The following is a 57,671-nucleotide window of genomic DNA, read 5'->3' on the forward strand; positions in this document are numbered from 1 at the left end:
AGCTTTACAGGCAATAACACAATGTGTTTTGCAGGAGGAATACAGCAGTAACCTTCGCTAAAGTTCCGTTATGACTATTTTAGCATTAGAAAATCCTTTAATAAATAGTAGGTTAAAACAGTATAGATCGGAAAGTATAAGAATCAGCAATACTGAATTGGGAGAATCCCCACTAGAAAAATTGAGATGCTTTCTTAATCTATACAAAATATAAAAAATAAATAAGTTTATAGGCAGTAAATAACTGCTATAAACTTATTATACGAGGAGGATTTATTATGAGATTAGACAAATATCTTAAGGTATCAAGGATAATAAAAAGAAGAACTGTAGCAAAGGAAGCATGTGAAGGAGGCAGAGTTAGCATAAATGGCAAGGTAGCAAAGCCGGGTACTGATGTTAGAGAAGGAGATATAATAGAGATTCAATATGCTAGCAAATCTTTAAAGGCTAAAATTATAAATATAGCTGAGCACGTAACGAAAGAAAATGCTCAAGGAATGTACGATATTATTTCAGGGGAAGAAGATAAAGAGTAAATAAAGGAATTACATAAGTCTCTAGCCATATTGGCTAGAGACTAAATTTTTGTATTGGACTCGTTAGTATCAGGATAAATTATAAACTAGGCTTTCCTTTTGTAATATCAATATAACTTCTAGCATATATTAATTACAAGTGGAGGGGATGTTATGGAGAAAAAAGAAATAAAGATAGATGAAAAGAAAAGTACACTAAGTCTTGAAAGCAGAAAAAAGTTAATATTAAATGGAGTCATTGAAGTAGTAAGCTTCAATGAAGAACAAATTGTACTTAATACTAATTTAGGAGCTCTAAATATCAAGGGTGTTGGTCTTAAGATGAATAAATTAGATGTACAGAATGGAGATGTGATTATAATTGGCACTATAAATTCTTGCACATATACTAACAATGAAATAAAAAAACAAAAACAAAGTTTAATATCAAAATTATTTAAGTAGAGGTTACTATGGTTATTTCAATAAGTCAACAATTCTGGTTGGTAGTATTTAGTATAACTGCAGGGATAATAACAGGAGTGTTATTTGATTCATATAGATTAATAAGGGGATTTAGTAATGTCAATAAAGTTATAGTATTTATAGAAGATACACTATTTTGGGTTTTTACAGCAATAGTGGTATTTGCATTCCTAGTATATGAAAATTATGCTTACATAGGTATGTATGTATACATGTGTATCGCTATAGGTGTGTATTTGTATATAAGAGTATTTAGTAAATTTTATATAAGTTCTCAATATAAGATTCTAAAGTTCCTAGGAAAAATCGCGAGAGTGGCTAAAAACTGGATATTATACCCTTTTCAGTTTATAATTTATACTTTTAAAAGAAAAAATAAAGGAAATTATAAAAAATAACTTGAAGAAAATTGAAAATCAAATTAAAATATAAATATGGTATTAATAAATATATTCGCCTAGAGGAAAATGGTGATTATACATGAAGAAAAAGATTAAAGGAAAAAACATTATATTTGCTTTTCTACTATGTTATGTTTGTTATATATTTATAAACCAACAGATTACTATGCATAAAATAAAAGATGACATTGCTAATAAAAAAATAGAAGAGCAAAACCTTAAAGAAAAAAATAAGAAATTACAGGATGAAGTTAAGATGTCTAAAACAGATATGTATATAGAGAAACTAGCTAGAGAAAGATTAGGTCTTACTAAACAAGGTGAGACTCCTGTAATAGATACTAAAAATTAATATCTAGTTTGTAATTTTAAATTTATATAAACATTATTTTTATTAAGGAGGAGTCTTTTTAATATGACCTTAAAGGCAGGAAGCATACTAGAGGGTACAGTAGTTAACATTACTAGTTTTGGAGCTTTTGTAGATATTGATGGTAAAACAGGTTTAGTTCACATATCAGAGGTATCAGATACTTATGTAAAAAACATAAGAGATCATTTAAAAGAAAAAGACAAAGTAAAAGTTAAAGTGATTTCAGTAGATGAAAATGGTAAAATAAGCTTATCTATAAAACAAGCAATGCCAGAAAGAAAAACTGTAAAACCAGTAGAAATTGATTGGCAAAAAGAAAAGGGTAAGCAACCTCAAGGAAATTTCGAAGACAGATTGTCTAAATTTCTGAAGGATAGTGAAGAAAGGTTTCAAGATCTGAAAAAACATCAGGAATCTAGAGGTAGAGGATATAAAAGAACTTCAGGTTATTAGAATATAGAGAGGCTAATCTTAGCCTCTTTTATATTATTTCTTTGATTCTACTAGCAATATACCTTTTAAAATAAAAAAGTTTTAAAAAGTAGTTGACAGTTGCAAAATCATGATATATAATTGATTATGTTGTCAGGTTAGACAACTTTAAAACAAATGCTGGAGTGGCGGAACTGGCAGACGCACAGGACTTAAAATCCTGCGGGCTTTAAAACCCGTACCGGTTCGATTCCGGTCTTCAGCACCAATATCGCGGGGTGGAGCAGTTGGTAGCTCGTCGGGCTCATAACCCGAAGGTCGTAGGTTCAAGTCCTGCCTCCGCAACCAATTTAATAACGTGGCGGAATAGCTCAGCTGGCTAGAGCATTCGGTTCATACCCGAAGTGTCGTAGGTTCAAGTCCTATTTCCGCTACCATATAAACCTTATTTATTGCCAAATGCTGGAGTGGCGGAACTGGCAGACGCACAGGACTTAAAATCCTGCGGGCTTTAAAACCCGTACCGGTTCGATTCCGGTCTTCAGCACCAATATCGCGGGATGGAGCAGTTGGTAGCTCGTCGGGCTCATAACCCGAAGGTCGTAGGTTCAAGTCCTACTTCCGCAACCAATTTAACAAATTAGTAACAAACAATATCGCGGGGTGGAGCAGTTGGTAGCTCGTCGGGCTCATAACCCGAAGGTCGTAGGTTCAAGTCCTGCCTCCGCAACCAATTTAATAATATGGCGGAATAGCTCAGCTGGCTAGAGCATTCGGTTCATACCCGAAGTGTCGTAGGTTCAAGTCCTATTTCCGCTACCATATATATGAATAACTTGTGATTTTATCACAAGTTATTTTTTTATCTTGAGAAATACATTAAAATTCAAAATTTAAGCTGATTAAGAAGATATATATAGTATGATGTTGAAATTTAATAACAATACCTATTATGTGACATTGAAAGTAATGAGATTTACTTTTTTTAACCTTAATTGTCTAAAAGAAATGTTAAGCAAAAAACTTAGAACTAAATGTCCTAAAAAAAATAAATATTCATATCACCTTATGACATTTATTTCCAAATACGCTTGCTATAATAGAGAAAGAATTCTATAAGGTGGGTGGTATGTAATGCAATATGGGGTGGAACTATTTCCGTACCAAAGAGTAAAAGAAATAAAGACAGAAGAGGAAAAGCAGAGGTTTGAAGATTTACCAATGTTATTTATGATGGTCACTTACTTCTTAGCAGGGCTTCTTGTGGGGAGAGTGCTTATGGTAAATCTTATGGCTCCATTTGGAGTAGCCTTCTTAATTGCTGTAATATCTTGTGAAGAAGGAAAAGTACCATTAGTAGCAGGGTGTGGTACCCTTTTAGGTTATATTTCTCTTTACAATAATGTAAGGTATTTGCCAATGTATTTTGTAGTAACTGGTACATTGATAATAGTAACTTACGTAGTAAAGAATATAGAGAAAAAGAAGAGATTGCTATTAGTATTCGCTACAGTTTTTTTGGAGATTTTGTTCTATAAGTTATTAATTGTTAACGTTTCGATAGGAGTAGCTTTTGTAAATTCTTTTTTTGAAGTTACATGTATCTTCCCATTATATTTTATTATTAATTATTCTATAATATGCTTTAAAGAATTAAAAACTAGACATTTATATAGCAGTGAGGAAGTAATTAGTATGGCTATAACAGTCTCTTTGGTTATCGCTGGTACTTGGGGGACAAGCATTTATGGAGTCTCGATAAGAAACATCATAGCACTAGCATTTGTACTTGTGGTTGGGTATGTTAAGGGAAGTTCTGCTGGTGCAGCGTCGGGTATAGCTATGGGAACCATAATAGGGATAACCTCAAATGATATGATTATATTTGTGGGGGTATATGGGTTATGTGGACTTGTATCTGGAATATTTAAAGAAACTGGAAAAATAATGAGCGGTATATCGTATTTGGTAGCTTTTGCAGTATTAAAGATGTATTCGGATATAGGAGTTCAGTTTAAGGTTATAGAAGTAATTATAAGTTGTATGGTATTTGTTGTAGTACCCCAAAAAATCTATAGAAAGTTAGAATTAGAATTAGACTGGCAGAAAAAACAAGAGCATCTTAGGGAAAACTATGCGGAAAAGATTAAAGAAATATTAGTAGATAAGTTAAACAGTTTTACCAGTGTTCTTAAAAATATGTCAGAAACACTAGGAAAGCTAGCGGATAATGACAAACTTACTATGAAAAACAAAAGCAGTGCTTTAATAGAAAATCTTGCGGACAGAGTTTGTTCAAATTGTGATATGCAGTCAATGTGTTGGAAGAGAGAAAGCTTTTATACTTATAGCGCATTTGGTGAGCTAATACAGAACTATCAAGAAAAGAAAAAGGACATACCAAAGGAACTTGAACGAAAATGCACAAAAAGGTATGCTCTTAATAAAATTACAGAGGAAATTGTTAATAATCATATAATCAATGAAATGTGGAGAAACAGATTAAGTGAATGTAGAGAACTTTTATCACAACAAATAAATAATATGGGTAACTCTATATCAGAAATAGTAGAAGAGTTTAATATGGATATAAATTTTAATGCTGATGTAGAAAACAATATAAGGAGAATACTGAATAAAAATAATATACAATATAGAGATGTATTTTGTTTTAACAATAAAAATAATAGACTTGTAATAAAGTTATCTATGGAAGCTTGCGGTGGCAAACAATTATGTATAAAGGAGATTTTGCCTTTGATTAACAAGACAACAGGGAAGTGCATGTGTGTAAGTGATGAAGGTTGTAACATAGACACTTTAATGAAATGCTGCAATGTAACCTTTGAAGAAACACCTAAGTATCATGTGGCTACTTATGTAGGTGGAAGTTGTAAAGAAGGCGAAAAGTGTAATGGAGACAGTTATAGTTTTAGTAAGTTATCAGATGGAACTTATATGACAATTATTAGTGATGGAATGGGGTCAGGTCCTCAAGCTGATCGAGAAAGTAGTGCTGCAGTAGAGCTTATCGAAAACTTTGCCAAGGCAGGCTTTAATAAACTTACAGCTATAAATACGGTGAACTCTATAATGACAATTAAGTTCTCTCAAGATGAAAAATTCTCTACTTTAGATTTAAGCAGTATAGATTTATATGAAGGAGAAATAGATTTCATGAAAGTGGGTGCGGTCGCTAGTTTTATAAAGAGAGGAGAAGATGTTGAGGTAATAAACTCTAAAACTTTACCTATAGGTATTTTGGATAATCCTGATATTGATATAACAAAAAAGAAAATTAAAAATGGAGATTTTATAATAATGTTAAGTGATGGAGTTTTAGATTATGAAAGTGAAGAGGCTGGTAAAGTTGATTGGATTGTGGAATTTCTGAAGAATTCAAAACATAATGATGCAAAAGAATTATGTGAAGACATTATAAAAAAGGCCAAAGAATTGAGTGGAGGTAAGGTAAAGGATGATATGACTGTAGTGGTGGAAAAGGTATATAGCTTATATTAGCTTAAAACAAAAATTAAATATGCATTCCTGATGATTACCCTATCTAATACTTCAAGCTTCTCTAAATCGTACTTTATAAGTAAGTACGTCTCTAGATTCCTTCAAGCAAGAATCAGATGGGATTTAAAATCCCATCTGATTTGAATTTCTTTTTATATGTGTATTTAATTTTGTAGATTCTTATGTTATGTTTTGTGTATAATAGTAAATTGTCATAGTATTAACTCTACATAACCGATATAATTATGATATAATAATGTATTATATTGTTGCTAAAATAAACTACTTTAGGAAGTGTTTGATTTGATAGACAGTGCGTTAAAAACCATAATAGAGAATAATATGTTTCATAAAGGAGACAGGGTAATAGTTGCTGTTTCTGGAGGTCCGGATTCTATAGCGCTTTTACATGTATTATATAAGCTGAAAGAAGAATTACATATAAGTCTTTATGTAGCTCACATAAATCATGGGTTAAGAGGAATAGAATCGGATAAGGATGAAGAATATGTGGGAAAGGTTTGTAAAGATTTAAACATAGAATTTAGAAGTAAAAAAGTAGACATAAATGAAATATCTAGGCTTAGAAATATGTCTTCTGAAAGTGCAGGTAGAGAAGTCAGATATGAATTTTTTAAGGAATTAGTGAAGAGATTTTCTGCTCAAAAAGTAGCAATTGCACACAATGCTAATGATCAAGCTGAAACAATTCTTATGAGAATTATGAGAGGAACGGGGATGGATGGCCTAATTGGAATAAGACCGGTAAGAGATGATATTTTTGTAAGACCCTTAATAAATTGCACCAGAGATGAGATAGAGCAATATTGTTTAGAAAATAAACTTAATCCTAGAATAGATAAAACAAATTTAGAAGCTATATATTCTAGGAACAAGGTGAGACTACAGTTAATACCTTATATACAGGAGAATTTTAATAAGGATATTATACAGGGTTTAAATAGATTATCTGATACTATAAAGATAGATAATGATTATATAGAAGCAATTTCTAAAGAAAAATATAAAAAATATTGTGACACTAATGAGGAAAAGGTTATAATATCTAAGGAAGCTTTTTGGGAACATCAATCAATAATCACAAGAATTATAAGATTAGCTATTCAGAATCTAGTGGGAAACCTATATAACTTCGAAAGGATTCATATTTACGATATAATACGCATACAAAGATGTTCTACAGGTAAAGAATTAAATCTTCCAGGCAATGTATACAGTATAAATAACTACGGTGACATAGTTATTACTAGAGATAAAAAACAAAATATAAAAGCAAGATCTGAAGAATATATATTATGTAATGGGGTAAATGTAATTGAAGATGCTAATATAAAAGTCAGTATTAGAGTAATTAACATGGAAGAAAAAACAGATTTCAAACATAATAAGTGGATTAAATACTTTGATTACGATAAAATAAAAGGAGATATAACTCTAAGGTTTAGAAGAGATGGAGATAGATTTACGCCTTTAGGTATGAGTGGAAGTAAAAAATTAAAAGATTTATTTATAGACTTAAAGATACCTAAGGAAGAAAGAAATGAGATTCCTCTTATTTGTTTTGGCGCAAGTATAGCTTGGATTACCGGATATAGAGTAAGTGAAATTTTTAAAGTTGATGAAAATACTAAAAATATTTTAGAAGTAAAAATTGAAAGAGAGGAATTTTAGTATGAGCAGCATGAGAGAAGATGTTAAAGAGGTATTGTTTTCAGAAGACCAACTAAGAGAAAAGATTAGAGAAATAGGGGAACAAATTAGTAGAGATTATAAAGATAAGGATTTACTACTTGTAGGAATATTAAAGGGGTCGGTTCCTTTTATGGCTGACTTATTAAAGGAAATAACAATTCCTTGTATTATGGATTTTATGGCAGTATCAAGCTATGGGAATTCTTCAAAAACATCTGGAGTTGTTAGGATACTGAAGGATTTGGACTTTGAAATAGAAAACAAACACGTATTAATAGTGGAAGACATAATAGATTCAGGAATAACGTTATCTTACTTAACAGATTATTTAAGGGGAAGAGGTGCAGAAAGTATAGAAATAGCAGCACTTTTAAATAAACCAGAAGGTAGGAAGGTTGAAATAAGTGCTAAATACATAGGTTTTGGGGTTCCCGATGAGTTTTTGGTTGGATATGGATTAGATTATGCAGAAAAGTATAGAAATTTACCTTATATAGGTATTTTGAAGGAGGAAGTTTATAAATAATTAATGGTAAATTTATTGTAAAGGAATTTTCCTTATGATACAATTTTACAATATAAAACTAGAAAGAGAGGGGGGCCTGTAATGAAAAAATTTTCAAGTGCAACGGCCTGGGTTATAGTATTTGTATTAGTAATACTTGCAGCTTTAATGCTTGTAAGAACTAACGAAAGTTCAACAGCTATTAGTTTTAATCAATTCCAAAAATATTGGATAGATAACAATATAAAAAGTTTTCAGGTAAGGGAAGATAAGATGACTATAGATGGTACTCTAAAGGATGGTACACGGTATGAAACAGTGGTTCCATCTGAAAGATTGTTTCAATTTATAGGAGATCATCCAAAGAACGGAGATGTTCAGGAGGTTTATGTTAAGCCTGCAACAGTTCCTATGTGGATACAATACTTACCTACAGTACTTTTAATACTTATGCTTGTAGCATTTTGGTTTATGTTTATGCAGCAATCTCAAGGCGGCGGTGGAAACCGAAATGTTATGAATTTTGGTAAAAGTAGGGCTAAAATGGCGACGCCGGATAAGAAAAAGGTTACTTTTGAGGATGTTGCGGGAGCTGATGAAGAAAAAGCTGAATTAGCAGAGATAGTAGATTTCTTAAAACAACCAAAGAGATATATTGAGATGGGGGCTAGAATCCCGAAAGGAGTTCTACTTGTAGGGCCACCTGGAACAGGTAAGACTCTTCTTGCTAAAGCTATAGCGGGAGAAGCTGGAGTTCCTTTTTTCAGCATATCAGGTTCAGACTTTGTTGAGATGTTTGTTGGTGTTGGTGCTTCCAGAGTTAGAGACTTATTTGATCAAGCAAAGAAGAATTCTCCGTGTATTATATTTATAGATGAAATAGATGCTGTAGGAAGGCAAAGAGGAGCGGGACTTGGCGGTGGTCATGATGAAAGGGAGCAAACTTTAAATCAGTTGCTAGTTGAAATGGATGGGTTTGGAGCTAATGAAGGGATAATAATGATAGCGGCAACTAATAGGCCAGATATATTAGATCCAGCGCTTTTAAGACCGGGAAGATTTGATAGGCAAATATTGGTTGGAGCTCCAGATGTTAAAGGAAGAGAAGAAATTCTTAAAGTTCATTCAAAAAATAAACCTTTAGCAGAAGAAGTTAAGATGAATATCCTTGCAAAAAGAACTCCAGGATTTACGGGGGCTGATCTTGAAAACTTAATGAATGAATCTGCACTTTTAGCAGTTAGAAAGAGTAAGAATTTAATAGGAATGGAAGAGCTTGAAGAAGCCGTAACTAGAGTAATAGCGGGACCTGAAAAGAAAAGCAGAGTTATTGCAGAAGAAGATAGAAGACTTACTGCGTATCACGAAGCTGGTCACGCTGTAGTTATGAAATTGCTGCCTACTGCAGATCCTGTTCATCAAATAAGTATCATACCAAGAGGGATGGCAGGAGGATATACAATGCATCTTCCAGAAAAGGATACTGCATATATGTCTAAGACTAAACTAGAGGATGAAATAGTTGGACTTCTTGGAGGAAGAGTTGCTGAAAAACTTATAATAGGAGACATAAGTACTGGAGCTAAGAATGATATAGATAGAGCAACAACTATTGCAAGAAAAATGGTTATGGATTATGGAATGAGTGGCCTAGGTCCGATAGCCTTTGGATCAGGGCATGATGAAGTCTTCTTAGGGAGAGATTTAGGTAAAGGTAGAAACTTCAGTGAGGAAGTTGCTTTTGAAATTGATAAAGAAATAAGGAAGTTTATTGATGAAGGCTATAAAGAGGCAGAAACACTTCTTTCTGACAATTTAACAAAGCTTCATGCAGTAGCGAAAGCTCTTCTTGAAAAAGAAAAACTTGAAGCGAATGAATTTGAAGAAATATTTAATCAAGCATAATAGTTATGTACAATGAATAGAGGCAAAATTGCCTCTATTTTTATTTTGTGAAATATATGTTAAAAATTTCATAAAAATGATATAATTAAAATGTATGTCTAGATCAAATTTTTTTAAATTAAAATTTAAGTGAAATGAGATGATTATATGGAGTTTAATGTAAGAGAAGGCATGACAGCGGCCATGGAAATATATGTAACCGAAAATGATACAGCAATCAAGCTAGGTTCGGGAAATTTAAGAGTACTAGCTACACCGGCTATGATAGCGCTTATGGAAAATACATCAAAAAGCAGTGTAGATTTACACCTTCCTTTTGGCTATACTACCGTTGGGATAGATCTAAATATAAAGCATATTAAGGCTTCAACTGTTGGGATGAAAATAAGATGTGAAGCTCATTTAATAAAAGTTGAAGATAAAAAGCTTTTTTTTAAGGTTCAAGCATGGGACGAAACAGGAAAAATCGGAGAAGGAAATCATACTAGATACATAGTAAATAGCGAAGAGTTTATGAAAAAGATACAATTATAACTTACATAGAAGGACCTTATCTTGACAAACAGAATTAAATTGATAAAATTAAATTGATAATAATATGGGTATACTATAGGGCAGCCTTAAAGCTGCCCTATAATTATGTAATATAAATTATAAATGATTTATGTTTTAAGGAAGGCGGTGTGTTGAGTGATTTTAGTTATAGATGTAGGAAATACAAATATTGTGTTAGGAGTTTATGAAAGTGAGGAACTTATTGCAAGTTGGAGGCTATCAACAGATTCAAAAAGAACAGCAGATGAATATGGAATACAGGTAATACAATTATTTTTACAAGATAAGTTAGATCCTGCAGATGTAGAAGGGGTTATAATTTCTTCAGTAGTACCTAATATCATGTATTCATTAGAACATATGATAAAAAAGTACTTTGAGGTTAACCCTATAGTAGTAGGGCCAGGAGTGAAAACAGGAATAAATATAAAGTATGATAATCCTAAAGAGGTTGGTGCAGACAGAATAGTTAACGCTGTTGCAGCTCATGAACTTTATAAAGGATCTCTCATTATTATAGATTTTGGTACAGCAACAACTTTCTGCGCAGTAACTTCTAGAGGGGATTACTTAGGAGGTACTATTTCCCCGGGAATTAAAATATCCTCTGAAGCTCTATTTGAGAGAGCTGCTAAGTTGCCAAGAATTGAACTTATAAAGCCGGCGGCAGTTATATGCAAAAATACTGTTTCAAGTATGCAAGCGGGGATAGTCTATGGATACATAGGTCAAGTAGATTACATAGTTAATAAAATGAGAAAAGAACTAATGGAACTTGGAGAGCAGGAGCCTACAATTATTGCGACAGGAGGACTAGCGAAACTTATTAGTGAAGAATCTAGATTTGTTGATAAAATAGATCCTATATTGACATTAAAGGGTCTTAGAATAATTTATGAAAAAAATAAAGAGCAGGTGTTGTAATGAAAATAAGGGATTTAGAGTTCAAAAACAATGTGTTTTTAGCTCCTATGGCAGGCGTTACTGACATAGCTTTTAGAGGACTGTGCAAAGAGATGGGATGTGGGCTTGTTTATACTGAGATGGTAAGTGCAAAGGCGTTATTTCATGGAAGTAAAAATACAAAAGACATGTTGGCTATTTCCAAAGAGGAAAGCCCAGTAGCAGTCCAAATATTTGGTAATGATCCTTTTGTAATGGCTAAGTCCTGCGATTTATTCAATTATGATAAAGATATATGTATTGTGGATATTAATATGGGATGTCCTGCGCCTAAAATAGTTAAAAATGGAGAAGGGTCAGCTCTAATGAAAAGTCCTAAGTTAGCCGCAGAAATAGTAAAGGAAGTGAAGAAAGCGTCAGTAAAACCTATAACTGCAAAGTTTAGAAAAGGCTTTGATTCAAATAGCATTAATGCAGTAGAATTTGCAAAGGAATTAGAGCAGGCAGGAGTTGATGCTATAACAATTCATGGAAGAACTCGTGAACAGATGTATCATGGTAAAGCTGATTGGGATATAATAAGACTGATTAAGGAGGCTGTTAGCATTCCTGTTATAGGAAATGGAGATATAGTTACTTGTGAGGATGCTGTTCGCCTTTTTGAAATTTCAGGATGTGATGGAATAATGATAGGTAGAGGTGCTATGGGTAATCCCTGGATATTTAGACAAATAAAACAAAAGCTAAGTGATGAACAGGTGACTTATCCAACACCAGAAGAAAGAATTGATTTATGTATAAAGCATTACGAAAGAGCTATTTATTATAGTGGTGAAAGTATAGCTTTAAGAGAAATGAGAAAAAATATAGGCTGGTATATCAAAGGGTTAAGTGCGAACAAAGAGATAAAAGATAAAATTAACTATGAAAAAGAAAGTGAAAATGCAATTAAAATTTTACATGACTATAAAGAATATTTAAATAATACATATCAATAAACTGTATGTAATTTTTAGAGAAAAGATAGAATACAATAATAACGTAAGCAATTTATAAAAGGAAATCTTGATGAAACCTATAGTGTATGTTAACTCTAGTATAAAGGATTTTTATGAAGATAATACTTTAATGGGGAGAATAAAAGATAGATTTAAGATTTCTTTTTTAGGAGAAAGTTTTATAAAAGAACTGAATTTAAACATTTATAAATTAAAACTTCCTCCTAATTTAAATAAAAAAGCGTATTGTAATAACTTGGGGATTGCGAGGAGAAAAGTTAAAAATAAAGATACAGAACTAGCAATAAAAACCTATAGAGAATTTGATTATGGCTTTTTTAATGATTTTCAAAAAGATCTAATGGCTTTTAGTATAACCGGAAGTTCAAAGCTTATATTGAGAACTAGACATAAAAGTATTCGAGACAGCTGCATAGTTATCTATGATGGAGCAGATGATATAAATTTTAATATAATTTGTTTTATGGCAAAAGAAGCTAAATATGTAGTCTTGCTGTCTAAGAATATAATAAAGATCAATAGAATATCTCAGTATGTTATTGCAAACTATGGTGTAACCCCTATAATAACCTCAGATATAGAGTATGCATTAAGAGCTGCAGATCTTATTGTAACTTCGAGGGCAATTGATTTAAATAACAATGCTGTAGTTTGGTATTTAAATAATAGGTATATTCCAATAAGGGAAAACAACACTATTATAAATGATGTAACATATAATGTGCCGTGGATGTTAGATGGTATTAATATGTCACCTGAACTTCTAGGATCAATATTGTGCCAGATGGATGGAACGGATGTAGAAAAATCACTGAAATATAATGGCATATTTTTAGATGACATAAAATTTAATGATAACACACTAATTTTAGACTAAGTCAGCAAATAGGTTGATCAGATTCGAATTAGGTTTGAAAATGTTGACATTAAGATAAGGCTGTTTTATAATTACTTAAATGATTGTTAAGATAATATTAGCTATATTTAAGAGGATTTAAATATTGACATAGAAAGTTTTTTGATAAATTATTTAAAGGGGAGAATAAAATGAGTGAATCAAAAAAACATATAATGACTTATGAGGGTATAAAGAAATTAGAAGATGAGTTAGAATATTTAAAAACTGTTAAAAGAAAAGAAATAACAGAGAAAATTAAAGTTGCACTTTCTTTTGGGGATTTGAGCGAAAACTCAGAATATGATGATGCTAAAAATGAACAAGCATTTGTAGAGGGAAGAATAGTTCAACTTGAAAATATGCTTAAAAATGCTAGTGTTATAGATGATAGTGAAATACCTACAGATATTGTAAGCGTGGGAGCTATTGTGACAGTGAAAGATTATGATTTTGATGAAGAAGTGGACTATGTAATTGTAGGATCAGCAGAAGCAGATCCTCTAAATAACAGGATATCTAACGAATCACCAGTTGGAAGAGGCCTTGTAGGTAAAAAAATAGGTGATATACTAGAAATACAAGTACCAGATGGAGTCAGTAAGTATGAAATACTAGGTATAAGAAGATAAATTGGAGGGTTTTAAATGTCTAATGAAGAAAAAAATTTAAATGAACTAGAGGAAGATTATAATGAACTTATAAAGATAAGAAGAGAGAAGTTCTTTAATCTGCAAAATGAAGGAAAGGATCCTTTTGATGTTTATAAAGTTGAGAGAACTCACACATCAAAACAAATAAAAGATAACTATGAACAGTTAGAAGACAAAGAAGTAACTGTAGCAGGAAGACTTATGTCAAAAAGAGTTCAAGGTAAGGCTGGATTCTCAGATTTGCATGACAGATATGGAAAGATACAACTTTATATAAAAATAAATGATGTAGGCGAAGAAAGATTAAAAGAATATAAATCCTTTGATATAGGAGATATTTTATCTGTAACAGGTAAGGTATTTAAAACTAAGACAGGAGAAATATCTATACATATTACAGATTTTGAGCTTACAGCAAAATCATTAAAGCCACTTCCAGAAAAGTGGCATGGATTAAAAGACCCTGACTTAAGATATAGACAAAGATATGTGGATCTAATAATGAACCAAGATGTTAGAGATACATTTATGAAAAGAACAGCTATAATTAAAGCTATAAGAGAATTTTTAGATAACAAAGATTATTTAGAAGTTGAAACTCCAGTACTTTCACCGATAGCAGGTGGAGCTGCAGCTAGACCGTTTGATACTCACCACAATGCTTTAGATATAGATATGTATTTAAGAATAGCTACAGAACTTTATCTAAAGAGACTTATAGTCGGTGGATTTGAAAAAGTATATGAAATAGGTAAAAATTTTAGAAATGAAGGAATAAGTGTAAGACATAATCCTGAATTTACTATGATAGAATTATACGAAGCTTTTGCAGATTATAATGATATGATGGAAATTACAGAAAATATGATAGCTTATGTATGTGAGAAGGTTCTTGGTACTACTAAGGTAATGTACCAAGGTACAGAAATAAATTTTGCACCACCATGGAGAAGAGTTACAATGGTTGACGCTGTAAAAGAATATGCTGGTGTAGACTTTAATGAAATAAGGACTGATGAAGAAGCAAGAGAAATAGCAAAAGCAAAACATCTTAAGTTCAAAAAGGAATTAAAGGATTGTACAAAAGGTGAGATTTTAAATATGCTATTTGAAGAGTTTGGCGAAAGTAAATTAATTCAGCCTACTTTTATAATCGATTATCCGGTAGAAATATCACCTCTTACTAAGAAAAAGAGAGGAAATCCTGGCTTTACTGAAAGATTTGAAGGATTCGTATTTGGTAGAGAACTATGTAATGCTTATTCAGAGCTAAATGATCCTATAGTTCAAAAAGACAGATTTATTCAACAGCTTAAGGAAAGAGAGCTCGGAGATGATGAGGCTTACATGATGGATGATGATTTCATTAATTCATTAGAAATAGGTATGCCTCCTACAGGTGGACTTGGTATAGGTGTAGATAGATTAATAATGTTTTTAACGGACGCTGCATCTATAAGAGATGTTATATTATTCCCAACAATGAAACCAAATCAACAATAATAATTTTAACTAGCAGAAAGACTGTTTTTCTGCTAGTTTATTTTTATTAGACTACTTCTTCCTATAATAGTTCAAGTTTTTACTAAAAAAATGCGAAATAAGCAAAAAAACATAGAAAAAGCTATTGCATTTTAAAAAATACCTGTTATAATAATACATGTAAGTTAAGTCGTTCCGTGGTAGCTCAATGGTGGAGCATTCGGCTGTTAACCGAAGGGTTGGAGGTTCGAATCCTCTCCACGGAGCCATTTTTTATTTTTTGACAAATGGATAATATAATTTTAACAGGAAACAATAAAAGTATTGGTTAATGTTGACACAGGTGTTTTTATATTGTAATATAATGTATAAATAATTTAATATTTCACTATGATGAGGAAGAGTAATGATAAATATCTTTAAAGAGAGATTGTGGTAGGTGCGAATAATCATGAGTTTATCGCGAAGGGAGCTTCGGAGTGATGTAGAACTAAGAGTAGGGCTAAGGCCAAAAAGGGTGGAACCGCGGAATAAGTATTCGTCCCTTTATGGTAAGGTCTTTTTTTTATATCTAAAATTATGGAGGTAGATTTTATGGCTGTGGAAAAAACTATGGATAAGGTAGTAGCTTTGGCTAAAAACAGAGGATATGTATATCCAGGATCAGAGATATATGGAGGGTTAGCAAATACTTGGGATTATGGTCCTTTAGGTGTAGAATTAAAAAATAATGTTAAAAAAGCATGGTGGCAAAAGTTTGTTCATGAAAGTAAACATAATGTAGGAGTAGATTGTGCTATCCTTATGAATAGTGATGTTTGGGCTGCATCCGGACACATTGGGAACTTCTCAGACCCACTTATGGATTGTAAGGAATGTAAAACTAGATTTAGGGCTGATAAGATAGTAGAAGATCATATGACAGCACAGGGAGTAGAGAAGGCATGTGCTGATGGATGGGGTAATGAAAAGCTAAAACAATATATTGATGAACATGAAATAGTTTGTCCTAGTTGTGGTAAGAAGAACTTTACTGACATAAGACAATTTAATTTAATGTTTAAGACTTTCCAAGGGGTGACAGAGGATAGTAAAGCAGAAATATATCTAAGACCAGAAACAGCACAAGGTATATTTGTAAACTTTAAAAACGTACAAAGAACAACCAGGAAGAAAGTGCCGTTTGGTATAGCTCAAATAGGTAAAGCTTTTAGAAATGAGATAACACCTGGTAACTTTACATTTAGAACTAGAGAATTTGAGCAAATGGAGCTTGAATTCTTCTGTAAACCTGGTACTGATTTAGAATGGCATGGTTACTGGAAAGAGTATTGCTGGAATTTCTTATTGAAACTAGGTATTAAAGAACAAAATGTAAGATTTAGGGATCATGCAAAGGAACAATTATCACATTACAGTAATGCTACTTCTGATATTGAATATTTATTTCCATTTGGATGGGGAGAGTTGTGGGGAATTGCTGATAGAACTGATTATGACCTAAAACAACATCAGACTCATTCAGGAAAAGATTTATCATATCTTGATCCTACAACTAACGAGAGATATATACCATATTGTATAGAGCCTTCAGTAGGTGCAGATAGAGCGGTTTTGGCGTTTTTAGTAGATGCTTATGATGAAGAGGAACTTGAAGATGGCGATGTAAGAACAGTACTTCATTTCCATCCTGCATTGGCTCCATTTAAAGCGGCTATCCTTCCGCTTACTAAAAAACTTTCTGAAAAGGCGTTAGATATCTATGATGATTTAAGAAAAGAATTCAATGTAGATTATGATGAAGCGGGAAGTATAGGGAAGAGATATAGAAGAGAAGACGAAATTGGAACTCCATACTGTATAACTGTTGATTTTGATACTTTAGAAGATAATTCTGTAACTATAAGAGATAGAGATACTATGAAACAATTCAGAATTAAAATAGATGAACTTAAAAACTTTATAAAAGAAAAGATGGAATTCTAATAGACTAATGGAAACAGGTACATTTACATTTGATATAACTCAAGGATAAATGTACCTATTTTCTATGAAAAAATTTAATTGTATTATAATCGGATTAGCTCAAAAAAGAAAAAAGCCGGATATTTTATCCGGCGAAAATAGGGTTTAATCATGGGGATATGTTATATGTTTAATTAAAACTTGGGGAATTATATTAATGTTTCCTTACGGCACATTCATAGTATAGCATAGAAAAACAGTAGAATTCAATAGAATATAATAAAGTTTATAAATTAAGTATATTCTCATAATTTCGACAGTATTCGCTGTTGAAATTATATATCTATTAAACTTAAATGAACTTTAGTAAATTTAAAGAATGTGAAGAAATTTGTCGTATAAAGAATTTAAAAGCTACTTAGAAAATAATTCAATTTCTCATTGAAAGTGATATAATTTAATAAAAGGCTAGTTTAATAATTAGGTTTTAATTTTGGAGGTTTTTGATGAAGAAAAATTTTGATATATTTAAGAAGTTTATAAGAGGAAAAAAAACAGCCGTGGTTGGTATAGGTATTAGTAATACACCTTTAATAGATTTTTTAGTTCAACTAGGTGCGCAGGTAAGTGCATTTGATAGAAAAAAAGAGAATGAATTAGGAGAAACTGCTATAGAATTTAGAAAAAAAGGAGTTAATCTTGTCCTAGGAGAAGACTATTTGGATAATTTAAAGGGGTTTGAGGTGATTTTTAAAACTCCCTCTATGAGAATTGATAGTCCTGCATTGGTTAAAGCTAAAGAAGAGGGATCGTATATAACTTCGGAAATGGAGGAGTTTGTTAGATACTGTCCAGCGAAAATATATGGAATAACAGGAAGCGATGGAAAAACTACAACAACAACTTTAGTTTATAATATGCTCAAAGAACAGGGATATAAAACTTGGGTTGGAGGTAATATAGGAACACCGTTATTTACAAATATAGAAGAAATGAGTATGGATGATAGAGTGGTATTAGAGTTATCAAGTTTTCAGCTTATGACTATGAATGTATCACCAGAAATATCTGTTATTACAAATTTAAGTCCTAATCATTTGGATATTCACAAAGATATGGATGAATATGTTGAAGCTAAAAAAAATATATTTAAGTATCAAGAAGAGTCAGGCTTATTAATATTAAATCAAGATAATGAGCTAACTAATTCTATGACAGAGGAAGCTAATGGAGAAACGTACTTATTTAGTATAAGGAAGGACGTAGTGCAAGGCGGGTGCTTTAAAAATAATAAATTATATATAAATGAAGAAGCTGTATGTGACCTTAACGAAATAAAGCTTAAAGGTATGCATAATGTAGAAAACTTGCTTGCAGCTTTTTGTGCGGTCAGCGGAGATGTAGAGATTAAAAATATGAGAAAGGTTGCGACAACCTTTGCTGGTGTAGAACATAGGTGTGAATTTGTAAGAGAAATAGGTGGTGTAAAGTATTATAATGATTCTATTGCGTCCAGTCCTAGTAGAACCTTAGCTGGGCTGAATGCCTTTGAAAAACCAGTTATTTTGATTGCAGGTGGATATGATAAGAAAATTCCTTTTGAACCTTTAGCAGAGGAAGGATATCATAAAATAAAAATATTAATATTAATAGGAGCAACAAAATACAAAATAAAAGAGGCTTTTGAGAATTTTGTTAGGGATAAAGATATAGAACTTCCTATAATTATAGAAGATACATTAGAATCTGCTATTTATAAGGCAAGGGAGATTGCATCAAGTGGTGATATAGTAACACTGTCTCCAGCATGTGCAAGTTTTGATATGTTTGCTAATTTTGAAATTAGAGGAAATGTATTTAAAGATATAGTGGGCAAAATATAAATAATTTGAAGCATCGATAACTCCTTATTTGTCTTAAATAAGGAGTTATTATTTTAATTATAATTTTTGTAAAATCAAATTATATGGAATTAACTTATCCAGGTGTATCAATATATATAAAACTTAATATAAATTAGAACTAGTGAGAAATTTAATTATATTTGCGAAAAATAACATTTTATATAAATATCAGGATGAATAAATATGATAAGATTACACATGTCGTTTGGAGAAAAGAAAAATTCTTAAAGCGTACTTATTAAATAGATTGATCCTTGAAAATTAAACAGAGGTTAAAAATCAGATGATTTTTATTAAGTAAACTAAACCAGCAATTCTTTAACTACTATAATATAGTAGTGAGTAAAACAGTAATGAGCATTCAAACTTTTAAATTGAGAGTTTGATCCTGGCTCAGGACGAACGCTGGCGGCGTGCCTAACACATGCAAGTCGAGCGATGAAGCCCTTCGGGGTGGATTAGCGGCGGACGGGTGAGTAACACGTGGGTAACCTGCCTCAAAGAGGGGGATAGCCTCCCGAAAGGGAGATTAATACCGCATAATATTAGTTTTTCGCATGAAGAACTAATTAAAGGAGTAATCCGCTTTGAGATGGACCCGCGGCGCATTAGCTAGTTGGTGAGGTAAAGGCTCACCAAGGCGACGATGCGTAGCCGACCTGAGAGGGTGATCGGCCACATTGGAACTGAGACACGGTCCAGACTCCTACGGGAGGCAGCAGTGGGGAATATTGCACAATGGGCGAAAGCCTGATGCAGCAACGCCGCGTGAGTGATGAAGGCCTTCGGGTTGTAAAGCTCTGTCTTTTGGGACGATAATGACGGTACCAAAGGAGGAAGCCACGGCTAACTACGTGCCAGCAGCCGCGGTAATACGTAGGTGGCGAGCGTTGTCCGGATTTACTGGGCGTAAAGGATGCGTAGGCGGATATTTAAGTGAGATGTGAAATACCCGAGCTTAACTTGGGTGCTGCATTTCAAACTGGATATCTAGAGTGCGGGAGAGGAGAATGGAATTCCTAGTGTAGCGGTGAAATGCGTAGAGATTAGGAAGAACACCAGTGGCGAAGGCGATTCTCTGGACCGTAACTGACGCTGAGGCATGAAAGCGTGGGTAGCAAACAGGATTAGATACCCTGGTAGTCCACGCCGTAAACGATGAGTACTAGGTGTAGGAGGTATCGACCCCTTCTGTGCCGCAGTTAACACAATAAGTACTCCGCCTGGGAAGTACGATCGCAAGATTAAAACTCAAAGGAATTGACGGGGGCCCGCACAAGCAGCGGAGCATGTGGTTTAATTCGAAGCAACGCGAAGAACCTTACCTGGACTTGACATCCCCTGAATAGTGCAGAGATGCATGAAGCCCTTCGGGGCAGGGAGACAGGTGGTGCATGGTTGTCGTCAGCTCGTGTCGTGAGATGTTAGGTTAAGTCCTGCAACGAGCGCAACCCCTATCATTAGTTGCTACCATTAAGTTGAGCACTCTAGTGAGACTGCCCGGGTTAACCGGGAGGAAGGTGGGGATGACGTCAAATCATCATGCCCCTTATGTCCAGGGCTACACACGTGCTACAATGGTAGGTACAGAGAGATGCAAGACCGCGAGGTGGAGCAAAACTCAAAAACCTATCCCAGTTCGGATTGTAGGCTGCAACTCGCCTACATGAAGCCGGAGTTGCTAGTAATCGCGAATCAGAATGTCGCGGTGAATACGTTCCCGGGCCTTGTACACACCGCCCGTCACACCATGAGAGCTGGCAACACCCGAAGTCCGTGAGGTAACCTGTAAAGGGGCCAGCGGCCGAAGGTGGGGTTAGTGATTGGGGTGAAGTCGTAACAAGGTAGCCGTAGGAGAACCTGCGGCTGGATCACCTCCTTTCTAAGGAGTCGACAAAGTAGGTAACTCTACTTTGAACGGTTTGTTTACACTCTGTTTAATTTTGAGGGATTATTTATCCATTGACACGGTAGTGTTAAGGTGGTAAAATAAATTCTCAAATTGTTCTTTGAAAATTGCACAGTGAAGAAACGTTAAACAACGCAATTGTTTAACAAAAATAGAAGTAAAGCTAAAGGTAGAACTACTTATATAATAAGTAATAACCTTTGTAACTTTAATCAAACTCATAGAAATATGAGTGATAAATTGGTCAAGCTACAAAGGGCGCATGGTGAATGCCTTGGCACCAGAAGCCGAAGAAGGACGCGATAAGCTGCGATAAGCTTTGGGTAGGCGCAAATAGCCAGTGATCCAGAGATTTCCGAATGGGGCAACCCACATTGCTAACGCAATGTACTGTAAACTGAATTCATAGGTTTATAGAGGTATACCCGGGGAACTGAAACATCTAAGTACCCGGAGGAAGAGAAAGAAAAATCGATTTTCTAAGTAGCGGCGAGCGAAAGGGAAAGAGCCCAAACCAGGAACTTGTTCCTGGGGTTGCGGATAGACCATAAATACTGCAATTTTTTAACTGAAGAGAGCTGGAAGGCTCCGCCGTAGAAGGTAAAAGCCCTGTAAGTGAAAAGAAAAAGCAGTCAGGTCTAATCCAGAGTACCACGAGACACGTGAAACCTTGTGGGAAGCAGGGAGGACCACCTCCCAAGGCTAAATACTAACTGGTGACCGATAGTGAAGCAGTACCGTGAGGGAAAGGTGAAAAGAACCCCGGAAGGGGAGTGAAATAGAACCTGAAACCGTGTGTCCACAATCAGTCGAAGCACTTTTATGTGCGACGGCGTGCTTTTTGTAGAACGAGCCAGCGAGTTACGATGTGTAGCAAGGTTAAATACTTAAGGTATGGAGCCGAAGGGAAACCGAGTCTGAATAGGGCGAAAAGTTGCATGTCGTAGACCCGAAACCGGGTGACCTATCCATGGACAGGTTGAAGCGGAAGTAAAATTCCGTGGAGGACCGAACCACGTTGGTGTTGAAAAACCATGGGATGAGCTGTGGATAGCGGAGAAATTCCAATCGAACTCGGAGATAGCTGGTTCTCCTCGAAATAGCTTTAGGGCTAGCGTTTTGAATGAGTAATGGAGGTAGAGCACTGAATGGGCTAGGGGCTGACAACAGTTACTGAACCCTATCAAACTCCGAATGCCATATACTTGAATCAAAGCAGTCAGACTACGAATGATAAGATCCGTGGTCAAAAGGGAAACAGCCCAGACCATCAGCTAAGGTCCCAAAGTGTAAGTTAAGTGGAAAAGGATGTGGGATTTCTAAGACAACTAGGATGTTGGCTTAGAAGCAGCCACTCATTTAAAGAGTGCGTAATAGCTCACTAGTCGAGAGATCCTGCGCCGAAGATGTTCGGGGCTAAAACTTACCACCGAAGCTATGGATTGATACGTAAGTATCAGTGGTAGAGGAGCTTCCTGTATGGATTGAAGTCGTACCGAAAGGAGCGGTGGACTGTACAGGAGTGAGTATGCTGGCATAAGTAGCGAGAAATAAGTGAGAATCTTATTGGTCGAAAACCTAAGGTTTCCTGAGGAAGGCTCGTCCGCTCAGGGTTAGTCGGGGCCTAAGCCGAGGCCGAAAGGCGTAGGTGATGGACAATCGGTTGATATTCCGATACCGCCAACTGACGTTATTACAAATGGGATGACGCAGGAGGATAAGATGTGCGCACTATTGGATGTGCGTCTAAGCATCTAGACAGACTAGACAGGCAAATCCGTTTAGTCAATGTTGAGGTGTGATGGGGAACCCTTATGGGCGAAGTATCTGATTCCACGCTGCCAAGAAAAGTCTCTATGGAGGATGTTGGCGCCCGTACCGCAAACCGACACAGGTAGGTGAGGAGAGAATCCTAAGACCAGCGGAAGAATTGTTGTCAAGGAACTCGGCAAATTGACCCCGTAACTTCGGGAGAAGGGGTGCCTACGCAAGTAGGTCGCAGAGAATAGGCCCAAGCAACTGTTTAGCAAAAACACAGGTCTCTGCTAAAGCGAAAGCTGAAGTATAGGGGCTGACGCCTGCCCGGTGCTGGAAGGTTAAGGGGAATACTTAGCGCAAGCGAAGGTATGAACTTAAGCCCCAGTAAACGGCGGCCGTAACTATAACGGTCCTAAGGTAGCGAAATTCCTTGTCGGGTAAGTTCCGACCCGCACGAATGGCGTAATGATTTGGGCACTGTCTCGACAACAAATCCGGCGAAATTGTATTGCGAGTGAAGATGCTCGCTACCCGCGATTGGACGGAAAGACCCCGTAGAGCTTTACTGTAGCTTAGCATTGAATTTCGGTATTGTCTGTACAGGATAGGTGGGAGACTGAGAAACAAGGGCGTCAGCCTTTGTGGAGTCAACCTTGGGATACCACCCTGACAGTACTGGGATTCTAACCGGCGGCCATGAAACTGGTCACGGGACATTGTTAGGTGGGCAGTTTGACTGGGGCGGTCGCCTCCAAAAAAGTAACGGAGGCGCCCAAAGGTTCCCTCAGAACGGTTGGAAATCGTTCGAAGAGTGCAAAGGCAGAAGGGAGCCTGACTGCGACACAAACAAGTGGAGCAGGGACGAAAGTCGGGCTTAGTGATCCGGTGGTTCCTCGTGGGAGGGCCATCGCTCAACGGATAAAAGCTACCTCGGGGATAACAGGCTGATCTCCCCCAAGAGTCCACATCGACGGGGAGGTTTGGCACCTCGATGTCGGCTCGTCGCATCCTGGGGCTGAAGTAGGTCCCAAGGGTTGGGCTGTTCGCCCATTAAAGCGGCACGCGAGCTGGGTTCAGAACGTCGTGAGACAGTTCGGTCCCTATCCGTCGCGGGCGTAGGAAATTTGAGAGGAGCTGTCCTTAGTACGAGAGGACCGGGATGGACTGACCTCTGGTGCACCAGTTGTTCCGCCAGGAGCACAGCTGGGTAGCTATGTCAGGACGGGATAAACGCTGAAAGCATCTAAGCGTGAAGCCCACCTCAAGATAAGATTTCCCATAGCATAAGCTAGTAAGACCCCTTGAAGAACACAAGGTTGATAGGTTAGAGGTGTAAGCATGGTAACATGTTCAGCTGACTAATACTAATAGGTCGAGGGCTTGACCTAATTTTCACTGTGCAATTTTGAAAGAATAAGTATCTAAAATCATATTCATAAACAGTAAAAATAAAGAATTTAGATATTTTATAAAAAACTTTCTAAAAAGTGTTGACAAACTAAAATAGATGCTATATAATCTATAAATGTAGTAGTCATTAATGATCTGGTGATAATGACGTAAAGGTAACACCCGTTTCCATTCCGAACACGAAGGTTAAGCTTTACAGTGCTGATGGTACTGCACGGGAGACTGTGTGGAAGAGTAAGTCGTTGCCAGGTAATATGGATCTTTAGCTCAGTTGGTTAGAGCAACCGGCTCATAACCGGTAGGTCCGGGGTTCGAGTCCCTGAAGGTCCACCATATGGGGGTATAGCTCAGCTGGGAGAGCACCTGCCTTGCACGCAGGGGGTCAAGGGTTCGAATCCCTTTATCTCCACCATAAAAACGAAGTAGTTTAACTACTTCGTTTTTTTATTTAAAGAGAAAGTTTATATAGAGAAGTTTGAAACTTCACCAGTAACTTTTATCTGATGACTACCCGATCTAATACTCCCATTCGCACAGTGTGAGTCGTTTTTTTCAAAGTGTACGTTGTGAGTGGTTATGGCCCTGAATTCGCTCAACTAAGAATCAGGTGGAGTTTGAAACTCCATCTGAATAAAGTTCTTATGTCTCTTACTTTAAGACTTTTGTTAGAACTAAAAATTTATATTGAAGATATTTAGAAGATAGGTGCTATGGGTATAGCTGCGCTAATTGAAGCAAGATTTCAATTCAGATGGGGATTCTTTTACTCCATGTGAATTGAATAGCTGCGAATGCATGGCTTACTTGGTGTTGAACTCCCACTTAAGCAGAAAACCAAAATCTATGATTTGGTGATGGTCGCTTACTCTATGAGTACTCCTCTGACGTTAGGAAGAGGAGTTTCATATAAAGTTGGAGACTTACGACAAGTTAGTCAGGTTAAAAGAACTTAAATATCAATTCCATGTAAATATTTTAATTAATTCAAATGAAAAAAAGAGGAGTAAAGTTATAAAGAAGAATTGTTAATCAACAACATTTCCAAGCGTGTCATTAGCAGTAATTTGTAATGATAATTAAATATTTAAAGGAAAATAGATATAAGTTGAAATATTTAAAGAATAAGGTTATGCATAAGTTAAGTACTATGATATAATAACACTTGTCCTTGTAACAAAGGAAAATAAATTGTTAATTTGATTTAATAAAGGTTATTGACAAGAGCTTGATGGTTGTGGTATCATTACCAAGTCGTAAAGATGTGTTGATAAATAAAAAAACATGTTGACAAACTTTCTTTTGTATGATAAGATGTAAAAGTCGCTGAGATGAGCGACATGATCCTTGAAAATTAAACAGAGGTTAAAGATCAAATGATTTTTATTAAGTAAACTAAACCAGCAATTCTTTAACTACTATATATTAGTAGTGAGTAAAACAGTAATGAGCATTCAAACTTTTAAATTGAGAGTTTGATCCTGGCTCAGGACGAACGCTGGCGGCGTGCCTAACACATGCAAGTCGAGCGATGAAGCCCTTCGGGGTGGATTAGCGGCGGACGGGTGAGTAACACGTGGGTAACCTGCCTCAAAGAGGGGGATAGCCTCCCGAAAGGGAGATTAATACCGCATAATATTAGTTTTTCGCATGAAGAACTAATTAAAGGAGTAATCCGCTTTGAGATGGACCCGCGGCGCATTAGCTAGTTGGTGAGGTAAAGGCTCACCAAGGCGACGATGCGTAGCCGACCTGAGAGGGTGATCGGCCACATTGGAACTGAGACACGGTCCAGACTCCTACGGGAGGCAGCAGTGGGGAATATTGCACAATGGGCGAAAGCCTGATGCAGCAACGCCGCGTGAGTGATGAAGGCCTTCGGGTTGTAAAGCTCTGTCTTTTGGGACGATAATGACGGTACCAAAGGAGGAAGCCACGGCTAACTACGTGCCAGCAGCCGCGGTAATACGTAGGTGGCGAGCGTTGTCCGGATTTACTGGGCGTAAAGGATGCGTAGGCGGATATTTAAGTGAGATGTGAAATACCCGAGCTTAACTTGGGTGCTGCATTTCAAACTGGATATCTAGAGTGCGGGAGAGGAGAATGGAATTCCTAGTGTAGCGGTGAAATGCGTAGAGATTAGGAAGAACACCAGTGGCGAAGGCGATTCTCTGGACCGTAACTGACGCTGAGGCATGAAAGCGTGGGTAGCAAACAGGATTAGATACCCTGGTAGTCCACGCCGTAAACGATGAGTACTAGGTGTAGGAGGTATCGACCCCTTCTGTGCCGCAGTTAACACAATAAGTACTCCGCCTGGGAAGTACGATCGCAAGATTAAAACTCAAAGGAATTGACGGGGGCCCGCACAAGCAGCGGAGCATGTGGTTTAATTCGAAGCAACGCGAAGAACCTTACCTGGACTTGACATCCCCTGAATAGTGCAGAGATGCATGAAGCCCTTCGGGGCAGGGAGACAGGTGGTGCATGGTTGTCGTCAGCTCGTGTCGTGAGATGTTAGGTTAAGTCCTGCAACGAGCGCAACCCCTATCATTAGTTGCTACCATTAAGTTGAGCACTCTAGTGAGACTGCCCGGGTTAACCGGGAGGAAGGTGGGGATGACGTCAAATCATCATGCCCCTTATGTCCAGGGCTACACACGTGCTACAATGGTAGGTACAGAGAGATGCAAGACCGCGAGGTGGAGCAAAACTCAAAAACCTATCCCAGTTCGGATTGTAGGCTGCAACTCGCCTACATGAAGCCGGAGTTGCTAGTAATCGCGAATCAGAATGTCGCGGTGAATACGTTCCCGGGCCTTGTACACACCGCCCGTCACACCATGAGAGCTGGCAACACCCGAAGTCCGTGAGGTAACCTGTAAAGGAGCCAGCGGCCGAAGGTGGGGTTAGTGATTGGGGTGAAGTCGTAACAAGGTAGCCGTAGGAGAACCTGCGGCTGGATCACCTCCTTTCTAAGGAGTCGACAAAGTAGGTAATTCTACTTTGAACGGTTTGTTTACACTCTGTTTAATTTTGAGGGATTAATATATAATAGATACTAACGTGTATCATTATTATTAAGAATTAATATCTCAAAAAAATAAGGGCTTATAGCTCAGCTGGTTAGAGCGCACGCCTGATAAGCGTGAGGTCGATGGTTCGAGTCCATTTAAGCCCACCAATTGTTCTTTGAAAATTGCACAGTGAAGAAACGTTAAACAACGCAATTGTTTAACAAAAATAAAAGTAAAGCTAAAGGTAAACTACTTGTACGAGAGTATAGGTAACACCTTTGTAGATTTTTATGAACTAAAACCAGAAAATTGATAGAAACGAGCAGATCGAGGAAAAGCCTGAGCGAGGAGCAGAGTTTACTGACTGGTAAATGAGCACCGCAGCGAGAGATTTGACGAAGAGATGCGAAGTTTATAGCAATTTTCGATATAGGTCAAGCTACAAAGGGCGCATGGTGAATGCCTTGGCACCAGAAGCCGAAGAAGGACGCGATAAGCTGCGATAAGCTTTGGGTAGGCGCAAATAGCCAGTGATCCAGAGATTTCCGAATGGGGCAACCCACATTGCTAACGCAATGTACTGTAAACTGAATTCATAGGTTTATAGAGGTATACCCGGGGAACTGAAACATCTAAGTACCCGGAGGAAGAGAAAGAAAAATCGATTTTCTAAGTAGCGGCGAGCGAAAGGGAAAGAGCCCAAACCAGGAACTTGTTCCTGGGGTTGCGGATAGACCATAAATACTGCAATTTTTTAACTGAAGAGAGCTGGAAGGCTCCGCCGTAGAAGGTAAAAGCCCTGTAAGTGAAAAGAAAAAGCAGTCAGGTCTAATCCAGAGTACCACGAGACACGTGAAACCTTGTGGGAAGCAGGGAGGACCACCTCCCAAGGCTAAATACTAACTGGTGACCGATAGTGAAGCAGTACCGTGAGGGAAAGGTGAAAAGAACCCCGGAAGGGGAGTGAAATAGAACCTGAAACCGTGTGTCCACAATCAGTCGAAGCACTTTTATGTGCGACGGCGTGCTTTTTGTAGAACGAGCCAGCGAGTTACGATGTGTAGCAAGGTTAAATACTTAAGGTATGGAGCCGAAGGGAAACCGAGTCTGAATAGGGCGAAAAGTTGCATGTCGTAGACCCGAAACCGGGTGACCTATCCATGGACAGGTTGAAGCGGAAGTAAAATTCCGTGGAGGACCGAACCACGTTGGTGTTGAAAAACCATGGGATGAGCTGTGGATAGCGGAGAAATTCCAATCGAACTCGGAGATAGCTGGTTCTCCTCGAAATAGCTTTAGGGCTAGCGTTTTGAATGAGTAATGGAGGTAGAGCACTGAATGGGCTAGGGGCTGACAACAGTTACTGAACCCTATCAAACTCCGAATGCCATATACTTGAATCAAAGCAGTCAGACTACGAATGATAAGATCCGTGGTCAAAAGGGAAACAGCCCAGACCATCAGCTAAGGTCCCAAAGTGTAAGTTAAGTGGAAAAGGATGTGGGATTTCTAAGACAACTAGGATGTTGGCTTAGAAGCAGCCACTCATTTAAAGAGTGCGTAATAGCTCACTAGTCGAGAGATCCTGCGCCGAAGATGTTCGGGGCTAAAACTTACCACCGAAGCTATGGATTGATACGTAAGTATCAGTGGTAGAGGAGCTTCCTGTATGGATTGAAGTCGTACCGAAAGGAGCGGTGGACTGTACAGGAGTGAGTATGCTGGCATAAGTAGCGAGAAATAAGTGAGAATCTTATTGGTCGAAAACCTAAGGTTTCCTGAGGAAGGCTCGTCCGCTCAGGGTTAGTCGGGGCCTAAGCCGAGGCCGAAAGGCGTAGGTGATGGACAATCGGTTGATATTCCGATACCGCCAACTGACGTTATTACAAATGGGATGACGCAGGAGGATAAGATGTGCGCACTATTGGATGTGCGTCTAAGCATCTAGACAGACTAGACAGGCAAATCCGTTTAGTCAATGTTGAGGTGTGATGGGGAACCCTTATGGGCGAAGTATCTGATTCCACGCTGCCAAGAAAAGTCTCTATGGAGGATGTTGGCGCCCGTACCGCAAACCGACACAGGTAGGTGAGGAGAGAATCCTAAGACCAGCGGAAGAATTGTTGTCAAGGAACTCGGCAAATTGACCCCGTAACTTCGGGAGAAGGGGTGCCTACGCAAGTAGGTCGCAGAGAATAGGCCCAAGCAACTGTTTAGCAAAAACACAGGTCTCTGCTAAAGCGAAAGCTGAAGTATAGGGGCTGACGCCTGCCCGGTGCTGGAAGGTTAAGGGGAATACTTAGCGCAAGCGAAGGTATGAACTTAAGCCCCAGTAAACGGCGGCCGTAACTATAACGGTCCTAAGGTAGCGAAATTCCTTGTCGGGTAAGTTCCGACCCGCACGAATGGCGTAATGATTTGGGCACTGTCTCGACAACAAATCCGGCGAAATTGTATTGCGAGTGAAGATGCTCGCTACCCGCGATTGGACGGAAAGACCCCGTAGAGCTTTACTGTAGCTTAGCATTGAATTTCGGTATTGTCTGTACAGGATAGGTGGGAGACTGAGAAACAAGGGCGTCAGCCTTTGTGGAGTCAACCTTGGGATACCACCCTGACAGTACTGGGATTCTAACCGGCGGCCATGAAACTGGTCACGGGACATTGTTAGGTGGGCAGTTTGACTGGGGCGGTCGCCTCCAAAAAAGTAACGGAGGCGCCCAAAGGTTCCCTCAGAACGGTTGGAAATCGTTCGAAGAGTGCAAAGGCAGAAGGGAGCCTGACTGCGACACAAACAAGTGGAGCAGGGACGAAAGTCGGGCTTAGTGATCCGGTGGTTCCTCGTGGAGGGCCATCGCTCAACGGATAAAAGCTACCTCGGGGATAACAGGCTGATCTCCCCCAAGAGTCCACATCGACGGGGAGGTTTGGCACCTCGATGTCGGCTCGTCGCATCCTGGGGCTGAAGTAGGTCCCAAGGGTTGGGCTGTTCGCCCATTAAAGCGGCACGCGAGCTGGGTTCAGAACGTCGTGAGACAGTTCGGTCCCTATCCGTCGCGGGCGTAGGAAATTTGAGAGGAGCTGTCCTTAGTACGAGAGGACCGGGATGGACTGACCTCTGGTGCACCAGTTGTTCCGCCAGGAGCACAGCTGGGTAGCTATGTCAGGACGGGATAAACGCTGAAAGCATCTAAGCGTGAAGCCCACCTCAAGATAAGATTTCCCATAGCATAAGCTAGTAAGACCCCTTGAAGAACACAAGGTTGATAGGTTAGAGGTGTAAGCATGGTAACATGTTCAGCTGACTAATACTAATAGGTCGAGGGCTTGACCAAAAAATAGTTAAGAGTGTAGAGTTGAGAATTAAGAGTTAATGATGATTTTCACTAGCGTGAAAATCTAAAATTTAAATTAATTAAGCTCTATATAAAAAAGCTATACTTATCACTGTGCAATTTTCAGAGAATAATATTCTCATAAGAGTTAATAATTTATTGTGTATAAAGTTATTAGTTAGTATAATTATCGTTTTTTCGACGCTAGGAGAAAAAACAAGCATAACTCTTAACTATTAATTCTTAACTCTCAACTAAATAAATCTGGTGATAATGACGCAAAGGTAACACCCGTTCCCATTCCGAACACGAAGGTTAAGCTTTACAGTGCCGATGGTACTGCAGGGGAGGCCCTGTGGAAGAGTAGGTCGTCGCCAGGTAGATGTTCCGTGGTAGCTCAATGGTGGAGCATTCGGCTGTTAACCGAAGGGTTGGAGGTTCGAATCCTCTCCACGGAGCCATTTTTATTTTTTGCTTAGGATAATAGACACTAGCTATAGTTTTAGTAGCTAGTGTTTTTTTGTACTTGAAAATCCTGTAGAAAATATTTTTAATAATTTATATAGTAGGGAGCATAAAAATAAAATGAATGGTAAAGATATAATCAAACTATTTAGAAAATTTATTTAATTCTGAAAGGAATTTTTAAATTAAAATAGAATATATAATTAAGCTTAAAAGTAAGGGGGAATTGCTTATGAAAAACTACACAACCAAAAACTTAAGAAATATGGGTATAATTGGACACAGTGGTTCAGGCAAAACTACTTTAACAGAAGCAATACTTTATTATGCAAAGGCTACAGATAGATTTGGCAAAATAGAGGAAGGTAATACAATTAGTGATTATGACGCAGAAGAAAGAAAAAGAAAAATATCTATATCAACATCAATATCTCCATGTGAGTGGAAAAATGTTAAAATAAATTTGGTTGATATACCAGGATATTTTGATTTTGTAGGAGAGACTTTTCAAGGACTAAGAGCAACTGATATAGCAATGATAGTTGTATCAGGAATATCAGGTATTCAAGTTGGTACAGAGAAAGCTTGGCATTATGTTAATGAATATAAGTTACCTAAAGCTCTCTATGTAAATAAGTTAGATAGAGAAAACTCTGATTTTGATAAAATTTTACAATCGCTTAAAGAAAAGTTTGGAATGTCAGTAGTCCCTGTACAATATCCTATAGGAAGTGAAAATAACTTTAAAGGTGTTATAAATGTTATTTCGAGAAAGGCAAGAATATTTGATGAAAAAAATCAGAGAATGATTGAATCTGAAATACCAGATGAACTTATAGATAAAATTGACCAGTGTAAAAATATGATTATTGAGGCTGTTGCTGAAACTGATGAATCTTTACTTGATAAATATTTTAGTGAAGGAACATTAAATGATGAAGAAATATATAATGGATTGATAAGTGGGTGTGCAAAAGGAGAAATTACTCCAGTTATGTGCGGTTCAGCATTAAATGGAATAGGAATAGAAACTTTACTTGAAGATATAGTTGAGTGTTTTCCATCACCTGAGGACTCAGAACCAATTAAAGCTAAAGATTTAAAAGAAGGCGCTGATATAGATATTAAGGTTAATGAAAGTTTGCCATTTTCTGCCTTTGTTTTTAAGACTATAGCGGATCCTTTTGTTGGGAAGTTGTCTTTATTTAAAGTAATGACCGGAAAAGTAAAATCAGATTCTATTGTTTATAATGCTAATAAAGATAAATCTGAAAAGGTTGGAACTATGTATTTCTTAAAAGGTAAGCAGCAGATTCCAACAAATGAAATTATAGCAGGTGACATTGGGGCTGTATCAAAGCTACAATATACTGCTACGGGGGATACCTTATGCGATAATTCTAAACCTATAATTTTTGAAAATATAGAGTTTCCTAAACCAATAATGTCTATGGCTATGTTGCCAAAATCTAAAAATGATGAGGATAAAATCTCCAATGGGTTAAATAAATTATTAGAAGAAGATCCTACTTTTAATGTATCAAGAGATTTAGAAAATGCTGAAACTATAGTTTCAGGAATGGGAGAAACCCATCTTGATATAATAGCATGCAAGCTGAAAAGTAAGTTTGGGGTAGATGTAATGCTTCAAACTCCCAAAGTACCTTATAGAGAGACTATAAAAAAGATTGCAGATGTTCAGGGAAAACATAAAAAACAATCCGGTGGACATGGGCAGTATGGAGATGTAAAAATTAAATTTGAGCCTAGAAATGATGGAGAAGATGGGCTACAATTTGTAGATCAAGTGGTTGGAGGAGTTGTTCCTAGACAGTATATTCCAGCAGTTGAGAAAGGGCTTAAGGATTGTATATCGCATGGTGTATTAGCAGGATATCCAGTAATAAGATTAAAGGCCACTTTGCATGATGGTTCTTACCATCCTGTAGACTCATCAGAAATGGCATTTAAAGTAGCAGCATCTATAGCTTATAAAAAGGGTCTTGTAGAAGCTCAACCAGTATTATTAGAACCAATTATGTACGTTGAAATAGTAGTTCCAGAGTATTATATGGGCGATATTATTGGTGACATAAATAAAAAGAGAGGAAGAGTTTTAGGAATGGAGCCTTGCTCAGATAACCAGAAAATAATAGCTGAAGTTCCTCAATCGGAAATGTTTAAATATGCTACAGATTTGAAATCCATGACTCAAGCAAGAGGAAGTTTCAATATGAAATTTGATAGGTATGAGGAAGTTCCAGCAACTGAGGTAAATAAAATAATAGAAGAATCTAAACGATTAAAGGTTAAAGAAGAAGTATAGATAGCAACCCTAATAGTGATATCGCTATTAGGGTTTTTGTAATAATATTTTGCATATTTTAATAAATTATAAGAGAAAATAAATATAATAGTTAATTTGTAGTAACTCAGTAAGGAGAGATTTTATGTCAGAATACCACATGGATATAAATGGATCTATAGAATTAGGAGATTATAGTAGTATTTATGATTATATATCTATAGTTAATAAAAATGATAATCTTACAATTAGCATACATAATGATGAAACGCAGAATGTGAATATAGTATGCAAGATGTTAGAAACTAATAATTTTGTAGTTAATTTATATGAAAGGCAAAATGACAGAAAATATTACATTGAGGCATATAAAAATAATGGATAATAAATAACTGACTTGTAAAACTTATGAGTCAGTTGTTTATTGCGTTAGTTTAGAAAACAATTATCCAGAGAAAGATTTTGTGAACTTATAATTATTTATATTTTTATAATCTGATATGTGGTGTAAGGCTTGGAATTATAAATATTTTATGATTTATACAGATTGATTTAGAAAATAAAAGATAAAATAATATATTTGAGATTTTTGATTTAAAAGATGAAAATTTCAAGAAATATAAATGTTGAATAAGTAAATAAACAGTATTAGAATTAAATAAAAGTCAAAGAAAGTAAAAGTCAGGAGAGTGTTCTTATGACCAGACTATCAGATGTTATAGAAGAATTCATAAAAGATATGATCAAAAATAGCAGTGAAAATCAATTGCAAATCGTAAGAAATGAATTAGCTAATTATTTTAGTTGTGCGCCTTCTCAGATAAATTATGTATTAACAACAAGATTTACAATAGATAAAGGCTATTATATTGAAAGTAGAAGAGGGGGAGGCGGGTATATTATAATAAAGCAGTTTAAGTTGAAGCAAGACGAATCTTTATTAGATGTAATAAATGAAAAAATAGGAGATAGCATAACTTATAATACAGGTGCTTATATAATAGAGGGCTTAGTGGACTCTGGCATAATTACTAAAAGGGAGAGTGATATTTTAAAAGCAGCAATAAATGATAGGACGTTAAATGTATCTTTAGATAACAAAAATAAACTAAGAGCAGACATTTTAAAGTCAATTGTTACTGTAGTTTTAATTAAATCTTAACTCATTATATAGAAAAATATATACTACACAATAGAATATAAAAAGCAATGAATAAACTTAATTGTGGAGGTGATATTATGCTATGTGAAGTATGTAAACAAAATGATGCGACTATTCATGTAACAAAAATTATAAATGGAGCAAAGTATGAGTTTAATGTATGCGAAAAGTGTGCTAAAGAAAAAGTAGATTTAAATTTTAGTGAAGAAGTCTTTCCTTCAACTTTTACTTTCCAAAATATATTAAGTGGCATAATGGATTATATAGGGAGTTCCAGTCAACCTCAAAAAATTTTGAAAACTTCGTGTAAAAGTTGCGGCATTACCTATAGTGAGTTTAGACAGAAGGGGTTAGTTGGATGCAGTCAATGCTACGAAAGTTTTAAATCAACATTAGAGCCTGTAATCAAGAGAGTTCAGGGGAGTATCGAGCACATAGGAAAAATACCTAGAAAAGCAGGAAAAGATATAATTGACAAAAAAAGGTTGTTAAAATTAAAGGAAGACCTCCAAAAAGCTGTAAGTTCTGAAGAGTATGAAAGAGCAGCAGAAATTAGAGATGCTATTAGAAAGCTTCAAAATCAGTAGAGTTAGGAGGGAAAAAAGTTATGGAAAACTGGATAACATCTAATGCGAAAAATGAGGATTTAGTATTGAGTAGTAGAATAAGATTAGCACGAAATTTAGATAAAACATCATTTCCTCATAAATTAGAAATTGATAAAAGAAAAGAATTAATAAAACTTGTTGAAAATGCTTTTTATACATTTTCACAAAAGGATGATGAATTTAAAACTATTTATTTATGGGAAAAAGAAAATATTTTCAATGAAACTTTTTTAGAGAGACACTTAATAAGTAAAAAGCTTTTAGATAATGAAAGTTCAGCTGCATTTATTGTAGATAAAAATGAAACTGTTAGTATTATGATAAATGAAGAGGATCATATAAGAATTCAGAGTATTACAGCAGGTTTTAATTTAGATGAGGCATTGGATTTAAGTAATAAAATTGATAATCTTTTAGAAGAAAAGTTAGATTATGCTTTTGATGAAAGGTTAGGATATTTAACAGCCTGTCCAACTAATATTGGAACAGGGCTTAGAGCATCTGTCATGATTCATCTTCCGGCTATTGGATTAAGCAATAAAATGAATGGGGTAGTCAATGCAATTACGCAGGTTGGTATGACTGTCAGGGGATTGTTTGGAGAGGGATCAAAAACAATAGGTAACATATATCAAATATCAAATCAAATAACATTAGGACTTAGTGAAGAAGAAATTTTAACTAATTTAAAAGTAGTTGTAAATCAAATTATACATGAAGAAAATTTATTAAAAGAAGATATTATTAAAAGATATAAATATGAAATTGAAGATAGAATTTATAGAGCATTAGGAATACTAAAGGCAGCTATACTTTTAAGCTCAGATGAATGTCTAAAACTTTTATCTGATGTAAGAATGGGAGTGGAAATGGGAATAATTAAAGATGTGGATAAGGTTGTGTTAAATAAACTTCTTGTAGAAACTCAAAATGCAACAATACAGCAAGCAGTGAATAAAGAGCTGTCTAATAAGGAAAAAGAATTTAATAGAGCAAAATTAGTTAGAGAAAGAATAACTGAGAAAGTATCATAATAAATAAGGAGTGTGAATAGAATATGATGTTTGGAAGATTTACAGAGAGAGCACAAAAAGTTCTTTTTTATGCTCAAGAAGAAGCTCAATCACTACAACACGGATATGTAGGAACTGAGCATATATTATTAGGTATTTTAAGAGAAGAAGGTATAGCTAAGAACCTTTTAAATGATATGGGCATTACAGTAGAGAATGTAAGAAACCTAGTAGAAGAGTATGAAGGTAAGGGAGAGATGGAATTATATAAAAAAGAAATTCCACTTACACCAAGAACAAAAAGGCTTCTAGAATTGAGTTTATTTGAAGCAAGAAATTTAAATCATAACTATATAAGTCCTGAGCATATACTATTGGCTCTTATAAGAGAAGCTGAAGGTGTTGCATTTACTATACTAAATAATCTAGGTGCTGATTTTAATAAGCTTAGGAAAGATTTAGTAGATGCACTGTCTGGTGAACAACCTGCAAATACAGGTAACTCCAATAAAAATAGTGGAGAACCTACTCCTACTTTAGATCAGTTTGGAAGAGATTTAACGGTAATGGCTAAGGAAGGTAACCTAGATCCAGTAATAGGAAGGGAAAAGGAAACTCAAAGAGTTCTTGAGATACTATGTAGGAGAACAAAAAATAATCCATGTCTAATAGGTGATCCTGGCGTTGGTAAAACTGCTATAGCTGAGGGGCTTGCACAAAAGATAGTATCTGCGAATATTCCAGAAATACTTAAAGATAAAAGAGTTGTAACTTTAGATTTATCTTCAATGATAGCTGGAGCTAAGTATAGAGGAGAGTTTGAGGATAGGCTAAAGAAAGTTATGGAAGAAATAAAAAAATCGAGAAATGTTATATTATTTATAGATGAAATCCATACTCTTATAGGTGCAGGTGCAGCTGAAGGTGCTATTGATGCATCTAATATACTAAAGCCTGCTTTAGCTAGAGGAGAGATTCAATGCATAGGAGCTACTACTATTGATGAGTATAGAAAGTATATTGAAAAAGATGCTGCATTAGAGAGAAGATTTCAACCTATTATGGTAGGAGAGCCAACAAAAGATGAGGCAGTGCTTATACTAAAGGGCTTAAGAGATAAATATGAAGCACATCATAGAGTGAAAATTACAGACGATGCAATAGATGCAGCAGTAAACTTATCAGATAGGTATATAACTGATAGATACTTACCAGATAAGGCAATAGATTTAATAGATGAAGCAGCTGCAAAAGTTAGAATTGAAAATTTAACGGCTCCACCAGATTTAAAAGAATTAGAAATTGAACTTGAAAAGATTACAAAAGAAAAAGAAGATTCTATAAGAGTTCAAGACTTTGAAAAGGCTGCCAGATTAAGAGATAGAGAAAAAGAAATAAAAGATAAGTTGGAAGGGGCAAAAACTAATTGGAAAACCCAAAAAGATGTTTCAACTCTTACTGTTGCAGAACCGCAAATAGCAGCAGCAGTATCAAAATGGACCAATATTCCTGTGGAAAAGTTAACTGAGAAAGAGTCTGAAAGGTTACTGAAACTGGAAGAGATTCTTCATAATAGAGTTATAGGACAGGATGAGGCTGTAAGATCTATAGCAAGAGCTGTAAGAAGAGCTAGAGTTGGCCTTAAAGATCCTAAGAGACCTATAGGATCCTTTATATTCCTAGGACCTACAGGGGTTGGAAAAACAGAGCTTTCAAAAGCATTAGCTGAAGCTATGTTTGGTGATGAAAATAATATAATAAGAATTGATATGTCTGAATATATGGAAAAGCATACAGTATCAAGACTTATAGGAGCACCTCCAGGATATGTAGGTTTTGATGAAGGCGGTCAATTAACTGAGAAGGTTAGAAGAAATCCTTATTCAGTCGTATTATTTGATGAAATAGAAAAAGCCCATCCGGAAGTGTTTAACATTTTATTGCAAATACTTGAAGATGGAAGACTTACTGATGGAAAAGGAAAGACTATAAACTTTAAGAATACAATTATAATAATGACTTCAAATGTGGGAGCTTCAACTATTAGAAAACAAAAGTCCATGGGATTTGCTGCCCTAAGCGATCAGGATGAAAAGAAGAATGAATACGAAAAAATGAGGGGAAATGTAATGGAAGAGCTTAGACGATCATTTAGACCAGAGTTCTTAAATAGAATTGATGACATTGTAGTATTTCATCAGTTAGAAGAAGAAGATTTAAAACAAATAGTAAAATTAATGCTAAACACAGTAGCTGAAAGATTAAAGGAACAGAATATAGAAATTGAATTTACAGATGAAGCTCAAGAAGTTCTTACTAAAAAGGGGTTTGATTTAACTTATGGTGCAAGACCACTTAGAAGAGCTATAACAAAGACAGTAGAAGATAAACTTTCTGAAGAAATGCTGAGAGGCAACGTACAGAAGGGTGATAAGGTAAAGGTCAGTGTAGAAGATAGTGAGTTGATTTTCAATAAGATAGTTTAGTTTTATAAAAGACAATGTATAAATGCTTGATATTTATACGCTGTCTTTTAATTTTTAAAAGTTTTGATTATTATTAACAAAATACAGGAATAATACTGTATAATTATATTCTGTATAGAAGGAGGTGGTTTTAATGGCCAAAAGCAAAACTACTTTTGTATGTCAAGAGTGTGGGTATGAGTCATTAAAATGGATTGGCAAATGCCCTAATTGCAATGTTTGGAATAGTATGGTTGAGGAAATTAAAAAAGTAAGCGTTTCCTCAGGAATATCTTCTACATCAAACAGCTTACCTAAAAGTATATTAAATATAAAGTCTAGTGAATATGATAGATTTGATACTGGAATATCAGAATTAAATAGAGTTCTAGGCAGTGGTATCGTTAAAGGATCTCTTACATTAATATCAGGTGCTCCAGGTATAGGTAAATCAACATTGCTTTTGCAAACAGCTAATAATATTGCAAAAAAATATGGTAAGGTTTTATATATTTCTGGTGAGGAGTCAGAAGAGCAAATAAAAATGAGAGGAGATAGATTAGAGGCAATATCTCAAGAATTATATATAGTTTCAGAGACAAATCTAGAGAAAATAGAAGAACATATAGAGAATATTAAACCAGTATTTGTTATAATTGATTCTATACAGACATTATATAAACAATCTATTACTTCAGCGCCAGGAAGTGTCTCTCAAGTTCGTGAGAGTTCTAACGATATTATGCGTATAGGTAAAACTAAGAATATATCCTTCTTTATAGTGGCGCACATTACCAAACAAGGTGAACTTGCAGGACCTAGAGTTCTTGAACATATGGTAGATACTGTACTGTCTTTCGAAGGAGAGAGAACAGAAGATTTTAGAATTCTTAGAACTATGAAAAATCGTTTTGGTACCACAAGTGAAATTGGGGTTTTTGAAATGAAGGAGAATGGTCTAGAGGAAATATCTAATCCATCCGCGGTGTTTCTTGAAGAAACAGGTTTTCAAAAAGAAGGATCAGTAGTTATAGGTATAATGGAAGGAACTAGACCTATTTTAGTTGAAATACAAGCATTAGTTAGCGAAACTAAGGCTGTTATGCCTAGAAGGACAGTAGTTGGTGTGGATAGTTCAAGACTAAATCTCATTTTAGCTGTCTTAGAAAAAAAGTTAAAGGTACCTTTTTATAATTGTGATGTTTATGTAAATGTGGTAGGTGGACTTGATGTAGATGGAACCTTTGGAGACCTGGGGCTTGCACTCTCGCTTATATCCAGTATTAAGTCTAAGGAAATAGGCCTAGAAAATCTGCTAGTAGTTGGAGAGTTAGGTCTTACAGGTGAGGTTAGACCCATATCATTTTGTGATAGGCTCGTAAATGAAGCTGAGAAAATGGGATTTAAAAATGTAATTATACCATTCAGAAATAAGGAAAAAATAAAAAGTAAGGGAATAAATATTATTGGAGTATCTTCCCTTAAAGAAGCGGTGAACAAAGTTTTTTAATATAGGGTGATTGTATTGAGATTTGAAAAAGATAAAGAACTTATGAATGTACTTAAATTACTTGCTCCTGGTACCCAATTAAGAGAGGGATTAGAAAATATACTAAGAGCAAAAACTGGTGGATTACTGATATTTGGCGACAATGAACAGATACTAAAAATAGTTGATGGAGGATTTGCTATAAATTCAGAATACAGTCCTTCTTATGTATATGAGCTTGCTAAAATGGATGGCTCTATAGTGCTAAGTAGTGATCTGAAAAAAATTATATATGCAAATGCTCAGCTTATTCCAGATGCTAGCATACCTACTTTTGAGACTGGAACAAGACATAGAACTGCAGATAGGGTAGCTAAGCAAACAGGAGCAATAGTTGTTGCTATTTCTCAAAGACGACACATAATAACCATATATAAGGGAAATATCAAATATGTATTAAGAGATAGTAGTATAATACTTGGAAGAGCAAATCAAGCTCTGCAAACTTTAGAAAAATATGTGGCTGTTTTGGATAGAGTAGTAAGTAATCTAAACATACTAGAGTTTCAGGATTTAGTAACATTATTTGATGTTATAACTGCTATTCAAAGAACTGAGATGGTTATGAGAATTGTATCTGAAATTGAAAGATACATATGTGAGTTGGGAAACGAAGGAAGACTTATATCGATGCAGCTTAATGAATTGGTAAAGAGCGTTGAGCAAGATGGTATATTGTTAATACGAGATTATTGTCAAAACAGTATGGACTATAATGATATATATAAACAAATTCAAACTATGGCTTCTGAGGAACTATTAAATTTAGATTTTATTTCTAAAGCTTTAGGATATGTTGGAGTGCCATTGGTGGATACATTAATATCACCGAGAGGGTATAGAATGCTAAGTAAGATACCTAGAATACCAACGAATGTAATTGAGAATTTAGTTAGAAACTTTAAAGAGCTAAAAGGTGTAACAGAAGCTTCCTATGAGCAATTGGATAAAGTGGAAGGCATAGGGGAAGCTAGAGCTAGAGCTATAAAGAATGGACTTAGAAGACTTAGAGAGCAAATAATGATAGATAATAATTTTAGCACAAAATAATATATATTATTTTGTGCTAAAATATTATCTAAAAGAATATTTACCTAAGGTATTAATTTTATCGTATTCTTTAAGAAACACATCATATAGGTTTAAATCTAAAATATTGCAGAGAGAAGTTAAGTAAAAGAGATTATTCCCCATTTCCCGTTCGATTACTTCTCTACAGTTATCGCAAAGTTTTCCATTAATGTGAGTATTAAAACAACTTTTTAAGGATTCTATATTTATGTTATCATCGTCTTCTGGTAGGTTCTGCTTTTTTCCACTGACTTGGATGCATCCGCAATTTGTAATTGATTTTGCAATAGCTCTATTTATTCTTCCATTAGATTCTTGAAACTTGCTCATTAGATCCAAAATACTTTTATGTCTTAATAGGGATTCATCTACTGCATTCTGAAAATCATCAAAAATTACATCTTTCATCGAGTTCAACTCCTTATATAGATTTATGTAAGCATCTACAAGTTAATTATATCCTTTTTTAGATAATTTTGTCAATAAACTATAATGAGAATTTTAATCTTCTCTTATATAATAAATGAATAATAACATTATGAATAGGGGGATTAATATGTAAAATAATGGACAGAATTTAAGGTGAACAATTTATTAAATAAGTGAAGTCTTATTGAAAAAAACAATTTATTAATATATTATATATTAATAGGATTTAAAATTGTAAAAAATGTTAATAATTAAAATGGAGGTGAAATTATTGTTCAAAAAGATATTAAGAGGACTTTTTACTGGGATAGGACTAATACTAGGTTATTTAATTGGGGATGAAGTAACCCATACTAGGTATTTTATGGATTCAGGGTATTTTGCCAATAGTCCTATAAAAACAGTATTATTTTTAATTTTATCAACTATATTTTTCGGAATCATATTATTTTTAATATCTCCTTGGATTAATTCTAGTATAACTAAGATTATGGATTATATTGAAAAAAGTATGCAAAAGCTGCCAGCTACAGAAATACTACTTGGTACTTCAGGAGCTATCGTAGGTCTTGTAATAGCAGCATTGTTTGTAAATTTATTAGCTAGCATTCCTGTAATAGGAGCCATTTTAGCTGTAATGATAGAATTAGTAATGGCTGCATTAGGTGCCAATATAGCTATAAGAAAAAGAGAAGAGTTATTGGCTTTATTTTCGAATATAAGTATTAAAAGAACATCATCAAATAAAGAAAAGAAGGGCAAGGGTGACTATAAAGGATACTCTAAGGTGCTAGATACTTCAGTGATAATAGATGGTAGAATATTTGATATATGTCAGACTGGTTTTATAGAAGGAACTTTAGTAATACCTAACTTTGTATTAGAAGAACTAAGACACATAGCAGATTCCTCAGATGGGTTAAAAAGAAACAGAGGAAGAAGAGGGCTAGATATACTAAATAAAATTCAAAAAGAACTAAATATAGAGGTTCAGATATATGAAAAAGATTTTCCAGATATCGCAGAGGTTGACAGTAAGCTTCTAAAACTTGCTCAAGTGCTTAATGGTAAAGTTATAACTAATGACTATAATTTAAATAAGGTTGCGGAATTTCAGGGAGTGCCTGTTTTAAATATAAATGAACTAGCAAATGCCGTGAAACCAGTAGTTTTACCAGGTGAAGAAATGCGAATACAAATAATTAAAGATGGAAAAGAGTCAGGTCAGGGTGTTGCGTATCTAGATGATGGTACTATGATAGTTGTAGAGGGAGGAAGAAAGCACATAGGAGAGATTAAGGATGTAGTGGTCACATCTGTCCTTCAAACAGCGGCGGGAAGAATGATTTTTGCAAAACAGAAAGAGGAAGTTTAATATGGGTAAGAATTATGCAGTTGTTGTGGCGGCTGGAAGAGGTAAAAGAATGGGGGCTAACATTAACAAACAATTTCTTAGTATAAATAATAAACCACTTCTTTATTATTCGCTAAATACATTCTCTAATAGTAAACTAATAAATGGAATTATCATAGTATGCGCAGATAGTGAAATAGACTATTGTAAAAAAGAAATAGTAGAGAAGTATAAGATTGAGAAGGTTCTAGAGGTTGTAGCAGGTGGAAAAGAAAGACAAGACTCAGTATACAACGGCCTAAAGGCTATTGAAGACTGCGAGATTGTTTTAATTCACGATGGAGCTAGACCATTCGTTACTAAGGATATTATTGAAAGTGGCATAAAATATGCTAAACTTTACGGGGCATGTACTTGCGGAGTAGTTCCAAAAGATACAATAAAGATTAAAGATGAAAAAGGATTTTCAGCTGAAACGCCAGATAGAAATAAGCTTTTTTTAGTTCAAACGCCTCAATGCTTTAAGTATAATTTAATTGCCGATTGTCATCAAAAGTTATCAGAGAATTCTATTAATGTTACTGATGATACTACAGTAGTTGAATATTATGGACATAGGGTTTACTTGTATGAGGGAAGCTACAAGAATATAAAGGTTACAACACCAGAGGATTTATATATAGCCGAAAAAATAGTTGAACAAATATGATGTTTTTTTATAAAGTCTCTTGCTGCTTATTCAGTAAGAGACTTTAATAATTTACAATGACTAGTTAATTTAATATGATTATAAGTTAGAGATAAGTAAGTTACAATCTGGGTAAAACTATAGTATATTTAAAGAGTAGATGGGTCAAATGGGTGTATATAAAAATACAGTATAAAAATATTAATAAGGGTTAAATAAGTTATTATAATATGTTAAAATATTTAAGTATATTAAAGTGAAATTATGAAGTAGATTATACTATTTTGTTGTTTAAAGGATAATATTAATATAGAGGATAATGTAAATGTAGAATTAGGAGGTAGAGATTAATATGAAAATTTTCAATACAATGACTAGACAAAAAGAAGAATTTATTCCCTTAAGTGAAGGGGAAGTAAAAATGTATGTATGTGGACCTACGGTTTACAATTTTTTCCACATAGGTAATGCTAGAACTTTCGTTGTTTTTGACTCTGTTAGAAGATATTTTGAGTACAGAGGGTATAAAGTAAACTTTATACAAAATTTCACAGACATAGATGATAAAATGATAAAAAGAGCTAATGAAGAGAATACCACAGTTAAAGAATTGGGCGATAGATTTATAGAAGAATATTACAAAGATGCAGATGCGTTAAATATTGAAAGAGCTACAGTAAACCCTAGAGCAACTCACTATATAAATCAAATAGTTGAATTCGTAAAAGAATTGATAGATTTAGGATACGCTTATGAGACAAATGGAGATGTCTATTTTAATACGAAAAAATTCCAAGGTTATGGTAAGCTATCTAAACAAAATATTGAAGAACTTCAATTAGGAGCAAGAATAGATGTAGATGAAAGAAAAAAAGATCCTATGGATTTTGCTATTTGGAAAAGTCAAAAGCCAGGTGAGCCTGCTTGGGAAAGTCCATGGGGTATGGGAAGGCCAGGATGGCATATAGAGTGCTCATGTATGGCTCGTGATTTATTAGGAGAAACTATAGATATACATGCAGGTGGTTCAGATTTAGCATTTCCGCACCATGAAAACGAAATAGCTCAGAGCGAAGCTAGAACTGGTAAAACTTTTGCAAACTATTGGATGCATTCAGCCTTTGTTAACGTGAATAACCAGAAAATGTCTAAGTCTCTTAACAACTTTTTTACAGCTAGAGAGATATTGGAAAAGTATGATGCAGATGTAATAAGAATGTTTATGTTATCAGGACATTATAGAACTCAAATAAATTTTAGTTTAGAACTACTGGACTCTACAAAAGCAGCATTAGATAGAATATACAATTCAATTGCAAATTTAGAAAACCTATTAGATGAGGTTAAGGTAGAAAACATTACAGAAAGTGAAAAAGAATATACTAAGACGTTAACTTCTTATAGACAAAAGTATATTGAAAAAATGGATGATGACTTCAATACTGCAGATGCTATATCAGTTATATTTGATTTGGTAAGAGAGATTAATACAAATGTAGGATCAAATTCGTCAAAAGAATTAGTTAAGTATTCGCTAGATTTAATAAGAGAACTCGGAAATCCGTTAGGAATACTCCAAAATTCGAAAAAAGGAAGCATAGAAGAAGAAATAGAGAAACTTATAGAGCAGAGACAACAGGCAAGAAAAAATAAAGATTGGGCATTATCAGATAAAATAAGAGACGACCTAAAGGCTCAAGGAATTATCCTTGAAGATACTCCTCAGGGTGTAAGATGGAAAAGAATTTAAAAATAAAGTTGAAGTGGAGAAGTTAAATGGATTTTAGTTTATTAAAAGGAAGATTTAATAACAATGATGTTAGACAAATAAATCCATTGGTGCTTGCTTATGTTGGAGATGCAATATATGAAGTTTTCATAAGAACACATCTAGTAGAAAAAAATACAGAAATGTCCGTTCATAAACTCCATAAAGAGTGTATTCAATTTGTAAAAGCGCATGCACAAAGTGAGTTTATAAAGAAGCTGGAGGATAAGTTAACTGAGGAAGAAATATATTTCTTTAAAAGAGGACGAAATTCTAAGTCAGCAACTACTCCTAAGAATGCAGATATCCAAGAATATAGATTTGCAACAGGCTTTGAAGCATTAATAGGATTCTTATATTTAACAAATCAAATTGAAAGATTAGAGTATTTGTTAAATACTATAGTACAAATACATGATAATGGAGGAGTATAAATGTCACTTAGAGTTAAATTGATAGAGCATACACCGAACCCAGAAAAGGTTATAGCTGCGGCGGCTAAATTGTGTTACAGTGCTGTGGGAATAGACGAATTGGAAAAAAAGCTAGATGATGAAAGTGCAAAAAGATTTTTAAATATGCTTATGTCATATGGACACGAATCACCAATAGAACACGTATCTTTTACTTTTGCCGTAGAAGGAGTTTCTAGAAGCTTAAGTCACCAGTTAGTAAGACATAGAATAGCGTCATACTCCCAACAAAGCCAAAGATATGTAAGGTTAAAGCAGTTTGAGTATATAGTTCCCCCAGAAATTGAAAAGGATGAAGAGGCAAGCAAAATATTTGTTAATGCAATGGAAAATAGCCAAAAAGACTATGATAAATTAACAGATATTTTAAGAGAAAAATATTTAAAAGATGGTATAGAACCTATAGCAGCAGAGAAAAAAGCTATAGAAGATGCCAGATATGTTTTTCCTAATGCTTGTGAAACTAAGGTGATATTTACAATGAATGCAAGAACCTTGGTGAATTTCTTCAATCACAGATGCTGTAATAGAGCTCAATGGGAGATAAGAAACTTGGCAGATCAAATGTTAAAGCTTGTAAAAGAAGTAGCGCCTATTCTTTTTAAGCATTGTGGACCTTCTTGTGTTAATGGGGGTTGCCCAGAAGGTAAGATGACTTGTGGTAAAATCGAGGAAGTAAGAAAAAGATATATATAGATTATTCTAAGTATGAGTTAGAAAATAAGATTCGTTTTATATCTTAATAAAATTATACAATTTAGAGAGGTAATAGTGTGAAAGAAGCAAAAAAAGATTTTAAAAATAGATATGTAAAATCAAAAGAAAAGAATAATAAAGTTAGTAATAATCTAAAGGAAAATATAGATAGTTCTGAAAATACAATTAGAGAAGATATTATTGAAGGGAGAAATGCAGTAATAGAAGCTTTACGTAATAACAGGACAATAGAGCAGATACTTGTTGCTAGCGGGGATGTTACAGGATCTATAAATGTGGTATTAGCCCTAGCAAAGGATAAAAAAGTAGTAGTAAAGCAAGTGGATAGAAGGAAGTTAGATCAAATTTCTGAAACCGGTGCTCATCAAGGAGTAATTGCTCAGATTACACCTTATAAATATTTTGATGTGGAAGATATATTGGCATATGCTCGCGAAAAAGAAGAGGAACCTTTTATAATAATTCTTGATGAGATAGAAGATCCTCATAATTTTGGGTCTATAATCAGAACAGCAGAAACCTGTGGAGCACATGGAATAATAATACCTAAGAGAAGAAATGTGGGGGTAACTCCTACTGTATATAAGTCCTCGGCGGGAGCTGTAGAGCATGTAAGAATAAGTAAGGTTACCAACCTAAATAATACCATAGATAAACTTAAAGAAAAAGGTATATGGGTTTATGGAGCAGATATGTCTGGAGAAAGCTATTGTTGTGATGCCAATTTTAATGGGCCTTTGGCATTGATAATTGGAAGTGAAGGAAAAGGCATTTTAAAGCTTACGAAGGAAAAATGCGACGTTCTTGTGAAGATACCTATGGTTGGAAAAATATCATCATTAAATGCTTCAGTTGCAGGTGGTATACTAATGTATGAAATCCTTAAACAAAAAATCAAATGTGGTAAAAAGTGAAAAAAATTTTTGTGGATGGATATAATGTGATAAGCTACTGGCCTGAACTGAAGAACATAAAAGAGTATAGTTTCGAAGCTGCGAGACAACAATTAATAGAAATTTTAAGTAATTATGCATCTTACAATGGCTATAAGATTTTTATAGTTTTTGATGCGCATATGGTATGTGGCAGCATAGAAAAACGAGAGAAAATTAGTGATAACATTATAGTTATATTTACAAAAGAGGGAGAAACCGCAGACAACTTCATTGAGAAGGAAGTCAATAGAATAGGGCGTAGGTCTGAGGTTTGTGTTGTAACGTCAGACTCACTGGAACAACAGATTGTTTTTCAAAGAGGAGCGGTAAGAATGTCCTCTATAGAATTTTATCACGAAATTAAAGCAGTAGAATTGAAAATTAAAAATAAAATAGCCAAAAAGTATTCGCAAAAAAGAGAGACACTAGAAGACAGAATTGAGCAGAATATATTGGAAAAGCTTGAAAAAATTCGAAGAAGTAAGTGAAATCTATTGACTATAAATTTATATGTAATGTATAATCAGTTATGTGGCCTATAATTGTTTTGGAGGGGATACCTTGGAAAAAAGGGGTTATGTTGCTAAAAAAATTTCCTCCTTTGAAGATAGATTGGATGAGGAAGTTGTAATTGAAGCGAAAAATGGGGATACTAGAGCTCAGGAGTACTTGATTAGTAAGTATGAAAACTTTGTAAAATCCAAAGCTAAGTCTTATTTCTTAATTGGGGCAGATAAAGAGGATATATATCAAGAAGGAATGATAGGTTTGTATAAAGCTATCAGGGATTTTAAACCAGATAAGTTATCTTCTTTCAAAGCTTTTGCTGAATTGTGTGTCACAAGACAAATAATAACTGCAATAAAAACTGCTACTCGTCAAAAGCATATACCATTGAATACATATGTTTCTCTAAATAAGCCTATCTATGATGAAGAGTCAGATAGAACCTTATTAGACGTTCTATCAGAGGCGAGGGTGGCAGATCCTGAAGAATTAATTATAAGTAGAGAAGAATTAAATCATATACAAAATGAGATTGGTGAAGTTTTATCTACTTTAGAATTGGAAGTGCTAATGTCTTACCTTGATGGGAAGTCATACCAGGAAATAGCTTGTGATTTAGATAGACATGCAAAGTCTATAGATAACGCTTTGCAAAGAGTAAAAAGAAAATTAGAGAAATGTTTAAGTGATAAATAGAAAATACATATTGACAAAAAAATATACTTGTATTAAAATTGATAATCGGTATATAACTTTTAATTAATTATAAAATAATAGAAGTGGGGTATGTTTAATTAGGAAACTAATAGTTTCTAATCTGTATATTTATGGATTGATATACACTCCCACTTCATGAAAAATTGCCCATGTAGCTCAGTCGGCAGAGCGTCACCTTGGTAAGGTGGAGGTCACCGGTTCAATCCCGGTCATGGGCTCCAATAATATATAAAGTTCACAACACACCAGGGTGAGTTTACCTAAACAAAATATGCGTTAAACAGGGAGGAATACAAAAATGTCAAAAGCAAAATTTGAAAGAAATAAGCCACACGTAAACATAGGAACAATAGGACACGTAGACCATGGTAAGACAACATTAACAGCAGCAATCACAACAGTATTATCAAAAAAGGGATTTGCAGAAGCATTTGATTATGCTGCAATAGATAAAGCGCCAGAAGAAAGAGAAAGAGGAATCACAATCAACACAGCACACGTTGAGTATGAAACAGAAAACAGACACTATGCTCACGTTGACTGTCCAGGACACGCTGACTATGTAAAGAACATGATAACAGGAGCAGCGCAAATGGATGGAGCAATACTAGTTGTAAGTGCAGCAGATGGTCCAATGCCACAAACAAGAGAACATATACTACTAGCATCAAGAGTTGGAGTACAATATATAGTAGTATTCTTAAACAAAGCTGATATGGTAGACGATGCTGAATTATTAGAGTTAGTTGAAATGGAAGTTAGAGAATTACTTAGCGAGTATGATTTCCCAGGAGATGATACACCAATAGTTGCAGGATCAGCATTAAAAGCATTAGAAAACCCAACAGATGAAGAAGCAATAAAGCCAATAATGGATTTAATGGATGCAGTAGATAGCTATATCCCAACTCCAGAAAGAGCAACAGATAAGACATTCTTAATGCCTGTAGAAGATGTATTCACAATCACAGGAAGAGGAACAGTTGCAACAGGAAGAGTTGAAAGTGGAATATTAAAAGTTGGAGACGAAGTAGAAATCGTTGGATTAAAAGAAGAAAAAGGCAAAACTGTATGTACAGGAGTAGAAATGTTCAGAAAGCTTCTTGATCAAGCGATGGCAGGAGATAACATCGGAGCATTATTAAGAGGTGTTCAAAGAGATGATATCGAAAGAGGTCAAGTATTAGCAAAACCAGGTTCAGTTCAACCACACAAAAAATTCGTAGGTCAAGTATACGTACTTAAGAAAGAAGAAGGCGGAAGACACACACCATTCTTCGATGGATACAGACCACAATTCTATTTCAGAACAACAGACGTTACAGGATCAATCAAATTACCAGATGGAATGGAAATGGTTATGCCTGGAGACCACATAGACATGAAAGTTGAATTAATCACTCCAGTAGCAATGGATGAAGGATTAAGATTCGCTATAAGAGAAGGCGGAAGAACTGTTGGTTCAGGAGTTGTTACTACAATATCTGAGTAATTAGATTTATGGGACTGGGTTTCTGGACCTGGTCCTTTAAATGTAAATAAATTGCAATGTATGTTTTAATTTCAATTGACATGAAAACTAAGTTGTGATAAATTATTTAAGTAACGCGTGATTTAAGTATAAAGAAAACTACATATTTTACTTATAGATAAGCATGTATCAGGAGGTGGAAACAATGAGAGTAAAAGTAACACTAGCATGTACAGATTGTAAGCAAAGAAACTACAATACAATGAAGAACAAGAAAAATGATCCAGACAGATTAGAAATGAGAAAATATTGTCCATTTTGCCATAAGCATACAGCTCACAAAGAAACAAAGTAACATCATAGAGGCATATAATTAAAATATTTTGAGGATGTGAAAAAAATGGCTGCAAATAATAGTGCAAAAAAAATAAAAAAACCAGCAGCATCCGGAAACGGGGTTATCAATTTTTTTAAAGAATTGAAAGCAGAAATCAAAAGAATAACTTGGGCCTCTAAAGAAAATGTAAAAAAAGCTACGGCAACAGTTTTGATATTTTGCTCTATTTACGTAGCTATGGTTGGATTACTTGATGTTGGTTTCAAAAATTTAGTTGAGGTAATCTTTAAATAAGGATAAGAAGGAGGTAGGGGTCGAGAAAAAGATTCCCGTCCCTTGAATTATGGCAGAGAAATCTAGATGGTACGTAGTTCATACATATTCTGGTTATGAAAATAAAGTTAAAGCAAACCTTGAAAAAACTATAGAGAATAGAAACCTTTACCATTGGATAGATGATGTTCAAGTTCCTATGGAAGAACAGATTGAAATTAAAGATGGTAAAAAGAAGGTTACTTTAAAGAAAGTATTTCCGGGATATGTGTTAGTACACATGGTAATGACTGATGATTCTTGGTACATAGTTAGAAACACTAGAGGAGTAACTGGGTTCGTAGGACCTGGATCTAAACCTGTGCCTCTTACAGATGAAGAAGTTACAGCTATGGGTATATCAGAAAAACCTGTTAATGTAGATATCGAAGTGGGAGAAAACATAAAAGTTAAATCAGGCCCACTAGAGAACTTCCCAGCTGTTATCCAAGAAATCAATACAGAAAAGAGAAAAATTAAAGCGCTAGTTAACATGTTTGGCAGGGAAACACCTGTTGAACTTGATTTTAATCAAATAGAAAAACTAGATTAGTTTATAAGACGCAAAGTCTTAATAAGTGGGAGGACAAAAGTCCGTATAACCACATTATAGGAGGTGTAAATTCATGGCTAAAAAAGTAGTAGGAATGATTAAACTTCAACTTCCTGCAGGAAAAGCAACTCCAGCACCACCTGTTGGACCAGCACTTGGACAGCATGGTGTAAATATTATGGGATTCTGTAAAGAATTTAACGCTAAGACTGCTAACCAAGCAGGACTAATAATTCCAGTAGTAATATCTGTATATCAGGATAGATCTTTTAGTTTTATACTAAAGACTCCTCCAGCTGCAGTATTACTTAAAAAAGCAGCTGGAATAGAAAGTGGTTCTGGCGTACCAAATAAAACTAAAGTTGCTAAAGTAACTAAAGAGCAAGTGAGACAAATTGCTGAAACAAAAATGCCAGACTTAAATGCTGGATCAGTTGAAGCTGCTATGAGCATGGTAGCAGGAACTGCAAGAAGTATGGGAATAACTGTAGAAGAATAGTTAGCCAAAATAGTGGGAGGTAAAAACCGTTAAAACCACAAAGGAGGATAAGAAAATGGGAAAGAATTATATTGAAAGTGCTAAGCTTATCGATAGAAACGTTCTATATACACCAGCAGAAGCTATGGAGCTTGCTGTAAAAACTTCTAAAGCTAAGTTTGATGAGACTATAGAGCTAGCATTAAAGCTTGGTGTTGATCCAAGACATGCAGATCAACAAGTTAGAGGTGCAGTAGTACTTCCTCATGGAACTGGTAAAAAGGTTAGAGTATTAGTTTTTGCTAAAGGTGACAAAGCTAAAGAAGCTGAGGTAGCTGGAGCAGAATTTGTAGGTGCAGAAGAGCTAGTTGATAAAATACAAAAAGAAAACTGGTTTGACTTTGATGTAGTTGTTGCAACTCCAGATATGATGGGGGTTGTTGGTAGACTAGGTAGAGTGTTAGGACCTAAGGGACTAATGCCAAACCCAAAATCAGGTACAGTTACTTTTGATGTTGCAAAAGCTGTAGCTGAAATCAAAGCTGGTAAAGTTGAGTATAGAGTTGACAAAACTGCTATAGTTCACGTTCCACTTGGTAAAAAATCATTTGGAGCTGAAAAATTAATTGAGAACTTCCATGCATTAATGGAAGCTGTAATTAAAGCTAAGCCAGCAGCAGCTAAGGGTCAGTACTTAAAGTCTGTAGTAGTTTCAGCTACTATGGGACCAGGAGTTAAAATAAATCCTACAAAAACCCTAGATTAATATTGACATATAACGAAAGTTAATGTATAATGTTAGAGGTTAAATAAGTAAATATTCCGTAGACAGTAGGTGCGAAAGCATAATGGTTTACCAGCCTACCGAGGGTTCCAATATAATTAGTATATTTGGTCTCTCTGTGTCTACGGAGAGACTTTTAAATTATATAAACATCAGTTTAAACTGTGAGGAGGTGGACACACAGTGGGAAAAAATAGACAATTAAAAGAAGCTAAAGTGTTAGAAATAAAGGAAAAAATGGAAAAGGCTCAAGGTATAATTTTTGCTAAGTATCAAGGATTAACTGTTGAGCAAGATACAGAACTTAGAAAGACTCTAAGAGAAGCAGGTGTAGAATATAAAGTTTATAAAAATACTTTAACTACATTAGCAGCTAAAGAATTAGGATTTGGCGAAATCGAAAGTGTTCTTGAAGGACCTTTATCAGTAGCGTTTGGATACGAAGATCCAACAGCTCCAGCAAGAATTCTTAATGATTTTGCAAAAAATCATAAGAAATTAGAATTAAAAGGTGGAATAGTTCAAGGCGAGATATTCGACACAGCAAAAGTTGAACAACTTGCTAATATACCACCAAAAGAAGTTCTTATTGCGAAACTACTTGGAAGCTTCAAGGCTCCATTATCAAATTTTGCATATTTATTGAATGCTGTAAAAGAAAAGAAAGAATCAGAAGAAGCTTAATCGAGAAGCTTACTATTAATTATTAAATATTTTAAGGAAAGAAATTTTGGAGGTGTCTAATAATGACTAGAGAAGAAATAATTCAAGCTATAAAAGAAATGAGCGTTTTAGAATTAAATGAATTAGTTAAAGCATGTGAAGAAGAGTTTGGCGTAAGCGCAGCTGCTCCAGTAGCAGTAGCAGGTGCAGCACCAGCTGCAGCAGCAGAAGAAAAGACTGAATTTGATGTAGTATTAGCAAATGCAGGAGCTGAAAAAATAAAAGTTATAAAAGCTGTTAGAGAATTAACTGGATTAGGATTAAAAGAAGCTAAAGAAGTAGTTGATGGAGCTCCTAAGACATTAAAAGAAGCTGTAAGCAAAGAAGAAGCTGAAACTATAAAAGCTAAACTTTCAGAAGTTGGTGCTACTGTAGAAATAAAATAGTAATACATAAAATTAGAGGCGCTTTTTAGAAAGTGCCTCTTTTAAAATTAAAAACAATTAATGATTGACTTTTTTAAGTGATTATGATAATATAATAAATTGCATTGATTAGTTACTAATAATGTAATTTATTGTGAATTTATATTAAAAATTTGAATTAATTATAAAAAATAGGTTATACTAAAATGATGATAATGTGATCAATCCAGAAGCACATATAGATAAAACTTGTGTTTTTGGTTATTTTTAGTTTATGCAAGGGGTGAGAGTCAATGGTACATCCTGTCCAGGTTGGTAAAAGAACAAGAATGAGCTTTTCTAAACTTAAAGAAGTAGGAGATATGCCTAACTTAATAGAAGTACAATTAGATTCCTATGAATGGTTCCTAAAGGAAGGCTTACAAGAGGTATTTGATGATATCAATCCGATTCAAGATTACACAGCTAATCTTAACCTAGAATTTGTGGGTTATAAATTAGATATGGATAACATCAAATATTCAGTTGAAGAGTGTAAAGAAAGAGATGCTACTTATGCAGCACCTTTAAAGGTAAAGGTTAGATTGCTCAACAAGGAAACTGGAGAAGTAAAAGAGCAAGAAGTATTCATGGGAGATTTTCCTCTTATGACAGAACAAGGAACCTTTATAATAAATGGAGCTGAAAGAGTAATAGTTAGCCAATTAGTAAGATCACCTGGTGTGTATTATGATATGACAGTTGATAAAACAGGTAAAAAACTTTTTTCGGCAACTGTAATACCAAATAGAGGTGCTTGGCTAGAGTATGAAACAGATTCAAACGATATAATTTATGTAAGAATAGATAAAACAAGAAAATTACCTATAACTATTCTTATAAGATCAATGGGGTATGGTACTGATGCTGAAATCACTGAATGCTTTGGTGAAGACGAAAGATTAAAAGCTTCAATTGAAAAAGACAATACCAAAACTCGTGAGGAAGCATTACTGGAAATATACAAGAGATTAAGACCAGGTGAACCACCTACAGTTGACAGTGCTCAATCACTTATTGAATCTTTATTCTTTGATCCAAAGAGATATGACCTTTCAAGAGTTGGAAGGTATAAGTTCAATAAAAAGCTATCACTTCATCTTAGAATTGCTAACCAAATAGCAGCACAAGATGTGGTAAACCCACAAACTGGTGAAATACTAGTACAAAAAGGTGAAAAAATAGATAGAGAAAAAGCTGTAGAAATCCAAAATTGTGGTGTTAACGTAGTAAATATCCTTATTGAAGATAAAGTTTTAAGGGTTATAGGGAACAATTTTGTAAATATACATAACTTTATAGATTTCAATATAGATGACTTAAATATAAAAGAACTTGTTCACTACCCTACCCTAAAAGAAATATTAGATAACTACAGTGATGAGGATAGTATAAAAGAGCAATTAAGAAAAAACATACATGTGTTAATACCAAAGCACATAATAAGAGATGACATATATGCTACTGTAAGTTATGAATTAGGATTAGCTTATAATGTTGGGCATACAGATGATATTGACCACCTTGGAAACAGAAGGCTAAGATCAGTTGGAGAACTTCTTCAAAATCAATTTAGAATCGGTCTTTCAAGAATGGAAAGAGTAGTTAAAGAAAGAATGACTATTCAAGATCAAGAAGTTATAACTCCTCAGGCGTTAATAAATATAAGACCTGTAGCGGCAGCAATTAAAGAATTCTTTGGAAGTTCACAGCTTTCACAGTTCATGGACCAAACAAATCCGCTATCAGAGCTTACCCATAAAAGAAGACTTTCTGCATTAGGACCTGGAGGTTTATCTAGAGAAAGAGCTGGTTTTGAAGTTAGAGACGTTCACCATTCTCATTATGGTAGAATGTGTCCTATAGAAACACCAGAAGGTCCGAACATAGGTCTTATAAACTCACTGGCTACTTATGCTAGAGTAAATGAATATGGATTTATAGAAACTCCATATAGAAAAGTAGATAAAAAAACAGGTATAGTTACTGAAAAGTTAGTATATATAACAGCTGATGAAGAAGACGAATATCTAGTTGCGCAAGCAAATGAACCTATAGATGAAGATGGACACTTTATAGATAGTAAAGTAACAGTAAGAAGCAAAGAAGATATACTCGTAGTGCCACAAGAAGATGTTGACTTCATGGATGTATCACCAAGGCAGCTAGTTTCTGTAGCTACAGCTATGATACCATTCCTTGAAAATGATGATGCCAGCCGTGCACTTATGGGATCAAACATGCAACGTCAGGCAGTACCGCTATTAAAACCACAAGCTCCAGTTGTTGGAACTGGAATTGAGTTTAAAGCTGCTGTAGATTCAGGAGTTCTTCCTAAGGCTAAGAATGCAGGAACTGTTGTATATGTAGGTGCTAACGAAATAAGAGTAAAAAGAGATTCTGATGGTGGAATTGATGTATATAGACTTCTTAAGTTTAAGAGATCAAACCAAGGTACATGTATAAATCAAAGACCTATAGTGGATAAAGGTGAAATAGTTAAAAAAGGAACGGTATTAGCTGATGGTCCATCTACAGATCTTGGTGAGATAGCATTAGGTAAGAATATAAGAATGGGCTTCATTACTTGGGAAGGGTATAACTACGAGGATGCTATGCTTATCTCCGAGGAATTAGTTAAAAATGATGTCTTTACGTCAATTCATATAGAAGAATATGAAGCTGAGGCAAGAGATACAAAGCTCGGACCAGAGGAGATAACAAGAGATATACCTAATGTTGGAGAAGATGCTCTGAAGGATATAGATGAAAGAGGAATTATTAGAATAGGTGCTGAAGTAAGATCAGGAGATATTCTAGTTGGAAAGGTTACTCCAAAAGGAGAAACTGAACTTACAGCAGAAGAGAGATTACTTAGAGCGATATTTGGTGAAAAAGCAAGAGAAGTTAGAGATACTTCGCTTAGAGTTCCACATGGTGAAGCTGGTATAATTGTTGATGTCAAAGTGTTCACTAGAGAAAATGGAGATGAACTTCCTCCAGGAGTTAATAAGTTAGTTAGATGTTATATAGCTCAAAAGAGAAAAATATCTGTTGGAGACAAAATGGCAGGTAGACACGGTAACAAAGGGGTAATATCAAGAGTATTACCAGAGGAAGATATGCCGTTCTTACCTGATGGAAGGCCTTTACAGATATGCTTAAATCCTTTAGGGGTTCCTTCACGTATGAATATTGGGCAGGTACTTGAAGTTCATCTAGGATGGGCTGCAAGTGAGTTAGGATGGCACATTTCTACTCCAGTATTTGATGGAGCTACAGAAAGTGATATAGTTGAATGCTTAACAAAGGCAGGATATAAAGAGCATGGAAAAACTGTTTTATATGATGGTAGAACAGGTGAAGCATTTGACAATCCTGTAACAGTTGGATACATGTATATATTAAAACTTGCACATTTAGTTGATGATAAAATACACGCTAGATCTACTGGACCATACTCATTGGTTACTCAGCAGCCACTAGGTGGTAAAGCTCAATTTGGAGGACAGAGATTTGGAGAAATGGAAGTTTGGGCATTAGAAGCATATGGTGCCGCTCATACACTTCAAGAAATATTAACAGTTAAATCTGACGATGTAGTAGGAAGAGTTAAGACATATGAAGCTATTGTAAAAGGAGAGAATATACCTGAACCAGGGGTGCCAGAATCATTTAAGGTTCTGATAAAGGAATTACAAGCTTTATGTCTTGATGTAAAAGTGT

Annotated in this window: 43 protein-coding genes, 13 tRNA genes, 6 rRNA genes and 1 other annotated feature (1 of these 63 only partly in view); of the genes, 61 read left to right on the forward strand and 1 reads right to left on the reverse strand. The window is 35.1% G+C overall.

Going from position 1 to position 57,671, the window contains the following annotated elements; genetic code table 11:
* The first annotated feature begins 278 nt into the window (after positions 1-278).
* The 43 genes from CLMAG_RS00635 (at position 279) to disA (ending at position 41,274) form a co-directional block, all read left to right on the forward strand.
* On the forward strand, positions 279-539 hold the full coding sequence (locus CLMAG_RS00635; RefSeq protein ID WP_066616517.1) for an RNA-binding S4 domain-containing protein: 261 nt from the start codon (positions 279-281) through the stop codon (positions 537-539).
* Between the two features lie 153 nt (positions 540-692).
* Positions 693-983 carry a sporulation protein YabP gene (gene yabP / locus CLMAG_RS00640; protein WP_066616523.1) on the forward strand — a complete coding sequence of 97 codons (291 nt, stop codon included), beginning with the start codon at positions 693-695 and terminating at the stop codon, positions 981-983.
* An 8-nt stretch (positions 984-991) separates the two neighbouring features.
* Positions 992-1,402, forward strand: coding sequence for a spore cortex biosynthesis protein YabQ (gene yabQ, locus CLMAG_RS00645; RefSeq protein WP_066616525.1), 411 nt, complete (start codon positions 992-994; stop codon positions 1,400-1,402).
* A gap of 82 nt (positions 1,403-1,484) precedes the next feature.
* Complete coding sequence (locus CLMAG_RS00650; protein ID WP_066616527.1) at positions 1,485-1,757, forward strand: FtsB family cell division protein; 273 nt, start codon at positions 1,485-1,487, stop codon at positions 1,755-1,757.
* A 63-nt stretch (positions 1,758-1,820) separates the two neighbouring features.
* On the forward strand, positions 1,821-2,231 hold the full coding sequence (locus CLMAG_RS00655) for a S1 domain-containing RNA-binding protein (RefSeq protein ID WP_066616539.1): 411 nt from the start codon (positions 1,821-1,823) through the stop codon (positions 2,229-2,231).
* Between the two features lie 158 nt (positions 2,232-2,389).
* Positions 2,390-2,478, forward strand: a tRNA-Leu gene (locus CLMAG_RS00660).
* 4 nt (positions 2,479-2,482) lie between these two features.
* Positions 2,483-2,558: transfer RNA gene (locus tag CLMAG_RS31435), tRNA-Met, on the forward strand.
* Between the two features lie 12 nt (positions 2,559-2,570).
* Positions 2,571-2,647 (forward strand) — tRNA-Met (locus tag CLMAG_RS00670).
* Positions 2,648-2,671: 24 nt separating this feature from the next.
* Positions 2,672-2,760 (forward strand) — tRNA-Leu (locus CLMAG_RS00675).
* Between the two features lie 4 nt (positions 2,761-2,764).
* Positions 2,765-2,840: transfer RNA gene (locus CLMAG_RS00680), tRNA-Met, on the forward strand.
* A 27-nt stretch (positions 2,841-2,867) separates the two neighbouring features.
* Positions 2,868-2,943: transfer RNA gene (locus CLMAG_RS00685), tRNA-Met, on the forward strand.
* A 12-nt stretch (positions 2,944-2,955) separates the two neighbouring features.
* Positions 2,956-3,032: transfer RNA gene (locus CLMAG_RS00690), tRNA-Met, on the forward strand.
* Positions 3,033-3,344: 312 nt separating this feature from the next.
* Complete coding sequence (spoIIE, locus tag CLMAG_RS00695) at positions 3,345-5,732, forward strand: stage II sporulation protein E (protein WP_066616541.1); 2,388 nt, start codon at positions 3,345-3,347, stop codon at positions 5,730-5,732.
* 303 nt (positions 5,733-6,035) lie between these two features.
* Entirely contained in the window at positions 6,036-7,424 is a 1,389-nt protein-coding gene (gene tilS, locus CLMAG_RS00700) for a tRNA lysidine(34) synthetase TilS (protein ID WP_066616544.1), read from the forward strand.
* A 1-nt stretch (position 7,425) separates the two neighbouring features.
* Entirely contained in the window at positions 7,426-7,971 is a 546-nt protein-coding gene (hpt, locus tag CLMAG_RS00705) for a hypoxanthine phosphoribosyltransferase (RefSeq protein WP_066616546.1), read from the forward strand.
* An 81-nt stretch (positions 7,972-8,052) separates the two neighbouring features.
* A complete protein-coding gene (gene ftsH / locus CLMAG_RS00710) occupies positions 8,053-9,855 on the forward strand; it encodes an ATP-dependent zinc metalloprotease FtsH (protein WP_066616549.1) in 1,803 nt (600 codons plus the stop codon).
* A 147-nt stretch (positions 9,856-10,002) separates the two neighbouring features.
* Positions 10,003-10,389 (forward strand): thioesterase family protein, encoded by a 387-nt coding sequence (locus tag CLMAG_RS00715; RefSeq protein WP_066616551.1) that lies wholly within the window; start codon positions 10,003-10,005, stop codon positions 10,387-10,389.
* Positions 10,390-10,545: 156 nt separating this feature from the next.
* Positions 10,546-11,334, forward strand: coding sequence for a type III pantothenate kinase (locus CLMAG_RS00720; protein ID WP_066616553.1), 789 nt, complete (start codon positions 10,546-10,548; stop codon positions 11,332-11,334).
* Entirely contained in the window at positions 11,334-12,311 is a 978-nt protein-coding gene (gene dusB, locus CLMAG_RS00725; protein WP_066616555.1) for a tRNA dihydrouridine synthase DusB, read from the forward strand. The genes CLMAG_RS00720 and dusB overlap by 1 nt, the downstream gene beginning before the upstream one ends.
* Before the next feature lie 70 nt (positions 12,312-12,381).
* Positions 12,382-13,209, forward strand: coding sequence for a Rossmann-fold NAD(P)-binding domain-containing protein (locus CLMAG_RS00730; RefSeq protein ID WP_066616557.1), 828 nt, complete (start codon positions 12,382-12,384; stop codon positions 13,207-13,209).
* A 170-nt stretch (positions 13,210-13,379) separates the two neighbouring features.
* Positions 13,380-13,859: a transcription elongation factor GreA gene (gene greA / locus CLMAG_RS00735; RefSeq protein ID WP_066616559.1), complete on the forward strand. Its 480-nt coding sequence runs from the start codon at positions 13,380-13,382 to the stop codon at positions 13,857-13,859.
* Positions 13,860-13,874: 15 nt separating this feature from the next.
* A complete protein-coding gene (gene lysS / locus CLMAG_RS00740; RefSeq protein WP_066616562.1) occupies positions 13,875-15,383 on the forward strand; it encodes a lysine--tRNA ligase in 1,509 nt (502 codons plus the stop codon).
* Between the two features lie 173 nt (positions 15,384-15,556).
* Positions 15,557-15,631: transfer RNA gene (locus CLMAG_RS00745), tRNA-Asn, on the forward strand.
* 325 nt (positions 15,632-15,956) lie between these two features.
* On the forward strand, positions 15,957-17,348 hold the full coding sequence (locus CLMAG_RS00750) for a glycine--tRNA ligase (RefSeq protein ID WP_066616564.1): 1,392 nt from the start codon (positions 15,957-15,959) through the stop codon (positions 17,346-17,348).
* A 485-nt stretch (positions 17,349-17,833) separates the two neighbouring features.
* Entirely contained in the window at positions 17,834-19,210 is a 1,377-nt protein-coding gene (gene murD / locus CLMAG_RS00755; RefSeq protein WP_066616566.1) for a UDP-N-acetylmuramoyl-L-alanine--D-glutamate ligase, read from the forward strand.
* 391 nt (positions 19,211-19,601) lie between these two features.
* Positions 19,602-21,113, forward strand: a 16S ribosomal RNA gene (locus CLMAG_RS00760).
* 269 nt (positions 21,114-21,382) lie between these two features.
* Positions 21,383-24,286 (forward strand): 23S ribosomal RNA (locus tag CLMAG_RS00765).
* A 156-nt stretch (positions 24,287-24,442) separates the two neighbouring features.
* Positions 24,443-24,559: ribosomal RNA gene (rrf, locus tag CLMAG_RS00770) — 5S ribosomal RNA — on the forward strand.
* Between the two features lie 5 nt (positions 24,560-24,564).
* Positions 24,565-24,641, forward strand: a tRNA-Ile gene (locus CLMAG_RS00775).
* Positions 24,642-24,644: 3 nt separating this feature from the next.
* Positions 24,645-24,720: transfer RNA gene (locus CLMAG_RS00780), tRNA-Ala, on the forward strand.
* 1,048 nt (positions 24,721-25,768) lie between these two features.
* Positions 25,769-27,280: ribosomal RNA gene (locus CLMAG_RS00785) — 16S ribosomal RNA — on the forward strand.
* 132 nt (positions 27,281-27,412) lie between these two features.
* A tRNA-Ile gene (locus CLMAG_RS00790) sits at positions 27,413-27,489 on the forward strand.
* Positions 27,490-27,754: 265 nt separating this feature from the next.
* Positions 27,755-30,657, forward strand: a 23S ribosomal RNA gene (locus tag CLMAG_RS00795).
* A 263-nt stretch (positions 30,658-30,920) separates the two neighbouring features.
* Positions 30,921-31,037 (forward strand): 5S ribosomal RNA (rrf, locus tag CLMAG_RS00800).
* Together the 16S, 23S and 5S rRNA genes with 4 tRNA genes alongside form the textbook arrangement of a ribosomal RNA operon.
* 6 nt (positions 31,038-31,043) lie before the next feature.
* A tRNA-Asn gene (locus CLMAG_RS00805) sits at positions 31,044-31,118 on the forward strand.
* A 236-nt stretch (positions 31,119-31,354) separates the two neighbouring features.
* Complete coding sequence (gene fusA / locus CLMAG_RS00810; protein WP_066616567.1) at positions 31,355-33,448, forward strand: elongation factor G; 2,094 nt, start codon at positions 31,355-31,357, stop codon at positions 33,446-33,448.
* A 124-nt stretch (positions 33,449-33,572) separates the two neighbouring features.
* Positions 33,573-33,812, forward strand: a complete 240-nt coding sequence (locus CLMAG_RS00815; RefSeq protein WP_066616569.1) for a hypothetical protein — start codon at positions 33,573-33,575, stop codon at positions 33,810-33,812.
* Between the two features lie 312 nt (positions 33,813-34,124).
* Entirely contained in the window at positions 34,125-34,589 is a 465-nt protein-coding gene (locus tag CLMAG_RS00820; protein ID WP_066616572.1) for a CtsR family transcriptional regulator, read from the forward strand.
* Positions 34,590-34,666: 77 nt separating this feature from the next.
* Positions 34,667-35,176, forward strand: a complete 510-nt coding sequence (locus CLMAG_RS00825; RefSeq protein ID WP_066616573.1) for a UvrB/UvrC motif-containing protein — start codon at positions 34,667-34,669, stop codon at positions 35,174-35,176.
* Between the two features lie 20 nt (positions 35,177-35,196).
* The gene (locus CLMAG_RS00830) at positions 35,197-36,231 is read left to right on the forward strand and encodes a protein arginine kinase (protein ID WP_066616576.1); all 1,035 of its coding nucleotides are present in this window, start codon (positions 35,197-35,199) and stop codon (positions 36,229-36,231) included.
* A 23-nt stretch (positions 36,232-36,254) separates the two neighbouring features.
* Positions 36,255-38,696 (forward strand): ATP-dependent Clp protease ATP-binding subunit, encoded by a 2,442-nt coding sequence (locus CLMAG_RS00835; RefSeq protein ID WP_066616577.1) that lies wholly within the window; start codon positions 36,255-36,257, stop codon positions 38,694-38,696.
* Between the two features lie 133 nt (positions 38,697-38,829).
* A complete protein-coding gene (gene radA / locus CLMAG_RS00840) occupies positions 38,830-40,185 on the forward strand; it encodes a DNA repair protein RadA (protein ID WP_066616580.1) in 1,356 nt (451 codons plus the stop codon).
* 15 nt (positions 40,186-40,200) lie between these two features.
* Positions 40,201-41,274, forward strand: coding sequence for a DNA integrity scanning diadenylate cyclase DisA (gene disA / locus CLMAG_RS00845; protein WP_066616583.1), 1,074 nt, complete (start codon positions 40,201-40,203; stop codon positions 41,272-41,274).
* 24 nt (positions 41,275-41,298) lie between these two features.
* Here disA and CLMAG_RS00850 read toward each other — a convergent pair whose 3' ends face one another.
* Positions 41,299-41,703 (reverse strand): nucleoside triphosphate pyrophosphohydrolase family protein, encoded by a 405-nt coding sequence (locus CLMAG_RS00850; RefSeq protein ID WP_066616586.1) that lies wholly within the window; start codon positions 41,701-41,703, stop codon positions 41,299-41,301.
* A gap of 292 nt (positions 41,704-41,995) precedes the next feature.
* On the opposite strand from CLMAG_RS00850, the gene CLMAG_RS00855 reads away from it, so the two are divergent.
* The 18 genes from CLMAG_RS00855 to rpoB form a co-directional block, all read left to right on the forward strand.
* Positions 41,996-43,099 carry a PIN/TRAM domain-containing protein gene (locus CLMAG_RS00855; RefSeq protein ID WP_066616589.1) on the forward strand — a complete coding sequence of 368 codons (1,104 nt, stop codon included), beginning with the start codon at positions 41,996-41,998 and terminating at the stop codon, positions 43,097-43,099.
* Between the two features lies 1 nt (position 43,100).
* Positions 43,101-43,787 carry a 2-C-methyl-D-erythritol 4-phosphate cytidylyltransferase gene (gene ispD, locus CLMAG_RS00860; protein WP_066616591.1) on the forward strand — a complete coding sequence of 229 codons (687 nt, stop codon included), beginning with the start codon at positions 43,101-43,103 and terminating at the stop codon, positions 43,785-43,787.
* A gap of 331 nt (positions 43,788-44,118) precedes the next feature.
* Positions 44,119-45,516: a cysteine--tRNA ligase gene (gene cysS, locus CLMAG_RS00865; protein ID WP_066616594.1), complete on the forward strand. Its 1,398-nt coding sequence runs from the start codon at positions 44,119-44,121 to the stop codon at positions 45,514-45,516.
* Between the two features lie 26 nt (positions 45,517-45,542).
* Entirely contained in the window at positions 45,543-45,968 is a 426-nt protein-coding gene (locus CLMAG_RS00870) for a Mini-ribonuclease 3 (protein ID WP_066616596.1), read from the forward strand.
* The gene (gene thyX / locus CLMAG_RS00875; RefSeq protein WP_066616599.1) at positions 45,969-46,703 is read left to right on the forward strand and encodes an FAD-dependent thymidylate synthase; all 735 of its coding nucleotides are present in this window, start codon (positions 45,969-45,971) and stop codon (positions 46,701-46,703) included.
* A gap of 164 nt (positions 46,704-46,867) precedes the next feature.
* Positions 46,868-47,638, forward strand: coding sequence for a 23S rRNA (guanosine(2251)-2'-O)-methyltransferase RlmB (gene rlmB / locus CLMAG_RS00880; protein ID WP_242872947.1), 771 nt, complete (start codon positions 46,868-46,870; stop codon positions 47,636-47,638).
* On the forward strand, positions 47,635-48,147 hold the full coding sequence (locus CLMAG_RS00885) for an NYN domain-containing protein (RefSeq protein WP_066616604.1): 513 nt from the start codon (positions 47,635-47,637) through the stop codon (positions 48,145-48,147). The genes rlmB and CLMAG_RS00885 overlap by 4 nt, the downstream gene beginning before the upstream one ends.
* Before the next feature lie 73 nt (positions 48,148-48,220).
* Positions 48,221-48,862 (forward strand): RNA polymerase sporulation sigma factor SigH, encoded by a 642-nt coding sequence (gene sigH / locus CLMAG_RS00890; RefSeq protein WP_066616606.1) that lies wholly within the window; start codon positions 48,221-48,223, stop codon positions 48,860-48,862.
* Between the two features lie 166 nt (positions 48,863-49,028).
* Positions 49,029-49,104: transfer RNA gene (locus CLMAG_RS00895), tRNA-Thr, on the forward strand.
* Between the two features lie 77 nt (positions 49,105-49,181).
* Entirely contained in the window at positions 49,182-50,375 is a 1,194-nt protein-coding gene (gene tuf / locus CLMAG_RS00900) for an elongation factor Tu (RefSeq protein ID WP_066616609.1), read from the forward strand.
* Between the two features lie 184 nt (positions 50,376-50,559).
* The gene (gene rpmG / locus CLMAG_RS00905) at positions 50,560-50,709 is read left to right on the forward strand and encodes a 50S ribosomal protein L33 (RefSeq protein WP_066616612.1); all 150 of its coding nucleotides are present in this window, start codon (positions 50,560-50,562) and stop codon (positions 50,707-50,709) included.
* A gap of 45 nt (positions 50,710-50,754) precedes the next feature.
* Entirely contained in the window at positions 50,755-50,985 is a 231-nt protein-coding gene (secE, locus tag CLMAG_RS00910; RefSeq protein WP_066616615.1) for a preprotein translocase subunit SecE, read from the forward strand.
* A gap of 49 nt (positions 50,986-51,034) precedes the next feature.
* Complete coding sequence (gene nusG, locus CLMAG_RS00915) at positions 51,035-51,556, forward strand: transcription termination/antitermination protein NusG (RefSeq protein ID WP_066616618.1); 522 nt, start codon at positions 51,035-51,037, stop codon at positions 51,554-51,556.
* 73 nt (positions 51,557-51,629) lie between these two features.
* Positions 51,630-52,055, forward strand: a complete 426-nt coding sequence (gene rplK, locus CLMAG_RS00920) for a 50S ribosomal protein L11 (protein WP_066616621.1) — start codon at positions 51,630-51,632, stop codon at positions 52,053-52,055.
* A gap of 55 nt (positions 52,056-52,110) precedes the next feature.
* Positions 52,111-52,800, forward strand: coding sequence for a 50S ribosomal protein L1 (rplA, locus tag CLMAG_RS00925; protein ID WP_066616624.1), 690 nt, complete (start codon positions 52,111-52,113; stop codon positions 52,798-52,800).
* A gap of 38 nt (positions 52,801-52,838) precedes the next feature.
* Positions 52,839-52,967: a sequence feature (ribosomal protein L10 leader region), on the forward strand.
* A gap of 34 nt (positions 52,968-53,001) precedes the next feature.
* Positions 53,002-53,502: a 50S ribosomal protein L10 gene (rplJ, locus tag CLMAG_RS00930; RefSeq protein ID WP_066616627.1), complete on the forward strand. Its 501-nt coding sequence runs from the start codon at positions 53,002-53,004 to the stop codon at positions 53,500-53,502.
* Between the two features lie 62 nt (positions 53,503-53,564).
* Positions 53,565-53,927, forward strand: a complete 363-nt coding sequence (gene rplL, locus CLMAG_RS00935) for a 50S ribosomal protein L7/L12 (protein WP_066616629.1) — start codon at positions 53,565-53,567, stop codon at positions 53,925-53,927.
* A gap of 272 nt (positions 53,928-54,199) precedes the next feature.
* A protein-coding gene (gene rpoB / locus CLMAG_RS00940) for a DNA-directed RNA polymerase subunit beta (RefSeq protein ID WP_066616631.1) crosses the window boundary here: on the forward strand, positions 54,200-57,671 show its 5' portion. Its footprint extends 227 nt past the window's final position; the window shows 3,472 of its 3,699 coding nt (coding positions 1-3,472); the start codon lies at positions 54,200-54,202; its stop codon lies beyond the right edge, outside the window.

Source organism: Clostridium magnum DSM 2767 (genome assembly GCF_001623875.1).
Classification (GTDB): Bacteria; Bacillota; Clostridia; order Clostridiales; family Clostridiaceae; genus Clostridium_AM; species Clostridium_AM magnum.

Excerpts from the sequence above, each read along its gene's own strand:
- CLMAG_RS00635 (WP_066616517.1), top strand. The coding sequence starts at position 279 with ATGAGATTAGACAAATATCTTAAGGTATCAAGGATAATAAAAAGAAGA.
- yabP (WP_066616523.1), top strand. The coding sequence starts at position 693 with ATGGAGAAAAAAGAAATAAAGATAGATGAAAAGAAAAGTACACTAAGT.
- yabQ (WP_066616525.1), top strand. The coding sequence starts at position 992 with ATGGTTATTTCAATAAGTCAACAATTCTGGTTGGTAGTATTTAGTATA.
- CLMAG_RS00650 (WP_066616527.1), top strand. The coding sequence starts at position 1,485 with ATGAAGAAAAAGATTAAAGGAAAAAACATTATATTTGCTTTTCTACTA.
- CLMAG_RS00655 (WP_066616539.1), top strand. The coding sequence starts at position 1,821 with ATGACCTTAAAGGCAGGAAGCATACTAGAGGGTACAGTAGTTAACATT.
- spoIIE (WP_066616541.1), top strand. The coding sequence starts at position 3,345 with ATGCAATATGGGGTGGAACTATTTCCGTACCAAAGAGTAAAAGAAATA.
- hpt (WP_066616546.1), top strand. The coding sequence starts at position 7,426 with ATGAGCAGCATGAGAGAAGATGTTAAAGAGGTATTGTTTTCAGAAGAC.
- ftsH (WP_066616549.1), top strand. The coding sequence starts at position 8,053 with ATGAAAAAATTTTCAAGTGCAACGGCCTGGGTTATAGTATTTGTATTA.
- CLMAG_RS00715 (WP_066616551.1), top strand. The coding sequence starts at position 10,003 with ATGGAGTTTAATGTAAGAGAAGGCATGACAGCGGCCATGGAAATATAT.
- dusB (WP_066616555.1), top strand. The coding sequence starts at position 11,334 with ATGAAAATAAGGGATTTAGAGTTCAAAAACAATGTGTTTTTAGCTCCT.
- CLMAG_RS00730 (WP_066616557.1), top strand. The coding sequence starts at position 12,382 with ATGAAACCTATAGTGTATGTTAACTCTAGTATAAAGGATTTTTATGAA.
- greA (WP_066616559.1), top strand. The coding sequence starts at position 13,380 with ATGAGTGAATCAAAAAAACATATAATGACTTATGAGGGTATAAAGAAA.
- lysS (WP_066616562.1), top strand. The coding sequence starts at position 13,875 with ATGTCTAATGAAGAAAAAAATTTAAATGAACTAGAGGAAGATTATAAT.
- CLMAG_RS00750 (WP_066616564.1), top strand. The coding sequence starts at position 15,957 with ATGGCTGTGGAAAAAACTATGGATAAGGTAGTAGCTTTGGCTAAAAAC.
- murD (WP_066616566.1), top strand. The coding sequence starts at position 17,834 with ATGAAGAAAAATTTTGATATATTTAAGAAGTTTATAAGAGGAAAAAAA.
- fusA (WP_066616567.1), top strand. The coding sequence starts at position 31,355 with ATGAAAAACTACACAACCAAAAACTTAAGAAATATGGGTATAATTGGA.
- CLMAG_RS00815 (WP_066616569.1), top strand. The coding sequence starts at position 33,573 with ATGTCAGAATACCACATGGATATAAATGGATCTATAGAATTAGGAGAT.
- CLMAG_RS00820 (WP_066616572.1), top strand. The coding sequence starts at position 34,125 with ATGACCAGACTATCAGATGTTATAGAAGAATTCATAAAAGATATGATC.
- CLMAG_RS00825 (WP_066616573.1), top strand. The coding sequence starts at position 34,667 with ATGCTATGTGAAGTATGTAAACAAAATGATGCGACTATTCATGTAACA.
- CLMAG_RS00830 (WP_066616576.1), top strand. The coding sequence starts at position 35,197 with ATGGAAAACTGGATAACATCTAATGCGAAAAATGAGGATTTAGTATTG.
- CLMAG_RS00835 (WP_066616577.1), top strand. The coding sequence starts at position 36,255 with ATGATGTTTGGAAGATTTACAGAGAGAGCACAAAAAGTTCTTTTTTAT.
- radA (WP_066616580.1), top strand. The coding sequence starts at position 38,830 with ATGGCCAAAAGCAAAACTACTTTTGTATGTCAAGAGTGTGGGTATGAG.
- CLMAG_RS00850 (WP_066616586.1), bottom strand. The coding sequence starts at position 41,703 with ATGAAAGATGTAATTTTTGATGATTTTCAGAATGCAGTAGATGAATCC.
- ispD (WP_066616591.1), top strand. The coding sequence starts at position 43,101 with ATGGGTAAGAATTATGCAGTTGTTGTGGCGGCTGGAAGAGGTAAAAGA.
- cysS (WP_066616594.1), top strand. The coding sequence starts at position 44,119 with ATGAAAATTTTCAATACAATGACTAGACAAAAAGAAGAATTTATTCCC.
- CLMAG_RS00870 (WP_066616596.1), top strand. The coding sequence starts at position 45,543 with ATGGATTTTAGTTTATTAAAAGGAAGATTTAATAACAATGATGTTAGA.
- thyX (WP_066616599.1), top strand. The coding sequence starts at position 45,969 with ATGTCACTTAGAGTTAAATTGATAGAGCATACACCGAACCCAGAAAAG.
- tuf (WP_066616609.1), top strand. The coding sequence starts at position 49,182 with ATGTCAAAAGCAAAATTTGAAAGAAATAAGCCACACGTAAACATAGGA.
- rpmG (WP_066616612.1), top strand. The coding sequence starts at position 50,560 with ATGAGAGTAAAAGTAACACTAGCATGTACAGATTGTAAGCAAAGAAAC.
- secE (WP_066616615.1), top strand. The coding sequence starts at position 50,755 with ATGGCTGCAAATAATAGTGCAAAAAAAATAAAAAAACCAGCAGCATCC.
- nusG (WP_066616618.1), top strand. The coding sequence starts at position 51,035 with ATGGCAGAGAAATCTAGATGGTACGTAGTTCATACATATTCTGGTTAT.
- rplK (WP_066616621.1), top strand. The coding sequence starts at position 51,630 with ATGGCTAAAAAAGTAGTAGGAATGATTAAACTTCAACTTCCTGCAGGA.
- rplA (WP_066616624.1), top strand. The coding sequence starts at position 52,111 with ATGGGAAAGAATTATATTGAAAGTGCTAAGCTTATCGATAGAAACGTT.
- rplL (WP_066616629.1), top strand. The coding sequence starts at position 53,565 with ATGACTAGAGAAGAAATAATTCAAGCTATAAAAGAAATGAGCGTTTTA.